The organism is Thermococcus sp. LS2 (assembly GCF_012027375.1).
Classification (GTDB): Archaea; Methanobacteriota_B; Thermococci; order Thermococcales; family Thermococcaceae; genus Thermococcus_B.
The window spans coordinates 340,437-398,107 of record NZ_SNUI01000001.1 but is presented as its reverse complement, the minus strand read 5'-3'; the positions used below and the strand labels follow the sequence as shown (position 1 = coordinate 398,107).

Here is a 57,671-nt window from a genome sequence, read left to right as displayed (position 1 = left end):
ATACCCCAAAAGAGTTGCCCCACAGAAAGGAGCAGATAGAGGCATTGGCACATATTTTAGTTCCTGTTCTAAGAGGGGAAACTCCTTCTAATGTATTTGTTTATGGAAAGACTGGTACTGGTAAAACTGTTACCGTAAAATTCGTTACTGAAGAGCTGAAGAAGATTTCCCGCAAATATAACATTCCAGTGGATGTTATTTATCTCAACTGTGAAATCGTCGATACTCAGTATAGAGTCTTAGCAAACATTGTGAATCACTTCAAGCATGAAAGCGGCTTTGAGGTCCCTTTGGTTGGGTGGCCTACCGATGAGGTTTATGCAAAGCTTAAGGAAGTTATTGATGCAAAGGAAAGGTTCGTTATAATAGTCCTTGATGAGATTGACAAATTAATCAAAAAAAGCGGAGATGACGTACTTTACAGCTTGACCCGTATAAATACCGAGCTGAAAAATGCAAAGGTGAGTATCGTAGGGATTTCAAACGATTTAAAATTCAAAGAATACCTTGATCCAAGGGTTCTTTCGAGCCTCAGCGAGGAGGAAGTTGTATTTCCGCCTTATGATGCAAACCAACTGAGGGACATTCTGATGCAGAGAGCTCAAGAGGCATTTTATCCCGATGTTCTTGATGAAGCTGTTGTTCCACTCTGTGCTGCTTTAGCCGCTAGAGAGCATGGTGATGCTAGGAGAGCCCTAGATTTGCTTAGAGTAAGTGGTGAAATTGCCGAAAGGGAAGGGGCATCAAAAGTTACTGAAAAACATGTGTGGAAGGCTCAGGAAAAGATTGAGCAAGATACAATGGAGGAGGTTATTAAGACTCTCCCTCTGCACTCAAAAATTCTCCTTTATGCTATCGTTCTCCTTGATGAAAATGGTGAATTGCCAGCCAACACTGGTGACGTCTATGCTGTGTATAAAGAGCTCTGTGATTACATGGATATTGAGCCATTAACTCAGAGAAGGGTCAGTGACTTGATAAATGAGCTTGACATGCTGGGCATTATTAATGCCAAGGTTGTTAGCAAGGGGAGGTATGGAAGGACAAAAGAAATAAGGCTGAATGTTACTCCATATAAAATTAAGAATATCTATCGCTTTGACTACTCTCTCCAGCCTCTCCTCACTGTAAACATTGCCAAGCAGAGGAGGTTGTTTTGATGAGCGAGCTGATAAGGGATTTGCTTTCTAATCGCTATCTCATCACTCCGCCCGCTTATTTCATCCTTTCAGAGCATTACAAAAAGAACTTTACCCTAGCGGAGCTTGTAAAATTTGCACGGGCAAAGAATACATTTGTGATTGATGAAAAGCTTGCTAAGGAGTTTCTCGAATTTAAAGGGTTGGTATCTCCACTAGAAAACTTTACGAAATATATTCATCAGAAAGCTCCAGTGGAAACTAAGGTAGAGTCTATAACATCTATGGCTGAGGTTCCAATGGAAATCAGCACCAATGAAAGCTCAGAAGAAATCTCAATCCAAAGGGCTATAAGTAATGAAACAACATTGGAGGTTTCAGAAAATGCTGAGATTAAATCTCAGAATCCTCTTCAGGCTGAAATCATGGATGAAACTCAAAAAATACCTTCTGGAGGAGAAACCTTTATTTCCACTGGAAAACCTATTGAAAATATGGCTTCTGAAACCATTTCTGAAGAAATGGTGGAAGAAGAACCCACAATTGAAGAGGGGGGGAGTTTCATTTCCACTGGAGCTTCTGATGGTGAAGAGTATAATGGTAACGGTGATGAAGAAAACGGGGCTAGAGTGAGGGCAGTTTATGGTGATTATGGAGTCTTAGTTCCACTGGAAGAGGAAGAAATTCTAGTTGAAGAAAAGAGGACATATTCAATTTATGAGGACTTTAGGGTTGAACCAAATGAAAGCTTTGAATTTATTGCGAAGAGGATAAAATCTGAGTATGAAATCAAATTTGATGTGAGGAAAGTCAAGCTAAAGCCTCCAAGAGCTAAAGACGCCAGTGGTAAGGAAGGGGAGATAATAGTCAAAGTTTATGAGAACTACTTTAAGAGCAGATTAAAGAAATTGAGACGAATTTTAAGGGAGAATCCCGAAGTTAGTGGGGTTGTTGATATAGGAAAGCTTAGCTATGTGAATCCAGATGGAGAAGTTACAATTATTGGCCTCGTCAACTCAAAGAGAGAGACTAAAAAGGGCTTTATTTTTGAAGTGGAGGACATGACTGGCATTGTCAAAGTTTTCTTGGGGAAAGATAGTGAAGATTACAAAAAGGCATTTGAAGTTCTCCCGGACAGCGTTGTTGCTTTTAGAGGGTATTACTCAAAGCGCGGGATTTTATTTGCAAACAAGCTTTATTTGCCTGATGTTCCCCTCTACAAGCGAGAAAAACCCCCTCTTGAGGAAAAAGTCTATGCTATTTTGATTAGTGACATCCACGTTGGAAGTACAAAATTCTGTGAAAAGGCATTTATGAAATTCCTTGAATGGCTTAACGGCAATGTTGATAGCAAAGAAGAGGAGGAAATTGTGAGCAGAATAAAATACATGATAATTGCTGGCGATGTTGTTGATGGTATTGGTATATATCCGGGTCAGTACAACGAGCTTTCAATTCCAGATATATTTGACCAATATGAAGCTTTAGCAAACCTCTTGGCAAACGTCCCAGATCATATAACGATGTTCATCGGACCTGGAAATCACGATGCTGCGAGAACTGCTCTGCCTCAGCCAGAGTTTTACAGAGAATACGCAAAACCGCTTTATGATTTAAAGAACGCGGTAATCATAAGCAATCCTGCTGTCATTAACCTCCACGGCAGGGACTTCTTAATTGTTCATGGAAGGGGCATTGAAGATGTTGTAAGCTATATTCCTGGTAAGAGCCATCTCCATCCCGTTGAGCCGATGATTGAACTGCTAAAGCTTAGGCATGTTGCACCTACATTTGGTGGAAAAGTCCCAATTGCACCAGATCCGGAGGATTTGCTTGTTATCGAGGAAGTCCCAGATTTGGTTCAGATGGGTCATGTCCATGTCCTGGATTACCAAATCTACCGCGGTGTATTCTTGGTAAACTCGGCCACTTGGCAAGCCCAGACTGAGTTCCAGAAGATGGTTAATATTGTTCCAACTCCAGCGAAAGTTCCGATAATCGATATCGAAACTGCGAGGTTAAAGACAGTTGTTGATTTCAGCAGGTGGTGTGAATGAGCGAGCTTTACAGCGATGAAATGAAAGCTTATTTTGAATGGCTTCAAAGGGAGATTGATAAGGCTTATGAGATAGCCAAGAAAGCGAGAGCTCAGGGAAAAGATCCTGTCAGAGATGTTGAAATTCCTCAAGCAACAGACATGGCTGGTCGTGTCGAGAGCTTGGTTGGTCCAAAAGGTGTTGCCGAAAGAATTAGGGAGCTTGCGAAAGAGTATGGTAAAGAGCTTGTTGCTCTTAAAATTGTTGATGAAATCATTGAAGGTAAATTTGGGAAGTTTGACAGTAAAGAAAAGCTGGCAGAGCAAGCTGTTAGGACTGCATTAGCTATTCTGACAGAAGGTATAGTTTCTGCCCCGATTGAAGGTATAGCTCAGGTTAAAATCAAGAAGAATCCTGATGGGACTGAGTATTTAGCTCTCTATTACGCTGGCCCAATCAGAAGTTCTGGTGGAACTGCTCAAGCATTGAGCGTTCTCGTTGGTGATTACGTTAGGAAAAAGCTTGGCTTGGACCGCTTTAAGCCCACAGAGAAGCACATAGAGAGAATGGTTGAAGAAGTTGATTTGTATCACAGAGCCGTTACTCGTTTGCAGTATCATCCTTCAGCAGATGAAGTGAGATTGGCTATGCAAAACATTCCTGTTGAAATAACCGGTGAAGCAACTGATGATGTTGAGGTTAGTCACAGAGACGTTCCGGGAGTTGAGACGAATCAGCTAAGAGGTGGAGCAATTCTCGTTTTAGCGGAAGGTGTTCTTCAGAAGGCGAAAAAGCTGGTTAAATACATTGATAAAATGAGCATTGAAGGCTGGGACTGGCTCAAGGAGTTCGTTGAAGCAAAGGAGAAAGGGGAGGAAAAAGATGAGGCAAAAGAGGAATCAGAGAAATCAAAAGCAGAAGAAGCTGAGATAAAGACTTCTGTAAAAATTAAAAAGGGCTTTTATTATGAACTTTATGAAAAATTCAGAGCTAATATTGCCCCAAACAACAAATACACAAAGGAAATCATTGGTGGAAGACCGTTATTTGCAGAGCCCTCTGAAAATGGTGGCTTCCGTTTGAGATACGGCCGCTCAAGGGTGAGCGGATTTGCAACTTGGAGCATAAATCCGGCAGTCATGATTCTCGTTGATGAATTCTTAGCTGTAGGGACACAGATGAAGACTGAGAGACCCGGAAAGGGCTGTATCGTTACCCCCGCTACAACGGCCGAAGGCCCAATTGTCAAGCTCAAAGATGGCTCCGTCATTAGGGTTGACGATTACTATCTTGCTTTACAAATTAGAGACCAAGTTGAAGAAATTCTTTACTTGGGTGATGCAATTATAGCATTTGGAGACTTTGTAGAGAACAATCAAACTTTACTTCCAGCCAATTATGTTGAAGAATGGTGGATTCAAGAGTTTGTGAAAGCCGTTGAAGACATATATGAAGTTTCCCTCAAGCCCTTTGCTGAGAATGATGAAGAAGCAGTTGAAGAAGCGGCGGATTACCTAGATTTGAAACCGGAATTTTTGGCGGAGCTTTTGAGAGATCCGATGAGGGTTAGACCAAAAGTTGAAGAGGCTATTCATCTCTCAAAAGTCCTTGGGATTCCCTTCCATCCCTACTACACTCTCTACTGGAACACCCTTAAGCCTGAAGAGGTTGCTGAACTTCAAAACCTTCTCGTCAATGCTGAGATAGAGTGGGGTAAGTATCTGGGAACAAAATATGCCAAGAAGATTGTAATAAGCCTTGAGACCCTTGGAAGGAGGGGCAAGCGCTACCTTGAACTGCTCGGTCTGCCTCACAAGGTTGAAGATGGAAGCGTAATCATTGAGTATCCTTGGAGTGCTGCTCTGCTTACTCCATTAGCTAATTTGGAGAAGAGATTTGAGCCAAAGGAGTTCTACACCTCTATTGACATAATCAACGAAATCAGCGAAGTAAAGCTCAGGGACAGAGGAATAAGCTGGATTGGTGCAAGAATGGGAAGGCCTGAAAAAGCTAAAGAGAGAAGGATGAAGCCACCAGTTCATGTTCTCTTTCCGATTGGCTTGGCTGGTGGTAATTCGAGAGATATTTACAAAGCTGCACAGGAAGGGAAGCCCGCTGAGGTTGAGATCGCTCAGTTCAAGTGCACCAACTGCGGTCATGTTGATATCTTCCCAACTTGTCCCGTGTGTGGAGCTGAGGCTAAACTATTGTACAGATGTCCAAAGTGTAGCTATCAGTCAACTGAGGAAACAATTTGTCCAAAGTGTGGCATTGAGATGAGGGCTTATGTCAAAAAGACCATAAATCCGTCTCAGCTTGTGAAACAAGCAATGCAGAATGTTAGGGTAAACACTCTAGACAAGCTCAAGGGCGTAATGGGTATGACTTCAGCCCACAAAGTGCCAGAGCCACTAGAGAAGGGAATTTTGAGGGCTAAGAACGATGTTTACGTGTTCAAGGATGGTACAATTCGTTTTGATGCAACAGACGCTCCAATAACTCACTTCAAGCCGAGAGAGATTGGGGTCAGCGTTGAGAAGTTAAGAGAGCTCGGTTATACTCATGACTTTGAAGGAAAGCCTTTGGTGAGTGAAGACCAAATAGTTGAGCTCAAAGTTCAAGATGTTATCCTTTCTAAAGAGGCTGGAAAGTACCTTGTAAGGGTTGCGAAGTTCATAGATGACTTGCTTGAGAGATTTTATGGATTGCCAAGGTTCTACAACGTCGAGAAGATGGAAGATCTGATTGGACATCTTGTCATAGGCTTAGCTCCGCACACATCTGCGGGAATCATTGGAAGGATTATAGGATTTGTTGATGCTCTTGTGGGCTATGCTCATCCGTATTATCATGCTGCAAAGAGGAGGAACTGCTTCCCCGGTGATACCAGAATACTTGTTCAGATCAATGGAATGCCTCAGAGAATAACGCTCAGAGAGCTGTATGAGCTATTTGAAGAAGAAAGCTATGAAAACATGGCATATGTAAGAAAGAAGCCAAAAGTAGATATCAAAGTTTATTCCTTTGATGAAGAGAGCGGAAAAGTAGTTTTAACTGACATTGAAGACGTAATTAAACTGCCTTCGACTGATCACCTCGTAAGATTTGAACTTGAGCTGGGCAGGAGTTTTGAAACGACGGTTGACCATCCAGTGCTCGTCTACGAAAATGGGAGGTTCATTAAGAAGAGAGCTTTTGAAGTAAAGGAAGGTGACTTGATTCTTGTACCTAAGATTGAGTTTCCAGAAGATGATATTGACAGCATAGATTTGCTCGAGGAATTCTCAAAAGACGAGTTTAAGGAGCTTCGTGAGCGGATAATGGTTCGCGGAATAGCTGAATGGCTAATGAAAATCGGTGCTGAAGTTAATCCTGACTACATAAGGAGAAATTCCATACCCTTGGCAGTTCTCCTCGAGGTTTTGAGAGAAAATGGTCTCTCGATTAAAGACGTGCCCAATTGTTACATCGGGTTCAAGCGCGACCGCGTAAGAGTCAAGCGCTTCGTTCCAATAGAGCCTCTCCTTAGGCTTATAGGCTACTATTTAACAGAAGGTTACGCAAGAGAGAGCGACAGTGTCTATCAGATAAGCTTCTCAAACGGGGATGAGGAGGTTAGAGAGGACATCAAACGTGCCCTTAGGGAAGCCTTCGGAGATGGCTTTGGAATCTACGATCGTGGGGAGAAAATAGCGGTTGGCTCGAGAGTTATCTATCTGCTGTTCACCAGAGTTCTAGAGGTCGGAAAGGGTGCAAAGGACAAAAGGATTCCGGCATTTGTCTTCAAGCTTCCAAAGGAGAAGGTTAGGCACTTGCTTCAGGCGTATTTCGAGGGAGATGGAAGTGCCTTAAAAACAGCTGCTCGTGTAGTTGTTTATAGCGTTAACAAGCCTCTCCTTGAGGATATTGAAACTTTGCTTCTGTCCAAGTTTGGTATCAGAGGATATTACACCATGGACAAGAATGCCAACAGAGGCAACGCCCGCGGAAGGCTTTATCATATTGAGCGCGGAAACGAGCCACCGGTGTCTAAGGTATATGCTCTCAACATAGCTGGTGAATACTACGACCGGTTCTTTGAGGAGATTGGCTTCATTAGTGAGCGTAAGAACTCCGTTTACAGCTTACACAAGAACAGAAACTGCATTAAAGATAAGCATTCCACTGAAAACGGGTGGCTCCTTAAGGTCAGGCGTATTGAATATATCAAACCAAAAGAAGAGTTTGTGTTCTCTTTAAACGCTAAAACATATCATAATGTTATAATAAATGAAAATATTGTAACACATCAGTGCGACGGAGATGAAGATGCCGTCATGCTCCTCCTTGATGCATTATTGAACTTCTCCCGTTATTATCTGCCTGAGAAGCGTGGAGGAAAAATGGATGCTCCTCTCGTCGTAACTACAAGGCTTGACCCAAGAGAAGTTGACAGCGAAGTCCACAACATGGACATTGCCCGTTATTATCCGCTCGAATTCTATGAAGCAACGTATGAACTTAAATCTCCGAAGGAGCTTATCGGAGTTGTCGAAAGGGTTGAGGACAGATTAGGGAAGCCGGAGATGTATGAAGGCTTAAAGTTCACCCATGACACCGATGACATTGCTCTTGGACCAAAGCTGAGCAAGTACAAGCAGTTGGGGGACATGGAGGAAAAAGTTAGGCAGCAATTGGCTTTGGCTGAGAAAATTAGGGCTGTTAATGAGCATCACGTTGCTGAGACGATAATTAACTCTCATTTAATTCCAGATCTGAGAGGTAACTTAAGGAGCTTCACGAGGCAGGAGTTTAGATGTGTAAAGTGCAACACCAAGTACAGAAGACCGCCTTTAAGTGGGAAGTGTCCAAAGTGTGGAGGAAAGATAGTCCTAACAGTCAGCAAGGGTGCTATTGAAAAGTATCTTCCGACAGCAAAACTGCTGGTTGCGAACTATGATGTGCTCAATTACACGAGGCAGAGGATATGCTTAACGGAGAAGGACATTAAGAGCTTATTTGAAAATGTCTTCCCTGAAACGCAGAGGACTCTGTTGGCGTTAAACACAAATGACATCTGCGACAGAATGATTGCTGAGAAAACTGGAAAGGCCGTTGCTAAGAACGGCTATCTTGATGGGTTTAATGGAAACGGAAAGAAAGCCCAAAAGAAAGTGGAAACACCGAAAACTATTGAGAAGAAGACAGAATCCACTAAAACACAGACCCATAAATCAGAAAAACTCAAGCCTAAAAAGAAGAAAAAGAAAGTCGTTAGTTTAGATGAGTTTTTTGGAGCTTAGCGAAAGTGCTATAAAGTTTAACACCTTTTTATTTTTGTTATGAAGTTAATCCCGAGCATTGCTTATCTTCGCGTGCAGAGGCAGTATTTTATAGGGTATTCAATGCCTTTAGCTGGCTGGATAGGAGAGCATCTCTTGATTAGAGGTTCTTTTCCAAAGCCCCTCTTCTTGAAAAGGGCTTTGGCTAAACTGGGCTTTTCATGGGCTGGAGAAAGTGTTGACGACGAGACCTATGTCTATTCCTTCACGAAGAAAAACCTCGGCTTAACTGCGTATTTTGAGCCAGAGAATGCTCTATTTATTCAGCTTTATCCTTTGAACAAAAGGCTCTCTTCGGGTATAACAATTCGAGCTCAGCACATTGAATTTTATGATCAAGATGTTGTTTCAATTGAGCCTGCACAAAAACTGCCTCCAAAAATTAGGAGTATTGGAATAAATGCATTGATTTTGGAAGATAAGGTTCCAGTATCAATTCCTTATTGGGGAATGGTTCATGAAGATTGGGAGAATGACCTGAGGATTTTGGTCATGCTCGATGATATCTTTAGAGAGCTAGAGGAGAAAGAGTATAGATGTCCCATTTGCTTTTCTCCTCTTAGAGTTGAAAGTTCAGTTTTGAAGTGTGATACTTGTGGATTTATATTCACAGCGGAGAGTGACTTTGATAAAGTGCTTTCGGAGTTCTCCTTGGGAGTTGGGGAGGAAGAGATTATCTTTTGAGCTTAAGCTAAGTTATTAATGGCTGGGTTTTGAAATATTTTTGGGAGAAAGGTAAAGTTTATAAATTCACTCTCAGTTCAATCTATCGGGCAGCCCCGTGGTGTAGCGGCCAAGCATGCGGGACTTTGGATCCCGCGACCGGGGTTCGAATCCCCGCGGGGCTACCATAGGACCCTGCAATTTCTCTAAACACTGCTCCCATGGCTCTACCAAACAATTCCATGAAGAACTCAAGATTTTCTGGCAAATACTGCTCTTCTGGTGTTTCTTCATAATGGGTCGCGAGACCATTTTTGTGTCCCGTGACCCAGTTGTCTTGTTCGAAATTCAAACCTTTTTGCCGTCTGTACATGGCCGCCACCACGGAAAGTTTTCAACCTGTTAATGTGTTCTTTGATATTAATAAGTCTTTTTCATACCCTAATTAAAAATGATCTAAGAGCTGTGGATGGTTCGATTTTCGAGTGGGTTACATGACCTGTAGTCTCGTATCCACACAGAAAAATCGTTTCTTCCAAGTACAGACGAAATTTTGGTTAAAAATAAAAAGACGGAAAATCAATTTGGAAGATTCTCTGATTCAATTAATTCCAGCAATTCTTTCCTGAGAGATTCTACAAACTCAAAGAACTTATCTTTGTCAAATTCTTCAACAATGAGAACAGCGTCTTTTTCAACTTCTGGCTTAAGTACATTCAAGTAATCCTCTCGCTTGAGTTCTTCAAGGGTCTTCAAGAGGTTCTCACGTGCATTGTTGCTTATGCTGAGGTAATTCTCCACTTTCATTATTATTTGCTTCTCATATTTTTTAATTTTCAGCTCTTTAACCTGATGAAGCTTGTAAAGGTCATACAAATCACGCAGTTTGAATTCCCTCCTTGTTAGAATAGCCCTCACTTTCTCAATCAAAATTTCCTTATCCTGATATGCTGAAACCCTAATGGGATAATAATTCCCGAGGAACTCAATGTATTTCTCATAATTCTCAACTTCCAATTCCACCTTTTTCCATGATAGGAGAGTGTGTGCTTTAGCCGTTTTGGGTTTAAATGCAAACTTTTCAGCATAGTTGAACTCCAGTTTTATCTTCTCTCCTGCGGGAGAATAGGCAATTATTTCTCTAAACCAGCCGGGCCCTATCAAAAAGCTAAAGTAGCGGTGATTGTTAAAGTCGTTATGATCTCTGTAGTGAAATTCCAATCCCAAGTCTCTCGCAATGCAATTCAGTGTTTCAGCAATTCTTCCCGTCTCTTCACTTAGAAATTTCTTGAGTTTACTCCTTGACATCTCTTGGAGTTCTTCACTGTTTCTATAGGCAAAATCTAAATCCCTGCTAAAGCGGTAATAGCCCAAATGACATTTAACCAAGCATGTCCCACCTTTGAAAACATAATTCTCTCTAAAATGAGGGTCTTTTTCAAGCTCTTTGAGGATGGTGTGAATGATGTAGTCCCACTCAACCATGTCTACGTTTTTAATACCAACCTTCTTGGAAACAAAATTGGCAAAGCCCTTCCTCTCGTTCTCCCTAATTTTGAAGAGAAGTTCATTATTCAACATCATCAACCACCTTTGCAATGGACTCTGGATATTTCTCCAAATACTTCTTCAACTTCTTCCAGTCTGCATTGTCTTTGTATTCCCTCCAGATTCTTAAAGCCAGTTCTTTTGAAATTGTCCCATAGTTTCCAAAGTAGAGGAAATCTAAAAGTGTTTTTTCTAAATCAGAAATTTTCATGTCATCTTTTTCGATTATTCCAAAGTCAAATAGCTTTCTTTTGGTTTTGATTATTCTGACCGGAGTTCCATTTATGTGAATGATTTTTGTCCTTGCTATCCTATCATTGATTATGAAGATTGTAGTGTAGTGCTCGTGAGTTAATCCATTTAGAACCAATGCTGTGAATAAGCCAAAGTACCAGTTTTCCGTTATTTTGTTCATCCCCAATGAGAGGAGTTTGTAAATTGTGGGAGAGCTCTTAAAAGAGAACTCAACTGGCGTTTTAACATAATAGAGTCCCCTTAGAATTCTTATGATGTAGCCATACTGAATGAGGTAGTTTACGAGGTAATCCACATCATCTACTTTCAAATAAGTTGATAACTTTTCCAGCTCTTCCTTTGTAATGACTTTGCCCCCAAATTCGGCTAGGAGTATTTGGGTAATTGGTCTCATGATATTCATTTTGAATAACAACCAATAAAAAGTTAGTGGTTGTTATTCAAATTCTGTGGAAGTGAACACCCAATCCCTAGTGATGGGACATCACTTGACAGGGATTTTTACAGATAAATAAATACAAACGCCATGTAAGATTAACGCAAAGAAATTATCTGTTAGCGATGATCTTTTTCTTGATTTTTGTGGCTTTTGGGTTTTCTCTGCCAATTTCCTCTTTGGTCTCTCTCAGGAAGTTTTGAGGAGAATCAGGTGTAATATTGAATAGCTCGGATAAGGGTGGTTTTCTTTTCTTCCGTTTTTTGTCTTTTAGCTTTTGTTTGTTAAGGGTGATTATTTCACTGTCGTTTGTTATGAACCACTCGCATCTATTCTTAATTGCAGTAGTCAGCAAGATGGCATCATGGGGACGCAATCCGTAATCCAAAACCAATTTTGGATAAATTTCGTCGTCCACTTTATCATCAACCACAGCAATGAAAGATTTGAGTTCATTGAGATAGCTTCGAACGGTATCCCAGAATATTGATTTTTCATCTTCCGTAAGGTCATTTTTATTTCTCAGCTTTGACCATAAAGTAAGGGGTATTCCAGAGCGATACATCTTTAGTGAGAGCACTTCGTTGTAAAGAACATGATAAACTTCTCCCAGAGCAAGAGTTGATGTTACAGCTTCATAAGTGTTCTCATCTTTTAAAGCTTCAATGAGCACATAGGAGTAACTAAATGCCCTAAAATTTTATCATTCCTCAGTTCTTCGAGCCGATCAATTGAAGAGCCTATCAGTATCCAATTAGCGATAACATTTGCATCAATGAATACCTTTGGCATCCCTTAACACCTAAAACTAACCAAAGATAATATCCAACAGTGATTTCTTCTTTTTCTTTTTAGGAGGATGCCATAAGCCCTTTATCTGTCCAGCACGTCCACTTTTTGTGGTTCTCTGGCGAAGTTCGTAGTATTTTCCCGTGACGGGATTGTAAATTCTCTTCTTTTTTTTCTTTGAGGATGCCATGTTCTTCCCTCAACTCTTTTATAATTTTTTAAGATTATTTAAGAATTTTCGTGACTTATCTCAATAACTGTGCAAAAAGATGACATTATTTCGTTGTTCTCTTAATGTTTTTGTTTGGTTGGATTAGGTCGTATGTTTAAGTACTCGGCTGACCTCTGTACAATATTTTTAATTTCGTTCGAGTCAAAACCAAGTTCTGCCAACAAACATATCATGACTAACAATCTTAGTTTCTGAGTGAGATAATAAAGTTCTACATCCTTCGCTGCACGTTCTTTAAGTTCCTTATCATAGTGGGTTAGATAGTTTCTAGTAATAACAACGTCTTCGATAAACTTATTTCTGTCTTCTAAATATTCATCTAGAATATCTTTGTATTGATTAATAATTTGTTTTAGTCTTTTCCTTAAAGAAAATTCGTTCCCGTATTTCAAATAGGCTTTTAGTCTCTCTTTTAAGTCGCGTTTGGTATCATCAGGGATAGCGCCTACAAGAACCTTGTACAGTTCCTCGTATTCTTCCTCAGGTAAATACTTCCCATCATAAACTCGCCTATGATACGATTCTACAGCCTGTACCATGCTTAAAAATTGATGTTCCAAGTACGTATGGGGATTATGAAGTGTTCCGAAGTACAAGTTGTAAACTGGCTCTAGCAGCTCTGCCTTTTTGAACCAATTTCTTAGAACAACCTCAAACCTGCTGGAGATGTCCTTAAATGTAAAGGGCATTTTAGGTGGAACCACAGTATCGGCGGTAGTGTTATGAGCTCCTACAATGGGATAGAATACTTCTACTTTTGTGCCCTCTATTGTAATACCTATCGTGGTCAGTGGGTAAACGGATTTACCGACTCCAAGAGAGAGAAAATCTTGGATTAAGGAAACCATTTTTAAGTACTCATTAAAGGACCTCTTATCAGAAGAAGCTATGCCCACGTATGTCATCTGTGAAATACAGGCCTCTTTTTGTACAATGGAATAAGTTGGGTACTTAGTTTGGAACTCTAAAGATATTATCCAATCTTCATCAAGGCGTACATTAATAGGGTCAGGACACTTGTAGCGTATTACAAACTCTGTCTCCCTCAACTCACCATATTGGAACTGAAACCCAGAAATGTTGGCCCATTCATCTAAATATCGATAACGAACAAGTAGTTTCTTGAACTTTAAATCTTCTTCCTCAAAAAAGTGTGCACCAACAAAAATGTTCTCAACATAAAATGAAGAAGTTGAAAACCCCGGAAAGCGTAAAGTTTTGTTAGTTTCGATGCATTTGTGTAGGGTAATGTCTCTGCCATCGGAGGTCTTACCCAGTATGATTTCATGATGTGATAGGTTCATGATGTTTTTGATATCTCTAATATCTTTAAAGTAACCTAACAAGTCTAAAACTGCTCCTCTATTGGGTGTAAGTTTTAGGGTACCCGGAACTTTCACTTCAGGCCTATCTGGAAGCCACCATACCCCTTTGTACTCAAGATCACTCATTACTATCTCCTCGTAGTTTCTGTTCCCAACATACTCTTATTGTAACGTCCATCACTTCTTCCCTTTCTTATTTGAGAACGTCTTTGCCTTTACAAGCCTCGCCTTCACAAGCTCCACGACAGCTTTGTAAACCTCCAGTTGCTCTTCCTCAGTTAAGCCAAGTGCTTCAAAGATGACTTTATCAAGCTCACGGCGATCAGGCATGACCTTGTCCAAGCTAACGTCGTCTGGATTGATGTTGCTCAGGTCTTTGTTTGGCCTTGGAAGACCGAGCTCTTCGAAGATAGATTTGATTTCATAATCTCTTAGTTTTTCAAATATTTGTTGTAGCTGTTCTGTGAATACAACCAAAGCTTTAAACCTGTCCTAGACCCGCGACCTAGGTCGCTTGGTTCGAAGTTTGAAATTAGTCTTTTCTCTATCATGGTCGCCATCTCATGGGGCTATCACCTTTAATCTAAGCTTTTTGATGTTAATTAAGGTTTCTATTAGCTAATTTTGCTAGGCCTGTTGTGGAGTTACAACATTGGTAGAAAGTTTGATTTCCTAAGAGGTCACGAGAGTAGCCCAAACGAAATCTTAAGAACTAACAAAGCGTGTACTAAACGCTAATAATCCCGTCGAGAAGCACCATTTAGAAGTTGAAAGTCAGTTTTGAAAATCATGCTGAAATGTCCCCTCTAAGGGCCACTACAACCTGATCACCTCTTCGGAATATATTTCTCTTAGTGCTGTCTACGACCAAAAGCACTACTGCTTGGGGATCTAAACCATATGGGGGTTCATCTGTTAGGCTTCCACAGAATGGGCTAATTATGAATATGTGTATCTCGTATGAAAGTTCCCCCTCTTTGATCCATTTCTTCACGTAGCTTGGAACCTCCAGCTCTTTAAAACGTATCTGAATTCTCCTAGAGGAAACGTTTTTGAGTTTGTTCAGTTGTATTTGTTTGATGAGGGACTTTGGTGGCTTATGAATGTAAATCCCGTGGGATATCGAACTGACAGCACCGATTTCTACTAGATAATCTATCCACTGGCTGTCTCTTCTGATGTGGTATCCTTTTTGGATGAAGGATGGATTTACTCCTCTAACAAAGAGGCTCCAGAATATCTTTTGTATGGTGGCTATGTTTGCAGTAGTGTAATCCAATGCAAAGGATATTACTGATAATCTTTTCTTATCAACGAGAACTACTGTCGGCACGGCAATTGTAATATCTTGTAGTTGAGTCTTGGGGCATATTATGTAATACTCAATATTTGAGCTTTCTTCGAGACTGATTTGAGTTACAATACGTTTGCTCTCTTTCTCAGATGTGCGTCTTTTTTCTAAGTTGGCAGTTATGGCATCGTCATCAAGGGATATGGACAGTAGGCCTATTTCATACTCTTTGTCGTCTGCTAGTACATATCCACCGTTTAGGGGAATATGTTTTGGAATGTTGCTATTTTTGGCTAGCTTTACAATAATTCCCTCAAGATCATCTTTAGTAGTTAGTTCTGGGTGAGTTATGTTTTCCCCACTAATGAATTCGGACCAATTAACAGCAAAATTCGTACCAAAGAACAGTTTGAAATCATCCTTGCTCTGGACAAGATACCCATAGATAGTAGCAAGAGTAATCCCCTTGTTCACAAAAAACGCAACTAAACTAGTGCTTTGTACATTGGAACTTTTTACAAAGCATGGAATTATTTCATTAATATCAATTTTTTTATCATTTTGGGGAGATAAGAAAGAAGTTAAAGCTTTAGCGAGGTTTTCCATGGTCTTTTTAATTTTTCTAGCTAATTCTTTGTTAAAGGGTATTTCCTCTATACCAAGTACGTTGGAATTTTCATCAAACATAATTCTTTTTGGCATTCTTCCTGTGATTAAATAGTAATAATGAGCAACAAAAATAAGTCCTGGAGTGTAATCTGATGCAAGAAGAAGGGTACTATCTGTTTTAAAGGAACCTTTAACGAGAGTAAGAAACATGTCACGTAGTTCCTTTTCTTCCTTAGAGAGACCATTCATATCAAATAATTCTCCCCTGTAATCTATGTAGACGCGCCCATTTTTATCTTCAATAATTTTTCCGTGATATTCCAGTTGAACAAGAAAAAGTAGAAGCTCATAAGATTCACTGCCAATCTTGTCTACTACTTCAATTATTTTTCCTTGATACTTAACATATTCAGACACAATTTCAAGTTTTTTATGAATTTTATGGACTTCTTTGTCAACGAGAATAAACACCCTCGGGTCAGGAGTTATTACATTCCCTAAGCCCGTCCAGCTGATGCAAGAATTAAACATGTCAAGTCTTATCATGAAGTAGGCCTCCTTGTTAAGAACATTTAACAATCTAAGATTCTTAAACTTTGCTAACGTTAGTATGTTAAATAGTACTAAGTTGAGTCTTAAATAAACCTTTAACCATAACTCTTCGTTGATGCCCGATGCCCAAGTTCTATGTCTTATTCATGGAGAAATTGGTCACCACTGTAGGGAGATGGAAGCAACGTTACCATACACTTCTGGAAGGAATTGGGGTTTTTACGAAAGAAGAATTTCAGAAATGGTGAAGGAGCTTCTCAATAAATTCCTATGAAGGTAATCTGGGAGAATTCAATGTTCCAGCTGTTGACAGTAGCTACCAAATGAAGCGCATAAAAGACGGCGGATTATTCTACGTTATTTAGGCTCTTAGCAAGCACGGCAAAGAGAAATACAGGGATTTAGTGGTAGGTTTTGATCACACTGAAGACTCTGCGCATGATGTTTTCAGTGTAATGCAGAGGAAAATAGAACACTTGGAGATCAAGCTTGCTACAGATGTCATTTCCAACGGTTTTTGATGGAATCATACTAATAGACGGTTCGGTTTATGACAGGATTTCTCATCTGAGAAAATTAAGAATCAAGCCATGAAGAGTCTGTTTAGAATTCCAACTCTTTTTATTCTCATGTTAATATCCCTCAATAAATTTATTAGCTTATGAGTGACGTCTATTGGTCAGTGCTTTTTAAAGTTTTTACTGTTTTACCACAAGGAGTTTCTCTGAAAATTATGACTCAAGTTTAAGATAGTACACATAATAAGAAATTCAAGCAATTAGGACTGGTATTTAAACATACCTCTTTTTGCTTCTTTTTGCTTCCACCATGTTTAAATAATCTATTTTTTAAATTTACTTACGGTGGGAGCCATGAATGGCTAGTGAAACCATATGGCTTCGGTACAAAGATAACAACGTAAAATACAAATTCACTAGTGAAGACATAGAAGAACTGCTGGCAGACCATACAAAAGAACTTTCAGAATCGTCAAGAAAAGAAATTGAACGCTACATTTGGCAGTTTTTGCACTTTACTAAGACAAAGAAACTCGTTAAAGGGAAAAATCCAAAAGCTCCTGAGAAAATTGAAGTGTATGAAGTATCGGAAGACATCTTGCGTGAGTATGTAGATGCACTTTCCCGGGCAGGTTATGGGGAGTCTGCTAAGTTAAAGCGGATGAGATACGTGAAGATGATGCTAAGACTTTTGGGGGCGCCAGCGAAGGTTATTGAAGTGTTAGATGTACCACTTAGAAAAACAAAAGATGCGTGGATAGCAAAATTGGAAGATGATACTCCTGATGTGACGATTGAGGATGCTCGGGAGTTCTTTGCTAGGTTAGAAAAGCTATTTGAAAGTGGAAAGCTCTCGGAAAGTAGATATGTAAAAGCAGTAGTCTTTGCATTGCTGTTATTCTCAACAGGTAGGAGAGTAAGTGAGGTTGCTCAAATAACCGCTGACATGATCAACATCAAGTTACATCAAGTCAAGTTTGAGGCTAGTAAAACAAAGGAAGGAAGACTCAGAAATGCGACAGGTTATTTTAAGATTGCCTTTCTAACAAGAGAGGCTGAGCTTGCATTGAAGTTTTATCTAACAAAGTACAGGGAGGAAATAGAGAAGAGAGGTGGTTATCTCTTCATACATCAAAATAAGAAGTACTTTAAAGACACCTTCCTTCACAAGATTATCAAAGAAAACCGCGAGATCATGAAGTTTGAAGTCTCTGATGGAATTCACGAGTTCGAGCCAAAATTTTTCAGAAAAATCTTTGCGCAGGAATGGAGAAGACAAGCCGAGGCTAAGGGTATTGCAAATGACCGTGTCCTGACGGCTGGAAGAAAGATAATGGGCCATAGTCCTGTCAGAGATGTCCATAACATGCATTACGATGCTTTGAGGATCAGTGAACTGTGGAAGTACTATAAACATCTTTACTATGATCTCAGAGTGTTAACTCCAAAGCAACGAAAACTCTTTGGAATTGATGAAGGTGGGTCCTACAAGGAGGTGGCAACATCCAACAAGAATCATGGCATAGTAGCATCCTATTACCAGATTGTCCCAGGCAGTTTAGTTGCTCCAAGAAAGTCTCAGCTTGCCGTGAATTATTTGATTATTGCTTCATAATTTTTACATTTCTCTTCTTGTTCGTCTTTTTTGAGGATAGGATTGAAAAATGTTTTCTGAATCTCTAAAAATAAAAAAGCATAGGGAGGTCAAATGCTGGGTATGGCAAGGTACCATTCCGTGATTGCTTTAGGAAAGGTGCTGTAGTATGGGCTACTGTCATAAGAATGAATTAGTAACTGCTCCTGAAAAGGGATCATTGAACTTAATGGAGCTAAGTTTTTCTATTGGAATCTTGCTCACGTAAGCCAAACTTCCTTTGGGTTGATGTCAAGTTCCTCCTCGTTCATCATATTTCAAAAGCTCAATTAACTCCAGTTGGACATTAGCAAGCTAACGTTCAGGGACACGAAGTGAGAAAATTTTCTGAAAGTGAACTACACAAAATCATTAACAAAGCTTTATCAAGTAAGAGGGCGCTATGAACTGAATTTCACACTGTTGAAAAACATCCAAAAGAAGGATTAATACTGAAGCACTACATCTTTGCACCGCTAAGTAGAGAGCTGGAGTTTATTTAGCTTAGAATCCAGAGCAAAACTTAAAGAATTTAAAAATCTACAAAGGAGAACTTTCAACGACTTTTGAGACTCCATCAACCTTTTGGACAAGGTACACTGTATCTGCTACGTCCTCAAGCTCTCTATGATGGGTTACAATGATTATCTGGGGTATTGTATTCTCAGCTTTAAAGAACTTTCCAAGAATTTCTACTAAATCTCTCCTTCTTTCTTCATCTAAATGTGTTGTTGGTTCATCCATTATTACCACTGAAAGCCTTCTTGCGAGAACCCTCGCAATCGCTAATCTCAACGAAAGAGCCACAGCAACTTTCTCACCACCACTAAGGAGAGATATTGGAACCTCTACAGAGTTTTTAGTAACTGAAATATCAAAGTCCTCGGAAAGGTAAATGTCTGTTATGTCCATATTGAAACTCTCAATGTAATTTGTGGCTAATTCAGATATCACTGGAGCAATCTTTTTGCGGAGGAGCTTTTGAACCCCATCTTTGTGGTATGCAGCCCTAATACGCTCTAAATCATTTATGAACTTTTTAACCTTATCCAACTCTGCTTCGAGATTATTGAGTTTTCCTTCGAGTTCTTTTATTTTCTCTTCCACTTCGTTTAGTTCTTCCAACTTCTTTTTCAATGAATTATTTTTCTCTTCAAGTTCAGTCTTAATACTTTCAAATTTTCTTAATAACTCTTCGTGCTTCTTTCTAATCTCCTCATGATGTTTTTTGTCGTATCCAAGTTTTTCAATTTCTTCTTGAAGTTTACATTTCTCCATTTCTAATTGTTCTAATTTTTCCTGTTTTTCTTTGAGCTCTTTAAGCAGTTCCCCATATTTGTCTGCAATTGGCTTTAGACGGTCATATTCTTCCTTTTTCTTTCTTAATTCCCTCAGTTCATTTTCTGGATCTTCGGGCTTATGTCCAATCTCCTTAATAAGTTCATTGAGTTTCTCTTCGATCTCTTTTATCTTCGATTCAATATCTGAAATTTTTGACCTAATATCATTTTCAAGGTCATTAAGTCCTGTTATTATTCTTTGCAGTTCTTTGTAATGCTCCGCAAGTTTTTTCTTCTTGCTCTCTATCTCTTTTTGTAATTGCTTAATGCGCTCTACATTTATTTTCGACACACGTTCAATTTCTTCCTTTATTTTCCTCTTTTGGTACTCTGCTTTTTCAATTTCTCTTTCAATTTGTTTTAGTCTTTCTTCCAAAGCTTCTATCTCCCTCTGCATTTCGTATTTTACTTTATCCCTATGCTCTGGGGTTAGTTTTGTTTTACAAACGGGACATGTCTCCGATTCACCAAGCATGTCCAATGCCTGTTTTAAGTCATTTATTCTTCCCACTACCTCACCTATTTTACTCCTTAGGTTAGATATTATGTTTTCTAACATTTTCTCTTCTTTTTTAAGCTCCTGCAGTTTCTTCTCTTTAGCTTCAATTGTTGGCTCAGGTAAGAACTTTAGAGCTTCAGAAATCAAACTTTCAAGCTCTTTTCTGTCCCCCTCTATTTGGGTAACAATGCTTTTTACTAGCGTGGAAGTTCTCGTAGTGAATCTTCCAATCTCTGATAAATCTGTTGGTATCTCTTTGAACTCCTTGCTAACTTCTATGTCTCCAACATAGCTCCTACATGATTCCATCGCCTCATTAGCTTCATTTCTTATGATTGATATTTTGTTCAAATCTCTCTCTAGCTGCTCTTTTTCTGTATTGAACTCTTTGAATTTGCCAAACTGTTTAATGTACTCCTCCAAAAGAGGTATTTTTCTTATTTCTCCCTCTAATTTTTTCAACTTCTCCTTAGCTTCTTCGGATTCCTTTAAGTCTTTTTCGAGTTTCTTAATTTGTTCTTGTACGGATTTTATGTTTTCAGATACTCTGGTTAATTCTAGCATTAGTTCATTGTATCTTTCTTCTTTCTTATTTAGTTCGTCCAATTCTCGCTTAATCTCGCTAAGTTGTTGCTCAAGGATTTCTAATATTTGTTCAAGCTCTTTTATTTTCTCTTTTGACTCCTGTATCTCTTGTTTGAGTTTTTCTCTTTGTTCACTTTTACTCCTTAATTCTCCTCCAATTTCTGCGATCTCTTTTTCCAGGTCATTTTTGACCTGTTCAAAGTGGTCAATTACTTTTCTCATAAACTGCCAAGCTTTTTCTAACTTTTCTAGTCCTAGCAGTTTCCCGATGACCTCTTTCCTTTTTGCTGGTGTTTGGTCTAGTAAAGACGTTATCTCTCCCTGCCTTATGAGTATTGAGTTAACAGCCGAGTCTTTTTCAATACCGATAATATTCTCAACTTCCTTTTCAACTGCTTTTGCTCCATGTGCAATAAGCATGTTCCTATCAAGCCGATAAAGCTCATAAGTTGGAGAACTACCTCCCTTTCTTCTTCTCCAAACAATTTTGTACGGGATTCCGCCTTCTTCAAATTCTAGTTCTATTTTCGCTTCTCTTTCTCCCCTGTAGATAATATCATCAAACTTATCTCCACGTGGCTTTGTGTTGAAGAGTGCTACAAAAATAGCATCGATTATTGATGTTTTTCCAGCACCATTAGGCCCTATGAAGACTGTAACACCAAGAGGGAAATCGATTTTTGTATCCTTATGTGAGAGGAAATTCTTCATAGTAACCCTCTTTAGTATCATTTCCTTCCCTCCAGGTATTTTTTACAGATTTCTATCCCTCCCTCAACGTCTTCATATTGAAGGGATTTGTAAAGTTCGAATGCTAAATGACCCAAGGTTTCATCCCCAAGGTACTCTATGAAAAGTTCCTCTAAATCTGCAATCTTACCAAGCTCTTCGGCAGTAATTGTAGTGGGGGTATCACTTCCAACAAAATGGACATCATACCTTAACACTTTTTCTGGAACCATTTTTCTTAGCAAATGTTGAACCTTTTCAAGGATTTCTGGTTTTCTGATACCCTCTCCACTGATATTTATCCTCAGGATGGGAGATTTATTTGGAGGATTTTTAAGCAAATTGTAGAGAAAAGCCTTTAATTCTTCAATAACATCACTCTTGGAATATGAAAGTTCGAATTGAGGGCGTATTTGCTGGAGGGAAATTTTATGTACCTCTGGGAGATCCCCTTCGAGATCAACAATGTAGATGCCCTTTCCATCTCTCTTCCAATCATTTATTTCACTGCGACTCAGTATTTCAATTGAGCCCGAATATGCTAAATATCCCCTGCCAAACTTTTCGAAGGTTCTCCTGTGAATGTGTCCAAACGCATAGTAGTCTATTTCCTTTGGTAAATCCCCAAGCTCAAGCTCATACGCACCTTCAAAGGGTAAGTATTTCTTTATGCCCTGATGAGCAATTAAGACAGCCTTTGAATATCTGTTTGCTAAAGCATCAACTTTTGAAAGCTCCTGTTTTAGTAAATCGACTCTCTTCCCTTTCATGTTTGATATTCCAAAAAATCCAACTCCATCGATTTCCACAACACTTAATTCTCCAATTCCTAAGATAGGAATGTCCAAAAGCCTATGTGGTGGCATTGCTCTTCTCTTTGGAGTATCATGTTCCCCAAGTACTGTCAAAATCTTAATCCCATTTTCATGCAATCGCTTGATTGCTTCCTTTGCTACATAGAGTGCTTTGATTGGAGGTCTTGGAGTGTCAAAGAAATCCCCAGCATGGATAACTACATCAACCCTTTCCTCAATCATGAGATCAACTGCTTCATTGAAAGCATCATAAATGTCATTTTCTCTTTCATCTAAGTTGTACTGTCGATATCCCAAATGAGTGTCAGAAATATGGGCAATTCTCATCGTTTATCCCTCCACTATGAATATTGTTTTTGTTCCCATTTCCTTAACTTCAAATTTCGCCCCTCTTTCACTCAAGATTTCCATAATGCATTCTTTAAGTTCTGACCGTGCAACCACTATTCCCGAAAAATACTCTTCTAGAAATTCTAGGATTTCTTCTTTACAGTGATTTTCAGAATAATCGGATACATCGAGGATTCTAAATTCTTTTTTTGGTAGCCCTCTCTTTGCTATTTTTCCAATGGAGTCCTTGATCTTTCCTTTTACAATACTAATAGGTATCCCCATCTGTGGAGGTTCGATGAATTTTCTTAGTTTTCTTAATGCAGCATGATTTTCCCTCTCAAGCTCGATGAGCAGTTCTCTAACTCTTAAAACATACCTCTCTAACTCATCTGCAACCTTGTCTAACTCCTTAAGTAGTTGTAATGCCTCTTTTCTAGAGATCTCCCCTCTATTGTACCTTTCTTTTATTAGTTCCATATCTTGTTCAAACATTTCTAATATGCCATTTTCTGTGACAAGAGAAGGAACAATTTTCTCTAATTCTGCAAAGGATTCTTTAAAGACATACCTAATTCTGTCGATCTCATCCAGTTTTCTAGAGATAGTAAATTGCCGCATTCCTTTCACCCCCTCCTGAATTCCCTAATAAACAAACTACACTTCTACAATACTCTTTATTTTTTCCAATTCTTCCCTTATTACATTGTCTAGGTTTTTCTCGTATTCCTCAGCAACTTTCACTGCTTCTCTAAGCTTTGCAACGATGTCAATATCTGCCCCACCTTCTTTAGTCATGCGTTTTCTAATCTTGACCATGACTGGCATCTTAGTGACTTCCCCAACAATAATAGCTTCCCCAACATTCAATCCAGGTAAGTCTCTAAGAAGATCCTCGCTGACCTGCTCAGCACTCATTCTGACGGCTTTTTGATCTTCAGGATTCGTCATTCTCATGATTATTTGACTGTTGCATTGACTTAGAACATCGCTATCAATTTTTTGGGGTCTCTGGGTTACTAAAATCAAGAAGACTCCAAATTTTCTACCCTCTGCTGCGATTTTCTTAACGATTCTCTTGGATAGAGTACTCTGATTCTTAGGAATAAATCTGTGTGCCTCTTCAATCAAAATAAAGATTGGATACTCATATTTGCCACTTTCTCTTTGATTGTATGCCTCTGAGAGTATCTTGTAAGCTATGTAATCCGCAACATTATCGTTTAATCCAGAAAGGTCCATAACTGCAATGCTCTGAGGCTGCAGAAACTTTCCTATTGGAGTGGTCGAGTCTCCAAATACTCTGAGTTTTTTGAGTCTTTTTATGTATATAAGAGCGCGGAGGGAGTTATTATCTCCTACATTTTCTAATTCTGTAATCAAATCATCTAACGTGTAATTTTTATTGCCACCACTTTTTAATCTCTCCAAAGCATCTTCGATAGCTTTCATAATGTTAGTCCACTTTTCATTAATTCCAGCTATTGTAAAGATTTCTTCAAGAGACAAGTCTGCAAATTTGATTTCAAAAGTTTCCACGTGTCCAATTTCTTCTTTTGTGTACCTTCCAGTACTTTCTGAGGTTCTGAATACCTTAACCCTCTTTAGCACTTTTTTCTTTCCTTCTGGATCCTTTGAGATAAACACATAATCTGCATGGGGATCTAACACAATGACAGTAGCTCCTTTTTTGTAAAGTTCTTCAAGCAATACGCCGGCAGTGTAACTTTTTCCCGCACCTGTTTGTGCCAAGATAGCCAAATGTCGTCTAAATCCCCTAATTGTGAGATTAACTTTAACGCTTGGTCTTGTTATTAAGTTGCCTATGTAAAGACCCTCTTCCTCTGGATATGAATAAACTTCAGTTAAAATCTCATCAGGAGCCAAATACACGTAGGTTCCTGGATAAATAGTTCGTCGAGGCATTAAAACAGTTCCATTATGGAGAAATCCAAGAATTTTAACTTTGGCAAGGTTTCTAGGCTCTATTATCTCAGCCTCTCTAAGCTTTTCAGCCACAGAATATGGCACATATTCTGTCAATCCTGGAGAATATGCTACTATTGAAGTTATCTGCCCCAATACCAAGACTCTTTTTTCTTCTCCATCAATCAATTCATTTGATGGAACAACCACATAGTCCCACACTTGTGGCATTTTCCCATCCTCAACTGCAAAATAAAACTCGACATGGGTGCTTTCCCCAGTAACAACTCCAATCTTTTCAAAGGAACCTAACTCTTCTGTAATCTCGGGCATTTATTTCCACCCCAATAGCTTCTTTAAACTTAGAGAAATACAGCTCATCAAACTCATGTCTATGAAACTTAACCTCCCTATCCACTTTCCAAAGCCAGATATTGTAGAATTCCAGCCCTCCATATCCAGTAGCTATGATTTCAAAAATTGGGTCAAGAATTCCAGTAAAGGGTTCTGGCCATCCAATTTCTTTTAACTTGACATCATCTCCCAAACAGAAAGCCGGAACATCTATTCTGAGAGGAGAGTCATTGACATCTGGTAGTACATGCATTGAGATTATGGAAGGAAGATCGGGGATATTTTTTAGAATGACCTTTGCATAACTGACAAAATTGGGATCTGAAAACAGAGTTGGAAAATGACTTTCAATGTATCCTTCTGGATCCTTTTCTATTTGTTCAATACCACGGAGCCATCTCGCAGAAGGCCCCAGTAACAGTGGAATCGTGTAACCTGGCTGTTGAGCAAATTTATCAATTAGCTGGTAATCTGGTCTGGGAATTAGCAGCTCCCTCACAACGTCACCCAATAATCCAGTATTCTCGTACTGCCTCTTTAGAGAGTCCAACATTTTAATTGCTTTTTTCTTCTGGTCTAATGCCAGAGATAGCAAACGAAAAACCTCGTTAAGTGAAACATCGCCTCTAATTTCCTCTAAAAAAACTAAGTTTTTAACAAGAAAATCTCTGAAAAAGCGGCTTCTGCTTTCTTTACTGATTCCAACAAGTAGTACTTCGTTTTTCTTGGCAAGCTTAAAGAGTCTCATGACTTCTTTGTAATACTCGATGAAAAAGCTTCTATCGTTGCTCATAGGGCCTTCTTCAATTAGGTGGGATATTCTTCCATAGAGGGAACCATCAATTAAAATAGTCCCATTGAAGCCGTCAGAAATTGCATCTGCAGCAACTTTAAGCTCCAAATATTCCATTTTTCTCTGAAGAAAATGAGTTACATTGTGAACTGGACCATCTGCATAGTCGAAATCAACTGTTAAATCCCGATATTCCCTGTCTTTGGATATCCCAAGAGCTCTAACTGCATAGAATATCCCACCATTTTTGAGGGACTCAGCTTGATAACTGCTATCAACAGCAAGAATATTAAACTCTTTGGGATTTCTTTCATAATCTCTTAGATTAACAGGTTTCCAGAATTTATTGAATTCTTCTCTTAGGAATTTTTCGAGTGTATTTGGAAGCGAATAATATCTCTCCTTCCATTTATCTCTCTTTGACTTTAACTCTTTGGCAAAGAGGTCATAGAACTTAGACATAGTGCATCACTAAAATTAATACCTATTAGATAAATAAATCTTCCGCTTTTGCGACTAACAATAAAGTTACCATCTTAATGGTAATTGGAGAATTGAAATGTAAAGGAAGGAATCAAATTAAGCATTAAAGCAAGCTTTCGATCAGCTTGTAGTCTTCTTCTGGAATTTCACGCATTGCTTTACCCATCAAGTGACCATTCCACTTCCTCTTGTTTGTAATGAATTGCAGCTTTGGAATTAATGGTTTGAAGTCAACTTCTCCAAGCTTTATTGGTTTAACTTTCACTCTTAAGGGATAAGTTTCATTTAAGTGTGGTGGAGACTTGAAGATTTTAGTTGAGTCCTGATAGGGCTCGTTAACAACTTCAAAAATGCCGACGATCTTTGGCTCCAGAATTTGTTTGTCCTTCCTCTCCTGCTTCACGTAAATGACAAGTTTATCGCCGGGTTTGACTTTTGCAATAGTGTTCTTGTGCCTCTTTGACACACCCCAAACGTTCTTCTTTTTAATAACTTCCCAATTATCACGATTCGTAATGCAAAGCCAATACGCCATCGTTTAATCACCAATTTAGAGATTCGTTTTTAATCTTCATAATAATTTCCTTAGTATTTTCCCCACAATAATTAAAAGCTATCATTCATTTAGTATCGGTTGATAGCAATGGAGTACAAAATAGTCAACATAGTAGTTTCAGGACACTTGGGAAGTCAAATAAATCTCGAGAAACTGTTAGAATTAGATAATTTCTCCTATGATCCAGAATATTATCATGGAGGTTATTTAAGACTAAGTAACGGCTTGAGTGTAACAATTTACAGAACTGGAAAATACATAATTCCCGGTGTTAAAAGGCTGGAAGACATTGAGCCATCTTTTGATGAGATGATACGATACCTGTCAAAGCTCATTGATGTGTCAAACGCTGAAAAACCAAAGATTCGAAATCTTGTGATCAGTGGCAAACTCGAAGAAAAGTTTAGTTTAGAGGAACTTGCCATTAAGCTGCCAAACGTTGAATATGACCCCGAACAGTTTCCTGGTTTAATTCTCAAGTTTAATAGGAGCTTGACTGTTCTACTTTTCAACAGTGGGCGTTTTGTAGTTGTTGGTGCAAAAAGTTTTGAAGAAGCTGAGAATGCAATTAAAAAATTAAAAGAGATCCTCAAAAGCTAAATTCAAATCCATCGAGGAGCCCAGCTTTTGCCAAGAAGCTGAAGATTATGATAAGCGGTGCAAGAACTTCTGAGAGCTGTATCCCAAAGCCGAGTAAGTTCCAGCTTAACTTGACTAACTCCATAGAGCTCTCAAGTTGGGGATCGCTAATTTGGCTTTGGGCTTGCTCATAAATCTCGTTTATTGCTGGAGTAAGTGCATCATAAGCCACTTTTTCTTGGCTCGGAATAGTTACTGCAACAATTAACGCTATCATGGTAGAAACAAAAAGAGCAAAAAACTTCGCAGGGTCCATTCCTGTGGACACCTCCTTCATTATTATCTCTGCATTTCTCCAAATAAGCTTTTCCCTTCGTCAATTGTAAATTTTAGGTTATTCTTTTGCCGATTTTTATCCACAACTATCAAAGAAGTTAAAAACTCTTCTAACAATAAGTTATTTCTGGTGGTGAAAACATGAAAAGAACTTTTCTTGAAAGTCCAAACTTTCCCATAAGGGAAATTAATGAAAAAAGTGCTAAAGAAAAGGGACCGGCGAGACCACCTTATTGGGAGATGGTCTTCTGGTGGACAAGGAAGCCGTTAATTGGAGCAAGAGCTGTAATTGCTGGAGCATTGCTTCCAGAAGACTTCGATGTTGATGAGTTTAAGAAAATAGTAAGGCTTAATGAAAACACTCCCCATCGTTTTAATCCTCAAATTCCAGATAAATACAAGCAATATTTTGAAGGGAAAAGACTTTTAGACCCTTTTGCTGGCTTTGGAAGCATTCCGCTTGAAGGGCTTCGCTTGGGTTTGGATGTTACTGCTGTTGAGTTATTACCAACCGCTTACATCTTCCTCAAGGCTGTTCTTGAATATCCAAAGAAGTTTGGAAAGCTGAAAGTGAAAGTTCCAGTTAAGGAGCTTGAAGCTTTAGGTTTAGACAGCTACGCACGAGAGGCAAAGAAGAAGATAGTAACAAGTGTTGAAGTTCCCGCTTTAGTTTATGATGTTGCAAAGTGGGGTAACTGGATTACTGAGCAACTCAAGAACGACCCAGAGATTAGAGGACTTTACGACGAAGATGTGGCTGTCTACATTGGCACTTGGGAAGTCAAATGTCCGCACTGTGGAAGGTGGACACCAATAGTGGGCAACTGGTGGCTTGCGAGGGTTAAAGACAGCAAAGGCAAGTATCAACGCTTAGCTTACATGAAGCCCAGGAGAACCGAGAATGGCATTGAAATTGAAGTCGTTGATTTAAACCAAATAGTGGGCGATGTTTCAAATGCCAAAGCTGACACAAGGAAAGGAGAGATAGTCTTTGAAGATGAAAAGATAGTCAAGGAACTCAAGCCCAAGATTGAAAAAGGAGAGGTTGATGGAAAAGTTAGAAAAATTGATGGGAAAGAGGTTGTTGTCTTTGAAGTTCCAAAGAGCAATATGGAGTCAAGGAGACAGCAGGCTTTCTGCTTAAACTGTGGAAACGTCATGAGGTTCGTTGATGAAAGTGGCAATCATTACACTGGGAAGAAGGGAGAAGGAGAATTTTACGTCAAGTTTGCCCTCAAAAAGTATCACCAAGGTGACGAGAGCTATGCAAGGCAGAGATTGCTTGTTAAAGTTAAGATTGAAGATAAAGATTTAGTCTTTGAACCAGCAACCAAAGAAGACAGCGCAAAATTGGAAAAAGCTAAAGAGAAAGTCAAGGAGCTGCTGGAGAAAGGAGACCCAGATATTCCGAGGGAACCCATTCCACCCTATGGTAGCTTACTCTTCGGTGCATTGCAGATAATTGGTTGGGGTTTTGACCAGTGGTACAAGCTTTTCAACCCCCGCCAGCTCCTCACGCTGATTAAAATCATTCGCTTCATCAGGGAGGTCGGTAAGAGAGTCGAAGAGGAGAAGCTCAGCGAGGGCTGGGATGAAGAGAGGGCCTTCGAGTACGCTGAAGCGGTGACGACGTACTTGAGCATGGCGATGATAAAGTTTGCAGATTACAACGGAGTTACAACCGCAGCCCATGTTTCAAATCCTCGTGGGGTTGATTTAGCGCATACTCTTACAAGCAGAGGAATTGCAATGAATTGGAACTTCGTGGAGGAAAATCCTCTCCAGCCAAACGCAACCAAATCCGGCATCTTTGTTAACTCAGGAGCATTTTCGAAGATGTTTCGTGGTATTTTGAGAGGCCTTAATTACCTCACCACCGCCCTCGCCCCATCTTCCCAGAAGACCTCCACCGAAATTACACAAACTAACACTGTGAAAGTCCTCCAAGGCGATGCAACCTCCTTGAGCTTTGATGAACCTTTTGATGTGATTGTTACCGATCCACCTTACTCAATTGACGTCCCCTATGCAGAGCTTAGTGACTTCTATTACGTGTGGCTCAAGAGAGCCTTGAGTGACGTTGAAGGAAACAAACTCGCCCCCAGATTTCACAGCGAGGCTTTCTTCAAGAAGGTTGGCAAAAAGTACAAGGAAAGAGAAGTCCAGTGGAAGGAGTTTGCGAGTAAAGAAGTATCAGAGTTCTCTGCGAGGTTCTACACTGAAAAAGAGAAAGAACAGCTTGCCAAAGAGCATTTCAAAAACCTCTTCACTCAGGCGTTCATAGCAATGAAGAACAATCTTAAAGACGATGGAATCTTGGCAACTTATTATGCTCACACTTCTCTTGAAGCATGGGCTACTCTCATTGAGGCGGGCTGGCAAGGTGCAAAATTACAAATCACAACTGCAATTCCATTGAGCACAGAATCAGCAACAAGCATAATGTCAAGAGGTAAACTTTCCCTCGATACCTCTATCATAGCAGTCTGGCGTAAGGTCAAGAGAGATGGCAAGAAAGTTGTTGATGTTAGAGACTTTGTTGAATACAAAGATCCATACACGGGCGAAGTCAAAAAAGTCCGCTTCACGGAAAAGATACAGCTCGTTGCCGAGGAGAAAGCCAGACAGCTTTTAGCCCACGGCTACACTGGCTTGGACCTGCTCTATGGAGTAATAGCCTCGGCTTTGAGCGTAATCACTGAATATGAGGGAGTCCAGAGATACGGAACCAAACTCCCCGTGCTTGAAATTCTTGAAAAATATGTTTATCCAGCATCAGCCCAAGCCATTGCAAAAGCCTTAGCTCAGGAAGTCCACGGAAGGGTATCATCAAAGGAAGCTCTCTTCTACCTCTTAGCCAAGCTACTCTTTGGAAAGGCAAAGGTTTCATCAAATGACGTTGTCTTGCTCTCAATAGCAACAGAGACAAACTCAAGGGAGCTAATCAGTAGCAAGATACTCTTGGAGAAAAAGGAACAGAGTTCAAAGTACTATCAGCTCAACTCACCTCAAAGCGACAACCTCACCAAGCTTGAGGCTTTCTTAAAGAGCAGAGGCATTGATATTGCAAATCCAAAACCAAAGAACGCTATTGATGCCTTGCATCTCCTTGAATATTACGCAAGGAGATATCCAAAAAGTGAATTCAGGAAAAGATATGATGAATTAAAGCAGAAGTACCAGAGCTTTGTTGAAGAAGCTACAAACTTGGCTTTAATATTCACAAGCATGGCAAAGAACCTAAGATGGGACGATGTGGAGTTCAATCTTGCTGAGGACATTGCAGAGAAGCTTGAACTCATAAAGAAGCCCCAGAAGACTTTGATGGAGATTATTGGGAGCTAATTCTTTCGTTTTATTTGAATTTTTCATTATCTTAAAATTTATCTGAGGGATCAAAATGGGACGAAAAAATGATCCAATTAAACGCAGATTAGAAATTTTAAAATTTTTTATTGAGTATCCAAAGAAGATATCTGATTTTCATAAAAGGTTTAGATCTGAGCTTGATGTCCAATTATTAGAAGAGATGCTCAATAATGAACTACTTGCAACTGACTACCCACTTATTGTTGGAACAGGACGAACTTCCAGAGACGAGCTAAAGAATCCCAGCATAGATTATGAGATCAGGATCACAGAAAAGGGACTAAACTTTTATTACCAGGATTCCATTAATAAGAAAGCCCTGAGATATTCGAAGATTGCAGTAGGAATTTCGCTTGGCAGTCTTCTTATTCAGATCCTTATTCAAGTCTTACCAAAACTACTGCATTAGTAATATTAGCAAATGTTTAAAAAGGATTTACTAATATTACTAATGTGATGCACCATGAAACCACCGGTATCAAGGGAGAAAATTTACAGTGTGGTATTTGACTACACAGGAATTCGGATTCCAGAAGTTGCGAGATTAGCTGAGCTGAACTACATTTACACTTACCAAACAATAAGAGCTCTAAAAAGGGAAGGCTACCTCACAACAGCATCAGATAGAAGGATCATACTTTTGGACAGAAAAGGGCTGATATTCAAGTGGGCAAAGGATAAGGAGGTAATACTGAATTCTCTAAGTCCAATAACTATCAAGCTCGTTCCAGATTATGACATGAGGAATTTGGTTCTGTTTTCTGGGAATTCCGCCCTCTGGCTGCTCGGCAAGATAATCAGCCCAGCAGGCGGAATCCTCTATGTGAGTGAGAAAACCTTCAAAGAGCTCATGAAGTTTAAAGATCCCGAAGGCTATCCCTTCAAGGTTTACATTTATGATGACTTCTACTTCAAGATTAGGAAGGAACTTAACGGTTATTACATTCCAAGCTGGGGAATGATTTTAGCAGACATGCTTGTCCAAGGAACGTACACGAGGCTCTTTGACGATGTTTTTGAAACGATCATTTCCATAATTGAAGGTGAGAAGAATGAAGAGGCTTGAACTTTCTGAGGACATACTCCTTGAGGTTTATGATTCGAGGAGCTACAACAATGAGGTTATTAGAGAATCAATAAATGCAATGTTCAAAATTGCCGAGGAGTTGAGGGGAAAGGTTGTCCTTGTTGGCGGCTGGAGTGTGTATTACTGGGTGGATAACGTTTTGGGTTACAACGGCGTCCCCTCAATTGATATTGACTTCCTCGCAAAGGCTGAAAGCTTTGAGGAGATAAGAGAGGTTATGAAGAACCTCGGCTTTCAAAGTGCAGGCTTCAGATTTGCAAAGCCCATCAAAAGCTTAATCGTAAGGGAGGAGGTGAAGGTTGACTTCCTCTTTGACGAAAAGTCCTCACAATTGAGCTTTGACACTCCATTCGCTTCATCAATTTTCAGAAATCGGTATTATTCGAGGGTTCACTTTGAAGTTCGCGACTTTAACAAAAATTTAATTGCTGGAGGAGAAGTTAATGTGGCTTTTCCTGAGGCAGTCTTGGCTTTAAAGTTTGACATTTACACTAACCTTGGAGATTATCCAGATGACAAGAGGGACAAGCACTGGAAGGACATAATTGACGTTTACTCTCTCGTAATGGGCTTTTACAAGAAAAGAGATACGTGGCGTGAAAAGGACTTTTATCTCAGGAAGGACATTCTAAGAGAGCTCTACAAGGCTAAGAGCTACAAGCCAATTTCAATTTATGAAGTTTTAAAGGGAAGTCAGTACAAGGAGGACATTAGAGTAATGCTGACAGACTATGTTGGCTTCAAAGTCTTTGAGGAGAAGCTCTTTGAGAGAAGGCTAAGAGAGCTTGAAACAATAATCAAGTCTTAATAATGGTGGTTGCATGGCAGGTGGAATAAAACATGGCTTTAGGAGAGCCACAGCAGTGACAGGTACAGGAATAGTTGGATATTACTTAATTACAAGAGTTATCCCACCATTGCTTGGAATAACCTCACAAATGGGGTACATAGTGGCCTATCTTGTTGCAATTGTTTCTCTTTACTCCCTTTTTCTAAAGATGAACTACTGGTCAACTGGATATCTAATGGGATGGATAATTGGAATCTATTTCCTTAGAGGGCTCTTTGAACCTTGGGAATGGAGCATACACATGTTAATTAGCATATTGTACTTAGCTAAAAAGCTCAAAAGGAAAATATTTGGATAATCCATCCGAAGAACATAAAAAGATTGGAAACAAAGTTACTCTGGTGAGTGAAATGCTAAGGGAAAAGATATGGAATGATGTTATGGATGAAACACTTGATGAATTTTCTGCTCCAGAGCTTAACGATGTGGTAAGTGGAAGAGCACATAAGATTTATTCTGATGCAAAGGAGTTCTTTAGAAGAACATATTTCAGCGATTCAATGCTAGACCTGATTGAGAAAGTCCTATCAACACTTGAGGGAAAAGGAACTAACGTATTCACGGTTTACTCGCTCTTTGGTGGAGGTAAGACACACACATTGGTAACTCTGTATCACATTCTAAATCATCCTGATGCCCTTCTTGATGAGGAAGTCTTGAGAGATTACGACATTATGAAGAGAAAGAGACTAGAGCATATTGCACAGAGAATAAAATCATTGGGCAAAGTCAATATTGCTGTTATTTATGGTATGGGAGACATAGGAAATCCAATTAAACCACTTGACTTTGGAGTTTACAAAGTCCACACTATCTGGGGCTATTTGGCTCATCTCCTCGGTAGATACGCTGACATAAGGGCATATGATGAGAGTTTAACAGTCCCAGACATAAACAGCTTGAGAGAACTTCTCAAAGAAGGCAAAACGCTGATAATGATTGATGAGGTTGCAGACTATGGAAATAACTTGAGGAGAAGCAACAGAGAGGATGCCAAGAACTATGCCAATAACATTCCAATATTTTTAGAGCGACTTTCAAAGGCAATAATCGGAACCGATAATGTTCTAATAGTCACTTTGCCGATTGAAGTAGAAAGAGGGGTTTTAAGAGAAACCGAGAAAGCCTATGATAAGGATTATCTTGAGGCTCTGTGGAAGGCCGTTGCAAAACTTAGTGGAGAACTCGTTGCTCCTTTAAGAACCGAGAGAGGAAGCAATGATTTAATTGAAGTTCTCAAAAGAAGGATTTTTGAAAAAATTAATCCAAGTAACAAAATCAAAATTATTGAGAGATACATGGTTGATATGGCAAATGAAGAAATTTTTGGTGATACAAGAGACTTCCTGAGAGAGCTTGAGGTTACATACCCATTCCATCCGGATTACTTCACCATAATGAGAACAATTCTTGAAAGAGTGCCTGGACTACAAAAGACAAGAGATCTGATAAAGCTCACAAGAAAAGTTGTTAGAAAAATACACAGAGAGGAAAAAGAATATTCCTTAGTAATGCCCCACCACATTGATGTCTTTGATAATGACCTGAGAGGCCTTCTTTTCCAAGAGAATTATGCTAATTATGCTGGAGTTGTTGATGTTGACCTTAATCCAAAAGTCATAAAGAAATACTCACAACCAGAGCTCGTGAAGATTATTTATGAATACATATTCCTTTCAACGTATCCCTACGATTCTCCAACACCTCTAACAGGATTTCCAGACAAATTTAGGATATCAAGAGGAATTTACGAGGTAGAGATTTTTGAAGCAATGGGATGGGACTCAACAAAGATTCATGATGCCATTGAAGAAATAATATCAAGGAACTACTTTATCCACTTGAACTATGATGATAGGTACAATGTTTTCTGGGTTTGGAGAATAGCAAATGTGAATCAAATGGTTCTCGCCAAGAAAGATGAGCTTCTCAGAAATAAAAAAGGCGAACTTATCGAAAAAGTCACTGCAGAAATTAAGAAGGCTATTGAAGGTAAACCAGGAAAAGGGAAGAAGTCTAAAGGAGAGCAAATCAAGATAACTCTATTTGAACGGAAAGACGTTATCTTTGATCCTCAAATGGGAGACATTGTTGATGACGACAGCTACAAGCTTCTGGCACTCTATTATGAGTATGTCGATGAAGAACTGCTTGAGGATTTGATTCTTAAACATAAGGGAGGAACAAGGAAATTCAGGAATACAATAGTCGTCACGTATCCAACGTCACAAGGATTTAATTCAATTCTAGAAGCTTTCGCGAAAGTTGAAGCCTGTAAAGAGGTTAAAAAAGAAGTTGACAAAATCTACTCCGACTATGGGAAGAACGTTGTAAAGATACAGCAATCAATGATTGAGCACATAGAAAATGCTGCTAAAGATGATTTGTTCACCACAATAGTACAATCCTTCAGAAAAGTTGCATTTCCGGTAAATGAAGGATACCGAGACAGTGTAAAAGCAACTGAAGCTTCAACAACTTCAACATCAATACTTGAAACTGTTTATTCAGTCCTAATTTCACCGGAAGTTGAAAAAGTTGCAGAATATCTTTCGTTTGATGAGTTAAAGGCAATGCTAAACATTGTAGGAATTGACCTAAGCTCAAGACCTTACACTTTTGGAGAGATACGAAACTACTTCCGCATGAATCCAGCGTTACCAATGGTTGAGGATGAGCGAATAAAAGAAGCCCTCAAAGAGGGTCTTTCAAGACTTGAAATAGGAATCTTAACAAAAAGTGGCAAGTTAGTATTCAAAGATGTCAAGGAAATAGTAATAGTAAATGGTGAAATCAAAAAAGAGAGTACGGAGCAAGCCACAATTCATCAAATAACTCTTGATGACAAGATTTTGCCAAAGAGAATTGCGCTTGAGGCCCAAGTGAGTTCTCTACTGCAAAGGGAGGAAACAAAGACAATCGAGAGAGGAAAGAAGAAAATCAGAAGAAAAGTTGAAGTATTTCTTGAGATAGACGGACAGAGAATAAGACTCAAAGACATAGTCGGAGATAAGGAAAATATTTCAATCAAAAATGAAGACATTAACATGCTTGTTGAAGGAAATTTTGTCGTTGTCATTACTGAAGAAGAACTCTCAGATGATTTCAGCGACTTCGAAATTGAAATTTCTCCAGCTTATGTTTCAGCACATCCTGAAGAGCTCATTGAAGTGAAAGTTGTAATAGCTCCAAAGGATCCAAATAAATCATTTGAAGTCAAGCTGAAAGTTGATTATGGAAAACTTAAAGAAACAAATGGAATCGTGCCTTTCGAGACTGTCTGGCATCTAAAGGCTCCAAGAGAAAGCGACGAATTCAGGCTTTATGCTGAAAGTAAAGATGTGGAGCATGTAGCTACCCTAAGAGTAGAAGTAATCAGCCCCACCATACGAACTAGAAAACTCACAGAAGAGCATATTGGAGGGGCATTAATAAAAATTGAAGACATCAGGAGACTTGAACATCTCAAAATATTGCAGGATGCTATTGGTAGTGAGCACATATTGTCAGGAACTGCCATAATAAAGGCCAATGGTTCGAGAGTTTCTATGGACTTGGACAGAATTCCACTCGATGTAGCTACTCAAGTAATTGAAGATTCAAAGGAATATTTAGATGGAAGCGACGAACTCAATGTGGATGTCACGATCCAAGGGGAAGTTACAATTACAGAACTACTACTCAAAAAGTTGTCTGTGTTAAATGACAAAGTGACGTTTGTAGTTGAACTCAGGAGGTAGGATAAATGACGAAATATCTGATAAAATTAAAGTACATCAAACCTATGAAACTGCTATTTGAAAAGGAGCAGAAATTGGCTGAGTTTATTCCTTTTTTACCTATTGAAGGGGAGAACAAATATGTCAAAGGAAAGATTGAAGGAAAAGCAAGAGTATTTCTTCCAGAATTTCTTGATTTTGCAAGAAAGCTTGGCTTTAATATCAAAGGAAAAGTCCTAGAGGGAGAAAATGACGAGAACTACTTAAGACTTTTTGTCTATGCCATGGTTTCACAATTTGTGAAGTCTGAAACTGAGCGTAGGGAAATTGAAAGAACAGTTATGGAGTTGCCGATTTTGGCTCTTAGATATTGGGCTTCAACTTTTAGGAATGCCTATTGGGCGGGAGGAAGAAAACGAGTTAGGAGAATATCAAAGTGTTTTAGGGTGATTTACTGTGATTAGAGGTTTTGAAAGTGAATTTAAAGTTTATTTAGCAAACAGAATCATTAGGAGTAATCCTATTGCATTCTTTTTTGCAATTACAAATCCTATCTCAAAACAAAAGATAATCCCATTCTTACATCAAGCTGATTTGCTTCTGCATCTAATGACTGTTAGACCAATTAGAGTACTGATAGCTGATGAAATTGGATTGGGGAAAACCATAGAAGCCCTTGCAATAGCAAAGTATCTCGAACTTCAAGATGGTATTAGAAAGGTCCTAATATTAACCCCAAAAATCCTTATCGAACAATGGGTCTCTGAAGTTAAAAGAGTTGGAGGCATGCCTTGGATTGTCTCAAGTGGCTCTCAGTTAAAGAACACATTTTTCAAAAGTGGAGTAGACAAGGCATATTACTACATAATGTCAATTGATTTAGCTAAGAGATATCCAGATATTATTGATTCTGTTGGCTGGGATTTAATAATAGTGGACGAAGCCCACAATGCAACGCTTGGCACACAAAGAGACTATTTATTGAGAAGATTAACCAGCAATAAACATAGAAACATAATTCTGCTTTCTGCGACTCCTCATAGAGGAGACTACAAAGACTATCTAAACAGACTTAGATACTTAGACCCAACACTTACCGAGAATTACGATGCATTGGATGCTCCAAAGTTTTACAGGGTAACACATGAAACACTTGTATTCAGAAGAACCAAGGGGATAGTAAACCAAGCTGAAGGGGAGGAAATATTCAAGAAGTGTCATGTTCATTCCTTCATAGTTGATATTAGCGATGTTGAAAAAGAGTACTTCTCAGAACTTCAAAAGATTCTAACAGAGATGATTGCCTCTGATAATATTCCACTATCTTTGCTTGCTGTTATCCTAAGAAAGAGAGCAAGTTCAAGTTATTATGCCTCAATTCAGACACTCAACAGGATGATATCAAAAAGCAAAGGAAAAGAACATCCAAAAAAAGTAGAAGACATCTTACAGAAAATATTTGCTCTTGGTTATGACGAATTAGAAATTGAAGCAGATGAAATTGATGAGGAGCTGAACAAAATAGTTGAAGCTTACGCCGATATTTTGACATCGAGACAAATAGAGAGATTGAGAGGAATCTTGGAGTTAGCAAGAAAAGCTCAGGAAAAAGACAGCAAAATAAAAAACGTAGCAAAACTTGTCAAGTATCATCTTGACAGAGGAGAGAAAATTGTAATTTTCACAGAATACCTGGACACTTTAGAATATCTCAAAAACAATCTCCCCAAATATCTGGGGATCAATGAAACGGATATTGTAACAATTTCTGGCAAAAATAAAGGGGATGTTCATAATATCAAAGAGAGATTCGAACAAGAGAATGGTGCAAAGATATTGATAGCGACAGATGTTGCTGGAGAAGGTCTGAATCTCCAAGTTGCAAATGTCTTGATAAATTATGAAGCTCCATGGAGCCCAATCAAGCTCGAACAGAGAATGGGAAGAATATGGCGTTTAGGTCAGAAAAAAGAATCTTATGTGTACACCGTATTTCTATCAAATAAAATGGATAGAGATGTATTAGAGAACCTTTATCATAAGTTAATGAACATTGACAAAGCCATGACTAATCCCCCCCAACTCATAGGCAGTAAGGTCTACATTGCAAGTGCAGAAAACTTATGGAGAGCCGATTTAGGGTTGCTAAATCTCGATCCAAAGAAAAGGAAGAAAATTAACGAATACACGCTTGTTTTGGAATCAATAAAGGGCAATCTTGGTATTTATGTTAGGGAGTTATTAGCAATGATAAACCAACTCTCTGCAAGATTAAGAGCCAAAAGTGTGTTTCCAGTTATTAAGGGGGAGAAAATCAGAAGTGAACTTTCAAAATATCTTGGCTCAGATTATCTTTCTAGAAAACAAGTTGAGAAAGAGCTTCAAGAATGGCTTTCGTTATTCATCTATGGGGGCAATAAAAAAGCAATAAATCTATGGAAGGAGCTTAATGCCCTACTATTAAAAGGCAATACGGACATTGGAAGCAAAATGATTCTTTTTGTAACGGGGGAAGAAACACTTAGGAGAATCTACTTAGTAAAACTAAAGAATTCCTCCCAAACACTGATTGAAATTCCTGTAGCTATTGACAAGAAGGGAGACATTCTCTATGGGCTCAAACTCCTCGAAGCTCTTAAAGAGATGAGTACACAAATACTAACAGCTGTCCCATATGAGAGTGTTGAAGAAACTAACCAAACAAGCATTGAAAAATTTAGAGATATTGGTAAAATAAAAAGCACCACAAGGAAATTACTTCAAGAAATCTCCTTTAAATGGGAAAAATATGAAGAGCGATTCCGTAAACCCTTAAAGGCTGGACAAGTGTTCTTTCCATTAGACTTTGATAAGACAACAGTTGAAGAGATAGCCATGTTTAAATACATTAGAGAAGTGGAAAGTGAAGAGGAAAAATGGGAAAGAAATTCTCCAACAGAAGAGATACTTAAGATAGAAAAAGAAGCAATGAGAATAGCTATCGAGTATGAAAAACAGAGATACATTAGGAAATATGGAAATGACCCAAGCAAATGGCTTGTGAAAAATGTGTCTTTAGAAGAACACTATGACATTTTAAGTAAAGATTTAGTCACTGGTGAAGTCAGATACATTGAAGTCAAGGGGCATAAGGGGTTTTCTTTATGGGCCGAACTTACAGAAGCCGAGCATAAATTCGCCGAAGACCATGCTCCTAACTATTGGCTTTATTTGGTTGTAAATATTGGAAAGGAACCCATGCTCTTTAGATTCAGAAATCCATTGGAAACTTTAGACATTAAAACGAAAAAACGATATGTACTTTATGTTGGTTAGTTGTTAAGTTAATCCATGATGAATTTTTCTTTTCTTTAACATCTAGGTTTGAATACAATACAGACGTATTTTAGAAGATTTTAAAAAGGAGCTTTCTGAGAGCTCAATTTGAGGCAATTTGTAACATCAAGCTTTAAAGACAATGCACGTATCTTGACCACAATAGTTTTCCTTAAAAGTTTGAAAATAATTTCATATGTAAAAAGGGGGCATGAGAGTGCTGTTTTTGGGTTGGGCTTAGAAATAAAAACAGCATGAAAATGCGAAAATTGATTAATTAAGGCTGTGTTACTCTTGGCTAAATCAATCCTCGGAGTAAAAAGGAGTATTTTTGGAATAATGGTGGGAAATGGTGTGTTGGTTATGTGTTGATATTTAGTGTGGCACTAAAAACTTTGTATGTGGTGGTTTAAAAATAAAAATCAGAGGCATAGAGCATCACGTTATTTCAATGATTGTCACATCATCTAGCAGATTAAGAGCTTTGAAAAGCTCAAGCTTGAATTCTTCCACTCCTTCTTCAAATGATCCCAAGTCACCTTTAAGTGCCGGGTTCTTTGAAATTTTCCTGAGCATTTCGAGTTTCTTTTTAATAATTACTTCATCTGCAATTTTATCGATGAGTCTTCTCAGTTCATCTTTTGCAGTTTTGTCCTGATTTATTATCTTACTAATTTCGGCATAAGCCAAGAGTTTTCCACAATGATAAGCCATCTCGACCTCATACCTTCTCTTTTCCTCATTTTTTGTGGAAGTAATTTTTTTCATGAATTCTAATGCTTTCTCTTTCTCTTCTTTGCTCTTCAATTCAATGTATGTTAGAAGTTCTTTCATATGAATCCCTCCAAGAAAAAATGAAGGCACAAATAGGCACTGTTTGAAAGTTTAGTGTGGTGTGTATTAAATATTGTTTAATGGGGTTTAGCTAAATTTATTCTCTTTTGTTGAGATTCTGAAGATGGGGGGAGAAACAACGTCGTTCGAGTACTTCATCGTCTTTGAATTTGATGTAACTTTGGAGCGGCTTAGGGTCAAAGGTTGCACACGAGAGGAGCTGAGGGACATTGTGAAGAGGAGAAAGCTAAAAAGAGTTAACGATGAATTCGCTGAAGTAATTATCCAGTTCTTTGAGATGCTACTGATTGAGAGAAAATTTAGTGATGAAGCCCGTTTACTATTCTTGATGGATGAAAATAGGAAGGATTGGATTGAAGTTTATTCTAGTGACGTTAGACAGCTTGTTGCTGTTAAACTCTTTTCAAGTGCTGACCTTCTCTGATTTTCTTTAATTTTTTCATTGAATTGTTGCATTTAATATTTGCTTTTTCTATTTCAGCATTGGAAGTGAGTGTCTATTTGTGAATGTGTTTGTCATTTGTGAATTAAATTGCACGTGGGAGCTGTTCTCGATGTAGCTACGTCTTAATGATAAATTCTCCCTACCAAACTTTTATTTTAAAATTTCAAGGAAAGTTAAACCAGTAAAACTTAGAATAACCATTAAACTGTCTGTTTTTTGAAAAAGATTATTGACAGAGTTTTGCTTAAATTAGGATAGTTTAAATGCCATTTCTGGATGTATGGGGAGAATTATCGTCTGGTACGGGTTTGGTATCAAGAATTTCGGGAATTTAGAAATCAGAGCGCTTGGTGTCTTTGGTCTGCATAATAAAAAAATACATGTTTTAAATAAAACCTAAGCTCAAATACATAAAAAGTTCTTAAAATTCTAAATTCAGTTTTTAGATAGATTAAAATTTTCCTTTCCTTTTTGTATTTAGTTTTAATAATAGATTGGGGGAGAAAAAGGTGCCAAGGCTTTCTAAAGCATACCAAACTGTGCCAAAGCCTTTTCTTGCCAAAAACACCAATGATAATGGAGTGCGGGAATAATAAAAGAGTTAGTGTCGTTGGTTTCAAGCAGTATGCAAAAAGCTAGATTTAATTTCTCAACTTATTTTTGGTTACAGTGGTGGTGTGAGATGTGGCGTCAGCTGAACTTAAGTTCAAAATTTTAGAGTATCTTGCCCAAGTAGACGTTGCCACTAGGAATGAAATTATGAAGGCTGTCAATAAGAGTGGCAGGACGTTAACAATGGCGCTTGAAGAATTGGTTAAAACGGGAGCTGTAGAGTTAGTTTCGGAAAATCCTTTGACATACAAGATAGTGCGTGCTAATGTTGTTACAGTTGATTTGAGTGATGTTAAAAGTTATTATGATTTGAAGTTTGAAGTCTTCAAGAAGTTGAGAAGTTTTGGTTGGCGGCTCTCAACTCATGAAATTGTGGCAATTGCACTAATGTATGCAAGATTTACACGGTTTAGACTGCTGGTTTTTGGTAGTCAGGGAGTTGGAAAAACGTCTTTGATTCAGGCAGTCTTTGGCAGGATTGGAGAGCCTGTTGTAGTTCAAGATTTGCATCTAAAAAATCTCTATGAGGTCGTGAGGAGTGTTAAGGAGAGGACTAAGGTTATTGAGCAGCAATATCGGCATGCGTGGGGGAAGGAAACGTTGGAGCGGTTTGATAATTACAAAGTCGTCCCGATCTCGCGAATTGCTCCTTCGGATTTACTGTTCAGGTTTGTTCCAGTTAGAATAACACAGCCTCAGAGACCGGGGGTAGGCTTGTTCAAACCTGTGAAGTTTGAGTTTATAAATGTACCCGGGATAAGAGATATTCCGGATGAATTGTTTTTGAGGCTTGAGGGAGCGTTAAAACATGTTAGGTATTTTACGATTGACCCTACTTGGGTTAGAGAGCGGGTTATGAAGCTAAAAATGGATGAGGTGGTGAATTACACTGATAATGTGAGTGCCGAATTTTATCGCATTAACGCCAGGTATGATGCTAAAATGGAGAATGACTTTGAACTTGTTAACTGGAAGATTCTACATGAATACGATTCACTGTACTTGGACATGGCATCAAATCTTCAACTCCTACTCAATGCAGTGGAAGTGTTAAAATTTAATTACAGCTGGCTTAGGGATGAAGAAAGGGCAGTACAACAAACAGTTGACTTCATGCGAGATGTGTTCGAAACATTCACAATCGTAAAAGAAGAGTAAGTTAGCTTTCTTATCTCTTTTTTGTTGAGAATTCTTCTTGCTAGGTTTTCTAGGAATATTCCAAACTCACCAGAAAGTTCTGGAACCGATACCTAAACAACAAAAACAAAAAGAAAGGAAAAGTTTATCCTAGGAATCGTAGATTACCAAAGACCTTATCATAGATTTCTTGTATTTCTTCAATTGTGTGATGCGAGTAATGCAGTGCATTGATATCGTATCTTATTGAATGACCCATCAGCATCTTTTTGATAGTCGCATTTCCGTTCCGTCGATCCCATTCCTGAGCGAAGAATTTCCGCATGTGTTTTGGCCGGAGTTTCTGGTTTCTAAGTGGACTTTTTTTGCGGAAGGGGCGTTGCAGTTGAGGAACTGTTGCTATTGGATCAGCAAGTGGTGGATTGTAGGTGTCTATGTAATGTTGCAGAAGCTCTTGCACTTCCTTCGTGAAAAACGTGACTCTTGCTTGTTTAGTTTTTGTCATGCTTGTGTTGAGATAAATTCGTCTATTTTCTATGTCCATGTCTTTTAAAGGCACTCTAGCGAGTTCACTAACTCTCATTCCACTAGTTGCCATTAACAACATTGCTACAAGCATTTGGTCGTACTTCTGTTCCTCGAAGCGGTTGCTTAGATAGAGTCCCTCCAATAGCTGAATAAAGTGCCTAATATCATCCACAGTTACTATTGTCATGTCGATGTTAACCTCTTGTGGTGTCTTTATTACATTGACAAGATCAATTCCAGCTACTCTGAGTAGCTTTTTAATGTAAGTGACGTGTCGGCGATATGCAGAAGGGGAATATCTTTGCCGTAATGTATGTAGGTATTTCTTGAGGTCATTTAGTGTAAAGATGTAGTAGCCATTATGTTTTTTCGTTGCATTTTTGATAAAGTTGGTTATGATGTATTCAACGCTCTTTTTGTGATTATGGGAAACGCCTTTAGTCTCAAACTCTAAGAAGAGCATTTCGATGTGTTCTGGAGATATTGCGTAGTATTGGTTCGGATTTGAAACTTGAAGGTAGTTACGGTAGTAGGCTTGCTTGTTACGTTCATGAAATAAGTGTCCTAAGGCTGGGAATTGGCGAGTGGGGCTTTCTTGTAGCTCTTCTGAAATAAGCTCTTTTGTGTCTTTATTCGCTAAAAGAAGCGATTTCGGGAGGGCTTTGGATCCCGCGACCGGGGTTCGAATCCCCGCGGGGCTACCATTAACCCGGGCTCCAGACTTTAATCTTTCTTCTAACACTTCCTCAAACAGTTTTGTCATATTAACGCCATTTTGCTTCGCTAATTCCACTAAATCGGCACGAACAGACAGTGTTACCTTCTTTGCTGTACACTTCTGTACAGAATACGTATTGCCATTACGTATATGCAACACACAGAACCACCTCACATAAAATTTGACAATGGCTTAATTATCGTCAGTACCAAGGTTGCATCATCGGAATTTTCCGTGGCGTTTATTATGTTAAAACACTTGAAGAATTTCTCTCAGATTCCCAGCCGAGTGTCTACGAGTTAATTGCGATGGCTATGGACAAGAAGACTTCACAGTGGTATTTTGGTTTGTTCACTGCTCTCCGACTAAATGGCGTTACTCACGTTACTCTAACTACGTGGGCAAAACGCCCACGATACTTTTTCATAGCGTTCCTTAGACTCCCATTAAAACCCCATCTCACAGAGAAGCACATTAAGAACTACAAGAGGGTAACAACTATCCTAACGGGTGATGAAAAGATATGCCTCTCTTTAGCATCTTAAAACTCTCAGTTTAGGAGCCTTAGAATTAGCTGATTTCCTGCTGTAGTTCTTAATTTGCTTGAGGCTAAAAACTGTAACTACCCTAGTTACACAAATTTTATATCTCGAACTTCTTTCACGTTCTCGTTGGGGGTTGCTGTATGAACAAGCGTTATGTCCTGAATCTACAAGAGATTAGCAGAAAAGATATCACTCTCGTCGGCGGCAAGGCCGCTACCCTTGGCGAGCTGTTGGCTTCAGGTTTTCCAGTTCCGCCGGGTTTCGTTGTGACGACTCTTGCCTATGATCTTTTTGTATCAAAGAACCATCTGGACGAGGTCATTGAGCGCGCCCTGAAAGAGAGACCCGTTGATGGTGAGGCCATTAGAAAAGCATTCCTAAGCGCCCCAATACCTGAAGAGGTGGCACAAGCTATTCGTGTTGCCTATCAAACTATGGGGTCTGGTCCTGTTGCCGTGCGTTCGAGTGCGACGGCTGAAGACATGCCTCATGCTGCATTTGCGGGACAGCATGAGACTTTTCTTAACGTAGTCGGTGCCGATGCTGTTATAGAGGCCGTACGCCGTTGCTGGGTTTCTCTATGGGACGATCGTGCAATAACATACCGTGAGAAGATGGGAATAGACCACAGAATGGCAAAAATGGCCGTTGTAGTTCAACGCATGGTACCAGCTGAGGCCTCGGGTGTTATGTTCACAGCTAACCCTATCACGGGGGCACGAGATGAAGTAGTCATAAATGTGAACGTTGGGCTTGGTGAAGCCGTTGTATCTGGTTTGGTAACACCCGATCACTACGTCCTCCGCAAAACCCGTTTTGGCTGGCGCATTGTGGAGAGACGTCTTGGTCGGAGAGAAGTTGTTGTCAAGCCCAAGGCTGAGGGGGGAGTTGAAGAGATCAAAACATCGAATGTCACTCAACCGGTTGTGTCGGACGATATTTTAAAAAAGCTCGCAGACCTCGGCGTTAAAATCCAGAGCTATTTTGGCAGGCCGCAGGACATTGAGTGGGCATTGGCCAACGGGAAAATATTCATCCTCCAAGCACGTCCCATCACTACACTCCCCGAACCTCTGCCGAAAGTGGGTAAACTCAACAGGATGCTCATAAGGACGCTGGCAGAGATAATCCCGGAGAGGCCCTATCCGCTGGACTTGGCATGGATTGAGACCATTTTCTCCAATGCAGTAGGCAAGATTGCACGTTATTTCGGCATCAAAGTGCCCGCTTTGGAACAGATCTTCGTGGAGGAAGACGGTATACCTGTGAAAGTTCGTCCTGACTTCTCCATACGTCCCTCATTGGGGGTGTTGCTGGCACCCTTCCGGCTGATATGGTTAGCTTTACGGTACGACTCAGCAAAATGGGAATCCGACCCGCTCCTCTCCGAGATTCAAGCCCATGTTGATTCACTGAAAAAGCGCGATCTGGAAGGAAGCACGTGGGAGGAGCTTCTTGATACGGTGCACGAGGCACTCTCAATACCGTCTCTGGCGGGTGAAATACGTAAACGGTATCTCCCCAGAGCATTGATATCTGCTGGGATAATAGCTCTCTCACTGAGGATGCTTAGGCGCAGGCAACTGCTCTCAACCCTCCTCTTCACGTGCATTAACACAAAAGTTACCGAGGCAAATGCTGAACTGGAGAAGCTCGCAGAGATAGTAAGGAAAAATCCTGAACTCATAGAGCTCTTCCGTACATATGAGCCGAAACAGCTGATTTCTGTTCTTGAAAAAACACCAGCAGGTCAAAAATTCCTATCCGAATTCGAGGCATTCCTCGAAAAATACGGACATCGTGAAGCCAGGGGCTCGGCGTTGATTTCCCATGGGACGTGGAAGGAGGAGCCGGAGGTTGTTCTTGGAATAGTCAAAAGTCTCGCCATCTCGAAGTTGGAACATGGAAACTCTTGCGCGAGATTTAGAGAGGCCCTCGATCAAGTACTAGCTCATCCACTGTTGCGTTTACGGCTTTTCCGCTCCATGTTTCTGAGCGTTCTTGAAGAAGCGCGTCAGCTCCACAGACTCCGTGAGGACGGGCGCTTTTACGCTATGATGCCAATACCGATACTAAGACGCGCTCTATTGACAATGGGCAAACGCCTAGTAGATGCCGGAGTACTGGAGGTTCCTCAGGACATCTTCTACCTAAAGCTAAGTGAAATAGAGCAGATAAAGAAGTGGCCACTCTCAGAAGATACTGCAGAGAAACTCCGTGCTCTCGTGTCTCGGAGGAAGGAAAAATGGGCGAGCCTAAAGGACAAGCCCTTCATAGACCCGCGGTTGTTGTACGTCCAAGATAACTCTGAGGATGCACAGAGGGCCCTGCTGGTTGGCATACCTGGCAGTCCAGGAGTGGCAGAAGGTTATGCCCGTATAATCAGAGACAGCTCGGAGTTCCACAAGCTCCGGCCTGGAGATGTGCTAGTTGCACCTTACACAACTCCAGCCTGGACACCCCTCTTCCGGCTGGCAGTGGCGGTGGTGGTTGATACCGGTGGGCCATTGTCCCACGCCGCAATTGTCGCACGCGAGTACGGCATTCCTGCAGTTATGGGGACGGGAATAGCTACAAAAGTGCTCAAGGACGGGCAGTACATCCGGGTTGACGGCAACAGGGGGTTGGTTTTCTCCGTTGAGACCGAGCGAGAGGAGGTGAGCAAATGACGGACTACGATGTCAAATACGCCTGGAGAGTCACCCCTCTCCTCAGTCTTGCATCCCTCCTTGTTCTTTATACTGAGGCAATGTTAATACCGAGCTTACCTTATATCCAGCGGGAATTTAACATAACGCAGGCCGATGTGTCGTGGATCCTCACGGCCTATTTAATCACAGGGACAATTTGTGCGCTGATCTTTGGTACCTTGGGTGATATGTACGGGAAAAAGAAGCTCCTCTTAACGGCCCTTTCTCTTTACACACTCGCCCTGATACTTAATGGGTACGCTCCCACCTTTAGAGCGTTGCTTCTCTCAAGGGCCGTACAAGGCGTGGGCATGGCCATGTTGCCCCTCGCTTACTCTTTAGTCCGAGAGCAGTTCCCCCGGCGGCTTGCACCTATGGCTCAAGGGCTCATCTCCGCCATGAATGGGGTCGGAATCATAATTGCGTTTCCGGTAGGGGCATGGATTGCACAAAACTACGGGTGGAGGACCACTTTCCACACGGTTGCTCCTTTTGCTATCCTACTGGTTGTATTAATCGCTCTATACGTACGGGAAAGCAAGTTCATCCAGCATGATAAGAGGATAGACTTGGCAGGAATAGCTCTTTTCGCAATCTTTCTGGTGTCCTTCTTGATAGCCTTATCAAAAGGTCCTCAGTGGGGATGGACATCTGAAAAGGTTATCTTTCTGATAATGTTCTCCGTCATTTCCCTTTTTGCATTCCTTTTCCATGAGGCCAAAACTGAGCATCCTTTTATTCCTCGAGAGATCTTTAACAGGAATGTTAAGGCCGCTGTCTTTGCGACTTTTGTCGTGGCATTTGCATTTCAGATAAACTCGCTGACTCTGACGTATTTGCTACAGATGCCCAAACCCCATGGATACGGGCTTCCCGTGTTCAAGGCTGGCCTTTATATGACACCTCTTGTTTTAACATATCTGGTAACCGCTCCTATAGCAGGTCGCGTTATACTCCGGGTGGGGGCAAAAACCCTCTCCGTTTTTGGAATCTTAACGGCAGTGTTGGGATACTCGCTGGCCGTTCTCCACCTCTATGATGGAGTTATGTATGTGCTAGGATTTATGAGTGTGGGTTCTATGGGAATGGCTCTCCTGAACGTGTCTCTAATTAACCTGTTAACGTTCTCCGCTCCCCGGGAGAGGCTGGGATTAACAACGGCCCTTTTTACCACTTTTAGAAACATTGGCTCTTCCATAGCTCCTCCTGTGGGCGGAGTGATTCTCACGATATACCGTGCTGATACTGTTCCCTCCCCAACAGCATACTATGTTAACTTCTCAATAGTGATTGCGATGTTTCTGATAGTGCTGATCCCGATATTTTTTGCAGAAGAAGTTCTAAAGGATTAAAAGAACTCTCTGCGTTTATTTTTTGCTTATGCAAACGCCAGCGGCTCAAGCAAAGATATATATTTAGCTGGGGAGCTATAGGAATTGGAGGGGTGTGATTACGGTGATTGAACAGGAGATTATTGAGAAACTTAAGCTTCTTGGTCTCAAGGAGTACGAGGCAAGGGTCTATGCCGCTTTAGTAATCCTTGGGCCTTCGAAAGCGAGTGAGATAGCTAAGGAAAGTGAAGTTCCGAGGCCAAAGGTTTACGATGTCTTAAAAGAGCTTCATAAGAAGGGTTTTGTGGATATAAGCGAGGGAAGTCCTACATACTTTAAGGCTACTGATCCTGAAAAAGTGGTTGCCTCCCTTAGGGATATGTACATTAAATCGGCAGAGGATGTCATAATCAAGCTGAAGAGTTATCAAAAGGAACAGAGACAAGAATGGTTTCCAATCTGGTATTTACAGGGCGAGTGGAACATAAAACGTAACGTTGAGGATTTAGCAGAGAGAGCTGAGGAGGAGTTCATCTCAGCACTTGTTGACTGGAAACTAGGGTTTAAGTTCAAGAAAGCGTTCGAAATTGCAAAGCGTAAAGGACTGGATACAAAAATAGTCCTCCCCAAACCCAAGGGAAATAAACGCTATATCGATACTTTAAGTCAGCTTGGAGAAGTGTTTCTGATATCCATAGAAAAGGCTCTAGACGAGGAACAGGGGAATTTTGAATTACTCACGAAGGCACTATTCACAAGCGAGATGTCTTACAGCGTGGAGGGGATCTTTATTAGAGATGGACGGGAGTCTATTATGGTCTACCGGGAGGGAGAAATACTAAAAGGTCTGATCGTAAGGCTTCCGTTCATACCGATGTTCCAGAGGATGATTGTTCTCTACTTAATCGAAAAATCAACACAATAAGGAATCCGAATTTTTGTGGATCTAGCTGGCGAAGGGTATCATCGAGGGTCTAGATTTTATCCTCTAGTTGGGTCAGTTTATTTTCTGCACGATCGGAGTTGAAAATGATGCAGAAACTTCTTTTGAAACCTTTAAGAATAGGAAAGGAACAAAAGCTCACCACTTCTCAAGCAGATATTCTTTTTCCTTCAAGAAAATCTTTGCTCTCTCTTGGATGATTGTCTCTGCTTCCGCCGTTGTTAACTCTTTCGTCTTTTCAACGAAATCAGCAGTCTTTGCAAAGTAGAGCGGAATTAGTGGTTCAGCGTTCTTGAGGATTCCGTTCTTGTATGCAACTGCTCCATCAAAGAGAACGTGGCTCCATAGAGTATCATCAAACTCAAATGTTTCAAGGGCTTTGGTAACTTGAGCAAATGTCTCCTCACTTAGGGCTTTCTTTAAAATTGCTTCATTTTCCTTGAAAAGCTCCCTAGATTTTTGTTTTAAAAGCTCGATGGTAACTTTAACTTCTTCTGGCTCTTGCCATTTAATGCTCCCAAAAGTTTTAACTTTTTTAATTTCCTTAACTGGTCTCCACTTCTCCTCGTATTTTCTCATTAACATAAACAGAGTCCCAACAACTTGGTTGAACATCGGGCCGAGAGAAGCAGCTGGATCCTTTGGATTGTGAATCTTTAAACCTAGAGCTGTTTGGATTACTCTGAATCCCTCAGCTAGGGCTGTTGTGGTTAAAAAGATATCAACACCGAATCTTGCAACATCTGTCTTCCAAATTTCTTCATCCGCTAAATAAACATCAATCAGCTTCGCACTAATCCCAAAGTCTCCCCCAATTGGCTGTCTAACATTGTAGCCATAGAGAGATGCTGTCATTGGATAGGCGATGTTGTTCGTTATCGTTCCATCATATTTGTGCCTTATATAGAGCGGAGCGACGAAATCGTAGCCATCTTCAATAGGCTTAGCAAATTTGTAAATCCACTCTGGGGTTATGCTCCTCAAATCGCTGTCAACAAAAACAAGAACATCAACACCTTTTTCCTTTGCAAGCTCCATAAGCTCTTTCATTGCACTGCCTTTGCCGGGAATTGGCCACTTATAAACGAAGCTCATCACTTCCACTCCTTCTGGGACTTTGGTCTTCATAACGACTTCTCTCGTTCCATCACTACTTCCACCATCTGCGTTTGCTATAATGCCTCCTCCGAAGTATTTTTTCAATCCTTCAGCAGCTTGCTTAACTACAAAGCCTATGGTGTCAGCGTTGTTGTAGCTGGGTATCCCCACCATAACTTTCATTTTTATCACCTGAAAAATACAACCATCTAAAGTGGTTTATAATGAAAAATGTTATATACTTTTTGTTTGCTTCCCAATATTAGTGATGTCCTATGCCAGAGCGTAAATTGAGAGTAGGCGTTGTAGGCTGTGGAAATATCTTCAATTTAGCCCACAAAAATGCTCTTAAGAACATCGAAACAATAAAAGTTGTATCCGTTATGGACATTAAGGGAAAGAAAGCAAAAGAAGCTGCAAAAGAGTTTAATGCTAAGTATTTTACAAATTTGGACGAATTTCTTGACTTAGATTTGGATGTTGTTGAAATTCTAACCCCAACTTATACTCATGCTGAGATTGCAATTAAAGCACTGAAAGCTGGCAAGCATGTTATTGTTGAAAAGCCAATCGCCTTAAGAAGTGAAGAAGCTGAAAAGATGATTAAAGTTGCAGAAAAAGAAGGATTGTGGCTTTTGGTTGGACACACGAGGAGATTTGATAAGAGATGGATGCAGATAAAGGAAATTATCAAAAAGAGGAACATCTTGCCAATGCAAATTAGAAAAGCAGAGGTTCAAAGACTTCCTTTCCCGGAAACTGCATGGTACTGGAAGCCTCACAAAGGTGGTGGGGTTGCAATTGATTTAGGAGTTCATGTCACTGATTTCTTGAGGTGGTTCTTTGAGAGCGAACCTATTAGGGTTCTTGGAATTGGAAAAGCAATAAGGAAGGAAGCGAGGGTTAACAACACATACGATCACTTTGTCATGATGATACAGTTTGAGGGAGGAAAGACTGGAATAGCCGAGGTGAGCTGGGCATATTCATATCCAGCCCGTTATGGTGTGTTTTATCATCATCTCGACATTCTTGGCAAAAATGGAAGAATAAGATACACTCCAATGGACACCCCAGTTGTCGGTGTCGTTAAGAGCCACTTTGAAATGCCTCGCTTTTCACCGATGCTCTCGACATTTCCAGATGCCTTTGAGAGAGAACTGAGGCATTTCTTCAATGTGATCCTTGGAAAGGAAGAGCCAGTGATTACAGCAAGAGATGCACTAATAGCACTTCAAATTGCTGAAAAAGCCATTGAATCTGCTCACAAAGGGGAACCTATTGACCTCAAGGGGGTGATAGCATGAAAATTAACATTGGGATTATAAGCTATGCTCATCCTCATGCCATCAGATACGGCTCAACTTTTGCTTCCAACCCAAAAGCTAAGCTTTATGCAATTTCCGGGGATGGTTCTAATTCTGATGTTGCTAAAAGGGAAGCTCAGAGACTTAAAGCTAAATTCTACAAAAACTATGAAGAGTTGCTGAAGGATGAGAAAGTTGATGCTGTTTATGTCGCAATCGAGACCTACCGCCATAAGGAAGTTGCTCTTAGAGTTATTGAAGAGGGGAAACATCTTCTCCTAGAAAAGCCAATTGCTTTGACTCTTGAAGATGCTGACGAAATTATCAAAGCGGCTAGGAAAGCTGGAGTTAAACTGATGGTGCCTTTCAATCCGAGATTCACAATTCCCCTTAGAAAAGCAAAGAGCATGATTGAAAACGGAGAAATAGGGAAGTTGGAATACATTTATGCAATTTCGGAGTATGTTAAGCCGCCAATATTCTTGGAAGGCTTGGACATGACTTGGTTCCTCGATGTTAGAAAGTCTGGTGGCGGGGGTTTTATGGACACTGCACCACATGGAATTGATTCTCTCCTCTGGTTGACAGAGAGCGATGTTAAGAGGGTTTACGCTGATATTGGCTCAAAGATTTATGGATTCCCAGTTGATGACGTTGGAACTGCGGTTTTAGAGTTCAAGAACGGAGTTACTGCCGTCTTAAATGCTGGCTGGGGCAATCCAAGAGGGTATCTCTATGGACTCGAAATAAAGTACTACATTCTTGGAAAAGACGGCTTTTTGGACATAAGGACAGCGTATCCCGATTTCACAGTATATCAAGATAGGGCTGAAAAGATATATTGGGAGAGAGCGGATGTTGAAAATATCGTTAGATGCTTTATAGAGTCCATACTTGAGGATAAAGAACCTCCAATAACTGGAGAGGACGCAAAGAGGAACTTGGAGATAGTGTTGGCAGCTTATGAATCCTCAAGGACGGGAAAGGTTGTGAAGCTTTAGCTTGACCTCTAAATTTCTTTTTGTTTTCCTTGACAAAATACAACAACTAAAAGTGGTTTTATCATAATCCTTATATAGTTGAGTCGTGTAACTTTTAGTGATTTACTGTACTGAGGTGAGGGTTAATGAACCGAAAAGCAAAAATTGTAGGGCTTTTGGTTTTTGTCATTTTAGGAGCGATAGTAAGTGGTTGCATAGGTGGTGAAAAGACAACAACGCCGACTACTTCTGAAGCGGTAAAGCTTATTTGGCTTTCGACACAGCTGAATCCACCTGAGGAGAGAGTTTTTGTTCAAGAGCAACTCCTTAGCGAATTTAAGAAAGAGACAGGAATTGACGTTGATTTCATACCCATAAGTTATTCTGATATGGCTACAAGGCTTGAGGCTGAGGAAAAAGCTGGAAAGGTCACTATTGATGTCATCGGCGACTTGCACGGTGGTCTTGATTACTTTAACTCAAAAGGCTGGCTTATGGACTTAAGCGGAATGCCGAAGCTTGAGGGAAGGACTTTCATAACAACCTTTGAGAAGTATGCGACAATTGGAGGAAAGAAGGTTTACGTCCCATGGATGAGTGCTACATACGTCATGGTGATCAACAAGAAGGCATTTGATTACTTACCAGATGGACTCACAAAGGAGGATGTTATGAAGGGAACTGACAAGTGGACTTACGATGCATTCTTAGCTTGGGCTAAGAAGCTTAAAGAGGCAACAGGAAAGCCGCAAGTTGGATTCCCAGCCGGACCAAAAGGATTGTTCGTTAGATTCCTCCACGGATACATCTACCCAGCTTACACAGGCTACCAAGCAAAGGCATTTGACAGCCCAGAGGCAATTACAATGTGGAACTATCTCAAAGAGCTCTGGCCGTATGTAAATCCAGCAAGCACAACTTGGGATGCAATGGCTGAGCCACTCTTAAGAGGAGAAGTCCTTATAGCATGGGATCACACTGCAAGAATCAAAAACGCAATTGAGACAAGCCCAGATCAATTCGTAGTTGTTCCAGTGCCGAGAGGACCAAAGGGAAGAGGATTTATCTTAGTAGTTGCGGGATTGGCAATTCCAAAGGGTGCTCCACATCCAGAAGAAGCATGGAAGTTAATTGATTACCTCACAAGACCAGAGACACAAGTTAAAGTCCTTGAGAAGGTTGGATTCTTCCCAACAGTCAAAGAAGCAAGTGGGGTATTACCAGAAGGACCGCTTAAGATTCTGGCTGAGGGTGTTGCTGCACAGTCCGCAACACCAGATGCAGTTGTTGCAATGATCCCAAACCTTGGAGCAAAAGGTGGTGAATTCAAGGACATCTACAGAACAGCATTTGAGAGAATTGTCCTCAAGGGTGAAGACCCAGCTGCGGTTACAAAGGAGCTCAAGCCAAAGCTTATTGCACTCTTTGAGGAACAAGGCGTAGAAGTTCCATGAGGGGGGAATATGAAGGTTAAGGCCTCCCATCTTCCCTATCTTTTAATTTTGCCGGCTTTTGCATATCTGATGTTCTTTGTTGGTTATCCTCTTATTCAAGCTCTGTATTTGGCTTTCACTGAGAATGGTGCCTTCTCTCTTGCAACTGTTAGCAGAACGATTGGCGACCCTCGCTTTTGGGATGCCCTTAAATATACTATTGGTTTGGCTGCTGTGATTGTGCCTACCCAAGTTGTTTTAGCGCTGATTTTGGCTCTCGTAATGAACAGGGCTTTTAGAGGTAAAGATTTAGCCCTTTATGCTTTAATAATTCCTCTTACGATTAGTGATGTTGCTGCAGGTTTGATTTGGTATGCAATGCTATCTCCAAGCGGATTCTTGAATAAGCTCTTTCTAAATATTGGATTAATCGACAATCCGGTTTATTTCTTCGGCTATCAATTTAGGCACATGGAATTTTTGGCAATAGTTCTAGCAGAGCTTTGGAGGGCGACTGCAATTGTATTCGTTATTATCCTTGCTGGTTTGCAGATGATAAGTCCAGAGTACCTTGAGGTAGCGGAAGTGTTTGGAGCAAATTATTGGACAAAGTTAAGGAAAATAGTGATTCCACTATTAAAACCAAGCATTCAAAGTGCCTTAATCATAAGGACGCTCTTTGCAATGCAGGTCTTCGGTATCGTCTGGATATTAGCAGGAAGGGATATCCCAATTTTGGCTGGAGAAGGTTTCTATCAGCTTACCGAGATTAAGGATTACGGCGTCGCTTCAATTTATGCATTAACAATAGCCGCGCTTTCAATTGTTCTTGGAGCCATGTACATCAAGTTCATGAGAGCTGAGTATTTGGAGGTGAAAGAATGAATGAGAAGACAAAGTTTATGCTTAAGCAAATAGCCTTTTACACGTTCGTTTTTACGGTCGTTGCTTGGATAGTTGTGCCATTGATAGTGGCAACCCTTTATGCATTTTCTTCAAAGCTTGATTACTATGACCCTAGCAAGATAATCCCCTTCCACTATACAAAACAGTGGGTCAATACTTTGCTATTTGTACTCGGGGCTCTTGATGCTATTAAAAACAGCATCATCGTGGCAGTTTTGACAATAATTATAAGCTTTGCTCTTGGAATTCCCGCAGGTTATGCAATAGCAAAGTTCATATTCCCAGCAAAGGATACTATAAAGCTCTCAATAATTGCATTAAGAATGTTTCCAATCCCTGTTATGGCGATACCTTTGGTTGTGCTTTACATTAGGCTGAATCTCATAGATACTTTACTTGGTGTTGCATTAGCTCACACTGCAATGGCTCTTCCCTTTGTTGTTCTCATAACCTCGAGCATTTTTGCTGGAGTTTCCAATGAGCTTGAAGAGGCTGCAATGGTCTTTGGGCTAACAAGGCTCGGAGCATTCCTTAAGATAACCCTTCCATTAGCCCTTCCTGGATTGGCAGCAGCTGCAATGTTTACCTTTGTCATGTCGTGGAACGAGGTCTTTGTTGCATCAGTTTTAACTCTTCAACGCAGAACTCTGCCTGCTCAAATATTATCAATAATGGCAGGAGCTACCGGTGGGGCTGCACCTGATTATTACAAATTTGCTGCTGCATTTATAATGATGCTTCCAGCTATGTTGTTCATCTTCTTCGCAAGGAAGTATTTAATCACAATGTGGGGTATAACGCTCAAGTGAGGTGTTAAAATGGTTGAGGTTAGACTTGAAAACCTCAAGAAGTATTTTGATAAGGGACGGGTAAAAGCAGTTGATGGAATAAACTTAACGATAAAGGATGGAGAATTTTTGGTCCTTTTAGGACCGAGTGGCTGTGGGAAAACAACAACGCTTAGAATGATCTCTGGACTAGAGGTGCCAACGGCAGGAAAGATATGGTTTGGAGACAGGGATGTAACGTATCTGCCTCCAAAAGACAGAAACATTTCGATGGTCTTCCAGAGCTATGCAGTATGGCCGCATATGAAGGTCTACGACAACATAGCGTTTCCATTGAGGATAAAGAAATATTCAGAAGATGAAATTAGAAAGAAAGTTAAATGGGTTGCCGAGCTTTTGCAGATAGGGGAGCTTTTAGATAGATACCCTGCACAGCTGAGTGGTGGTCAGAGGCAGAGAGTGGCGGTTGCTAGGGCTATTGTTGTTGAGCCTGACGTTCTCTTAATGGACGAACCTCTCTCAAACTTAGATGCAAAGCTCAGAGTCATGATGCGTGCTGAAATTAAAAAGCTCCAAGCTCAGCTTAAGGTTACGACAATTTATGTTACCCACGACCAAGTTGAGGCAATGACAATGGGTGATAGAATTGCTGTGATGAAGCAAGGAAAAGTTCTACAAGTAGGACCTCCAGTTGAAGTTTACTCCAAGCCAAATTCAATCTTCGTTGCAACTTTCATAGGAGCTCCAGAGATGAACATTGTTGATGTTACTGTTAAAGAAACCGATAGGGGCGTTGTTTTAGAGGGGGAGGGATTTGAAGTACCTCTTCCTGAAGATTTGGGAGAATTACTTAGAGATTACATTAATAAAACTGTTGTGTTCGGAATAAGACCAGAGCACATGACTGTTGAAGGCATCTCCGAATTTCTGCACGTCAAAAGAAAAGCCAAGATTAAGGGTGTGGTTGATTTCGTAGAAGCGTTAGGAACTGATACAATAATCCATGCAAGGGTTGGAGGTAAAATCATAAAAGTTAAAATACCTGGTCATGTACCAGTGGAGTTAAAGAGGGAAATTAGCATAATCATAGACCTCGACAACATTCATGTCTTTGATAAGAGCACTGAAAAAGCGATAATCTGAGGGATAGTATGAGCGAAAAAGAACTTAAAGAACTCCTCAAGGAGCTGGGATTCAATGAGTATGAGGTTAGTGCATACCTTACTCTAATCAAGGAAGGGCCTTTAACAGCCGGTGAATTGGCAACTCTATCAAAAGTCCCCCAGCCGAGGATATACGACGTAATTAGAACTCTCATGGGCAAAGGACTTGTGATTACGATG

46 protein-coding genes and 1 tRNA gene (2 of these 47 cut by a window edge) are annotated in these 57,671 nt (G+C 40.0%); 30 read left to right on the top strand and 17 right to left on the bottom strand.

Annotated elements, in window-relative coordinates; genetic code table 11:
• The 5 genes from E3E24_RS02015 to E3E24_RS01995 all read left to right on the top strand — a co-directional run.
• Nucleotides 1-1,160, top strand: partial view of an ORC1-type DNA replication protein gene (locus E3E24_RS02015; protein ID WP_167886408.1) — the 3' portion only. Its footprint begins 103 nt before the window's first position; only the last 1,160 of its 1,263 coding nucleotides appear in the window; its start codon lies beyond the left edge, outside the window; its stop codon occupies nt 1,158-1,160.
• A complete protein-coding gene (locus E3E24_RS02010; RefSeq protein WP_167886407.1) occupies nt 1,160-3,196 on the top strand; it encodes a DNA-directed DNA polymerase II small subunit in 2,037 nt (678 codons plus the stop codon). Before E3E24_RS02015 ends, E3E24_RS02010 begins: the two co-directional genes overlap by 1 nt.
• A complete protein-coding gene (locus E3E24_RS02005) occupies nt 3,193-8,457 on the top strand; it encodes a DNA-directed DNA polymerase II large subunit (protein WP_167886406.1) in 5,265 nt (1,754 codons plus the stop codon). Before E3E24_RS02010 ends, E3E24_RS02005 begins: the two co-directional genes overlap by 4 nt.
• 39 nt (nt 8,458-8,496) lie before the next feature.
• Entirely contained in the window at nt 8,497-9,180 is a 684-nt protein-coding gene (locus tag E3E24_RS02000; RefSeq protein WP_167886405.1) for a hypothetical protein, read from the top strand.
• A gap of 91 nt (nt 9,181-9,271) precedes the next feature.
• Nucleotides 9,272-9,347, top strand: a tRNA-Gln gene (locus E3E24_RS01995).
• 391 nt (nt 9,348-9,738) lie between these two features.
• Here E3E24_RS01995 and E3E24_RS01990 read toward each other — a convergent pair.
• From E3E24_RS01990 to E3E24_RS01960, 7 genes are all read right to left on the bottom strand, one after another.
• Nucleotides 9,739-10,740, bottom strand: coding sequence for a nucleotidyl transferase AbiEii/AbiGii toxin family protein (locus E3E24_RS01990; RefSeq protein ID WP_167915576.1), 1,002 nt, complete (start codon nt 10,738-10,740; stop codon nt 9,739-9,741).
• On the bottom strand, nt 10,730-11,356 hold the full coding sequence (locus E3E24_RS01985) for a hypothetical protein (protein WP_167915575.1): 627 nt from the start codon (nt 11,354-11,356) through the stop codon (nt 10,730-10,732). The genes E3E24_RS01990 and E3E24_RS01985 overlap by 11 nt, the downstream gene beginning before the upstream one ends.
• 154 nt (nt 11,357-11,510) lie before the next feature.
• Nucleotides 11,511-12,071, bottom strand: coding sequence for a PIN domain-containing protein (locus E3E24_RS01980; RefSeq protein ID WP_167915574.1), 561 nt, complete (start codon nt 12,069-12,071; stop codon nt 11,511-11,513).
• A gap of 135 nt (nt 12,072-12,206) precedes the next feature.
• The gene (locus tag E3E24_RS01975; RefSeq protein WP_167915573.1) at nt 12,207-12,377 is read right to left on the bottom strand and encodes a hypothetical protein; all 171 of its coding nucleotides are present in this window, start codon (nt 12,375-12,377) and stop codon (nt 12,207-12,209) included.
• A gap of 101 nt (nt 12,378-12,478) precedes the next feature.
• Nucleotides 12,479-13,870: a HEPN domain-containing protein gene (locus tag E3E24_RS01970; RefSeq protein ID WP_167915572.1), complete on the bottom strand. Its 1,392-nt coding sequence runs from the start codon at nt 13,868-13,870 to the stop codon at nt 12,479-12,481.
• 51 nt (nt 13,871-13,921) lie between these two features.
• Entirely contained in the window at nt 13,922-14,221 is a 300-nt protein-coding gene (locus tag E3E24_RS01965; RefSeq protein ID WP_240912512.1) for a hypothetical protein, read from the bottom strand.
• Nucleotides 14,222-14,531: 310 nt separating this feature from the next.
• Nucleotides 14,532-16,190, bottom strand: a complete 1,659-nt coding sequence (locus tag E3E24_RS01960) for a hypothetical protein (RefSeq protein ID WP_167915571.1) — start codon at nt 16,188-16,190, stop codon at nt 14,532-14,534.
• Nucleotides 16,191-16,311: 121 nt separating this feature from the next.
• On the opposite strand from E3E24_RS01960, the gene E3E24_RS01955 reads away from it, so the two are divergent.
• Together E3E24_RS01955 and E3E24_RS01950 are read left to right on the top strand one after the other, a co-directional pair.
• Nucleotides 16,312-16,470, top strand: coding sequence for a hypothetical protein (locus E3E24_RS01955; protein ID WP_167915570.1), 159 nt, complete (start codon nt 16,312-16,314; stop codon nt 16,468-16,470).
• Between the two features lie 602 nt (nt 16,471-17,072).
• On the top strand, nt 17,073-18,329 hold the full coding sequence (locus E3E24_RS01950; RefSeq protein ID WP_167915569.1) for a site-specific integrase: 1,257 nt from the start codon (nt 17,073-17,075) through the stop codon (nt 18,327-18,329).
• A 558-nt stretch (nt 18,330-18,887) separates the two neighbouring features.
• Here the strand turns inward: E3E24_RS01950 and E3E24_RS01945 are convergent.
• The 6 genes from E3E24_RS01945 to E3E24_RS01920 all read right to left on the bottom strand — a co-directional run bounded on the left by E3E24_RS01945 (nt 18,888) and on the right by E3E24_RS01920 (nt 26,736).
• A complete protein-coding gene (locus tag E3E24_RS01945) occupies nt 18,888-21,503 on the bottom strand; it encodes an AAA family ATPase (RefSeq protein ID WP_167915568.1) in 2,616 nt (871 codons plus the stop codon).
• On the bottom strand, nt 21,500-22,642 hold the full coding sequence (locus E3E24_RS01940; RefSeq protein ID WP_167915567.1) for an exonuclease SbcCD subunit D: 1,143 nt from the start codon (nt 22,640-22,642) through the stop codon (nt 21,500-21,502). The genes E3E24_RS01945 and E3E24_RS01940 overlap by 4 nt, the downstream gene beginning before the upstream one ends.
• Nucleotides 22,643-22,645: 3 nt before the next feature.
• Nucleotides 22,646-23,275, bottom strand: coding sequence for a hypothetical protein (locus tag E3E24_RS01935; protein WP_206205297.1), 630 nt, complete (start codon nt 23,273-23,275; stop codon nt 22,646-22,648).
• Between the two features lie 27 nt (nt 23,276-23,302).
• The gene (locus tag E3E24_RS01930) at nt 23,303-24,904 is read right to left on the bottom strand and encodes an ATP-binding protein (RefSeq protein WP_167915565.1); all 1,602 of its coding nucleotides are present in this window, start codon (nt 24,902-24,904) and stop codon (nt 23,303-23,305) included.
• Entirely contained in the window at nt 24,870-26,180 is a 1,311-nt protein-coding gene (locus E3E24_RS01925; protein ID WP_167915564.1) for a DNA double-strand break repair nuclease NurA, read from the bottom strand. The genes E3E24_RS01930 and E3E24_RS01925 overlap by 35 nt, the downstream gene beginning before the upstream one ends.
• Before the next feature lie 124 nt (nt 26,181-26,304).
• Nucleotides 26,305-26,736 carry an EVE domain-containing protein gene (locus tag E3E24_RS01920; RefSeq protein WP_167915563.1) on the bottom strand — a complete coding sequence of 144 codons (432 nt, stop codon included), beginning with the start codon at nt 26,734-26,736 and terminating at the stop codon, nt 26,305-26,307.
• 108 nt (nt 26,737-26,844) lie between these two features.
• Between E3E24_RS01920 and E3E24_RS01915 the strand changes: the two genes are divergently transcribed.
• Nucleotides 26,845-27,357, top strand: coding sequence for a hypothetical protein (locus E3E24_RS01915; RefSeq protein WP_167915562.1), 513 nt, complete (start codon nt 26,845-26,847; stop codon nt 27,355-27,357).
• On the opposite strand, the gene E3E24_RS01910 is transcribed toward E3E24_RS01915, so the two are convergent.
• Nucleotides 27,347-27,673, bottom strand: a complete 327-nt coding sequence (locus E3E24_RS01910; protein ID WP_167915561.1) for a hypothetical protein — start codon at nt 27,671-27,673, stop codon at nt 27,347-27,349. The two genes, E3E24_RS01915 and E3E24_RS01910, sit on opposite strands and share 11 nt — an antisense overlap.
• Before the next feature lie 140 nt (nt 27,674-27,813).
• On the opposite strand from E3E24_RS01910, the gene E3E24_RS01905 reads away from it, so the two are divergent.
• The 9 genes from E3E24_RS01905 (at nt 27,814) to E3E24_RS01865 (ending at nt 40,270) form a co-directional block, all read left to right on the top strand.
• Nucleotides 27,814-31,017, top strand: a complete 3,204-nt coding sequence (locus tag E3E24_RS01905) for a DUF1156 domain-containing protein (RefSeq protein WP_167915560.1) — start codon at nt 27,814-27,816, stop codon at nt 31,015-31,017.
• Between the two features lie 55 nt (nt 31,018-31,072).
• On the top strand, nt 31,073-31,450 hold the full coding sequence (locus tag E3E24_RS01900) for a hypothetical protein (protein WP_167915559.1): 378 nt from the start codon (nt 31,073-31,075) through the stop codon (nt 31,448-31,450).
• Between the two features lie 54 nt (nt 31,451-31,504).
• Nucleotides 31,505-32,107: a hypothetical protein gene (locus tag E3E24_RS01895; protein ID WP_167915558.1), complete on the top strand. Its 603-nt coding sequence runs from the start codon at nt 31,505-31,507 to the stop codon at nt 32,105-32,107.
• Complete coding sequence (locus E3E24_RS01890; RefSeq protein WP_167915557.1) at nt 32,094-32,936, top strand: hypothetical protein; 843 nt, start codon at nt 32,094-32,096, stop codon at nt 32,934-32,936. The genes E3E24_RS01895 and E3E24_RS01890 overlap by 14 nt, the downstream gene beginning before the upstream one ends.
• Before the next feature lie 13 nt (nt 32,937-32,949).
• Nucleotides 32,950-33,276: a hypothetical protein gene (locus E3E24_RS01885; RefSeq protein WP_167915556.1), complete on the top strand. Its 327-nt coding sequence runs from the start codon at nt 32,950-32,952 to the stop codon at nt 33,274-33,276.
• A gap of 52 nt (nt 33,277-33,328) precedes the next feature.
• Complete coding sequence (locus E3E24_RS01880) at nt 33,329-36,718, top strand: DUF499 domain-containing protein (protein WP_167915555.1); 3,390 nt, start codon at nt 33,329-33,331, stop codon at nt 36,716-36,718.
• Nucleotides 36,719-36,723: 5 nt separating this feature from the next.
• Nucleotides 36,724-37,161, top strand: a complete 438-nt coding sequence (locus tag E3E24_RS01875; RefSeq protein WP_167915554.1) for a hypothetical protein — start codon at nt 36,724-36,726, stop codon at nt 37,159-37,161.
• Complete coding sequence (locus E3E24_RS01870; protein ID WP_167915553.1) at nt 37,154-40,012, top strand: helicase-related protein; 2,859 nt, start codon at nt 37,154-37,156, stop codon at nt 40,010-40,012. The genes E3E24_RS01875 and E3E24_RS01870 overlap by 8 nt, the downstream gene beginning before the upstream one ends.
• Nucleotides 40,013-40,120: 108 nt before the next feature.
• Entirely contained in the window at nt 40,121-40,270 is a 150-nt protein-coding gene (locus E3E24_RS01865; RefSeq protein ID WP_167915552.1) for a hypothetical protein, read from the top strand.
• Between the two features lie 180 nt (nt 40,271-40,450).
• Here E3E24_RS01865 and E3E24_RS01860 read toward each other — a convergent pair whose 3' ends face one another.
• Nucleotides 40,451-40,846, bottom strand: coding sequence for a hypothetical protein (locus E3E24_RS01860; RefSeq protein WP_167915551.1), 396 nt, complete (start codon nt 40,844-40,846; stop codon nt 40,451-40,453).
• Between the two features lie 124 nt (nt 40,847-40,970).
• Here E3E24_RS01860 and E3E24_RS01855 point away from each other — a divergent pair, with 124 nt between their 5' ends.
• Together E3E24_RS01855 and E3E24_RS01850 are read left to right on the top strand one after the other, a co-directional pair.
• Nucleotides 40,971-41,291, top strand: a complete 321-nt coding sequence (locus E3E24_RS01855; protein ID WP_167915550.1) for a hypothetical protein — start codon at nt 40,971-40,973, stop codon at nt 41,289-41,291.
• Nucleotides 41,292-41,996: 705 nt separating this feature from the next.
• Nucleotides 41,997-43,082, top strand: coding sequence for a hypothetical protein (locus E3E24_RS01850; RefSeq protein ID WP_167915549.1), 1,086 nt, complete (start codon nt 41,997-41,999; stop codon nt 43,080-43,082).
• Between the two features lie 124 nt (nt 43,083-43,206).
• On the opposite strand, the gene E3E24_RS01845 is transcribed toward E3E24_RS01850, so the two are convergent.
• A complete protein-coding gene (locus E3E24_RS01845; RefSeq protein WP_167915548.1) occupies nt 43,207-44,466 on the bottom strand; it encodes a tyrosine-type recombinase/integrase in 1,260 nt (419 codons plus the stop codon).
• A gap of 149 nt (nt 44,467-44,615) precedes the next feature.
• On the opposite strand from E3E24_RS01845, the gene E3E24_RS01840 reads away from it, so the two are divergent.
• The 4 genes from E3E24_RS01840 (at nt 44,616) to E3E24_RS01825 (ending at nt 49,798) form a co-directional block, all read left to right on the top strand.
• A complete protein-coding gene (locus E3E24_RS01840) occupies nt 44,616-44,852 on the top strand; it encodes a hypothetical protein (protein WP_167886389.1) in 237 nt (78 codons plus the stop codon).
• A 140-nt stretch (nt 44,853-44,992) separates the two neighbouring features.
• A complete protein-coding gene (locus E3E24_RS01835) occupies nt 44,993-47,521 on the top strand; it encodes a PEP/pyruvate-binding domain-containing protein (protein ID WP_167886388.1) in 2,529 nt (842 codons plus the stop codon).
• The gene (locus E3E24_RS01830) at nt 47,518-48,894 is read left to right on the top strand and encodes an MFS transporter (protein WP_167886387.1); all 1,377 of its coding nucleotides are present in this window, start codon (nt 47,518-47,520) and stop codon (nt 48,892-48,894) included. The genes E3E24_RS01835 and E3E24_RS01830 overlap by 4 nt, the downstream gene beginning before the upstream one ends.
• 103 nt (nt 48,895-48,997) lie before the next feature.
• Entirely contained in the window at nt 48,998-49,798 is an 801-nt protein-coding gene (locus tag E3E24_RS01825; protein ID WP_167886386.1) for a TrmB family transcriptional regulator, read from the top strand.
• Nucleotides 49,799-49,954: 156 nt separating this feature from the next.
• On the opposite strand, the gene E3E24_RS01820 is transcribed toward E3E24_RS01825, so the two are convergent.
• On the bottom strand, nt 49,955-51,097 hold the full coding sequence (locus E3E24_RS01820) for a glycosyltransferase (RefSeq protein WP_167886385.1): 1,143 nt from the start codon (nt 51,095-51,097) through the stop codon (nt 49,955-49,957).
• 92 nt (nt 51,098-51,189) lie between these two features.
• Between E3E24_RS01820 and E3E24_RS01815 the strand changes: the two genes are divergently transcribed.
• The 7 genes from E3E24_RS01815 to E3E24_RS01785 form a co-directional block, all read left to right on the top strand.
• Nucleotides 51,190-52,221: a Gfo/Idh/MocA family protein gene (locus E3E24_RS01815; RefSeq protein WP_167915547.1), complete on the top strand. Its 1,032-nt coding sequence runs from the start codon at nt 51,190-51,192 to the stop codon at nt 52,219-52,221.
• Complete coding sequence (locus E3E24_RS01810) at nt 52,218-53,222, top strand: Gfo/Idh/MocA family protein (protein WP_167886383.1); 1,005 nt, start codon at nt 52,218-52,220, stop codon at nt 53,220-53,222. Before E3E24_RS01815 ends, E3E24_RS01810 begins: the two co-directional genes overlap by 4 nt.
• 125 nt (nt 53,223-53,347) lie before the next feature.
• Nucleotides 53,348-54,655: an ABC transporter substrate-binding protein gene (locus E3E24_RS01805; protein WP_167915546.1), complete on the top strand. Its 1,308-nt coding sequence runs from the start codon at nt 53,348-53,350 to the stop codon at nt 54,653-54,655.
• Between the two features lie 9 nt (nt 54,656-54,664).
• Nucleotides 54,665-55,519 carry a carbohydrate ABC transporter permease gene (locus E3E24_RS01800; RefSeq protein WP_167915545.1) on the top strand — a complete coding sequence of 285 codons (855 nt, stop codon included), beginning with the start codon at nt 54,665-54,667 and terminating at the stop codon, nt 55,517-55,519.
• Nucleotides 55,516-56,349: a carbohydrate ABC transporter permease gene (locus E3E24_RS01795; RefSeq protein ID WP_167915544.1), complete on the top strand. Its 834-nt coding sequence runs from the start codon at nt 55,516-55,518 to the stop codon at nt 56,347-56,349. The genes E3E24_RS01800 and E3E24_RS01795 overlap by 4 nt, the downstream gene beginning before the upstream one ends.
• 9 nt (nt 56,350-56,358) lie before the next feature.
• On the top strand, nt 56,359-57,471 hold the full coding sequence (locus E3E24_RS01790) for an ABC transporter ATP-binding protein (RefSeq protein WP_167915543.1): 1,113 nt from the start codon (nt 56,359-56,361) through the stop codon (nt 57,469-57,471).
• Between the two features lie 8 nt (nt 57,472-57,479).
• Nucleotides 57,480-57,671, top strand: the start of a protein-coding gene (locus tag E3E24_RS01785; protein ID WP_167915542.1) for a TrmB family transcriptional regulator. The gene runs 840 nt beyond the window's last position; the window shows 192 of its 1,032 coding nt (coding positions 1-192); its start codon is at nt 57,480-57,482; its stop codon lies off the right edge, out of view.

Bases quoted from the DNA above. Each gene is read 5' to 3' on its own strand.
- E3E24_RS01885 (WP_167915556.1), top strand. From the start codon at position 32,950: ATGGCAGGTGGAATAAAACATGGCTTTAGGAGAGCCACAGCAGTGACA.
- E3E24_RS02010 (WP_167886407.1), top strand. From the start codon at position 1,160: ATGAGCGAGCTGATAAGGGATTTGCTTTCTAATCGCTATCTCATCACT.
- E3E24_RS01800 (WP_167915545.1), top strand. From the start codon at position 54,665: ATGAAGGTTAAGGCCTCCCATCTTCCCTATCTTTTAATTTTGCCGGCT.
- E3E24_RS01820 (WP_167886385.1), bottom strand. From the start codon at position 51,097: ATGAAAGTTATGGTGGGGATACCCAGCTACAACAACGCTGACACCATA.
- E3E24_RS01920 (WP_167915563.1), bottom strand. From the start codon at position 26,736: ATGGCGTATTGGCTTTGCATTACGAATCGTGATAATTGGGAAGTTATT.
- E3E24_RS01840 (WP_167886389.1), top strand. From the start codon at position 44,616: ATGGCTATGGACAAGAAGACTTCACAGTGGTATTTTGGTTTGTTCACT.
- E3E24_RS01815 (WP_167915547.1), top strand. From the start codon at position 51,190: ATGCCAGAGCGTAAATTGAGAGTAGGCGTTGTAGGCTGTGGAAATATC.
- E3E24_RS01940 (WP_167915567.1), bottom strand. From the start codon at position 22,642: ATGAGAATTGCCCATATTTCTGACACTCATTTGGGATATCGACAGTAC.
- E3E24_RS01790 (WP_167915543.1), top strand. From the start codon at position 56,359: ATGGTTGAGGTTAGACTTGAAAACCTCAAGAAGTATTTTGATAAGGGA.
- E3E24_RS01805 (WP_167915546.1), top strand. From the start codon at position 53,348: ATGAACCGAAAAGCAAAAATTGTAGGGCTTTTGGTTTTTGTCATTTTA.
- E3E24_RS01795 (WP_167915544.1), top strand. From the start codon at position 55,516: ATGAATGAGAAGACAAAGTTTATGCTTAAGCAAATAGCCTTTTACACG.
- E3E24_RS01945 (WP_167915568.1), bottom strand. From the start codon at position 21,503: ATGATACTAAAGAGGGTTACTATGAAGAATTTCCTCTCACATAAGGAT.
- E3E24_RS01955 (WP_167915570.1), top strand. From the start codon at position 16,312: ATGCCCGATGCCCAAGTTCTATGTCTTATTCATGGAGAAATTGGTCAC.
- E3E24_RS01895 (WP_167915558.1), top strand. From the start codon at position 31,505: ATGAAACCACCGGTATCAAGGGAGAAAATTTACAGTGTGGTATTTGAC.
- E3E24_RS01910 (WP_167915561.1), bottom strand. From the start codon at position 27,673: ATGAAGGAGGTGTCCACAGGAATGGACCCTGCGAAGTTTTTTGCTCTT.
- E3E24_RS01860 (WP_167915551.1), bottom strand. From the start codon at position 40,846: ATGAAAGAACTTCTAACATACATTGAATTGAAGAGCAAAGAAGAGAAA.
- E3E24_RS01975 (WP_167915573.1), bottom strand. From the start codon at position 12,377: ATGGCATCCTCAAAGAAAAAAAAGAAGAGAATTTACAATCCCGTCACG.
- E3E24_RS01905 (WP_167915560.1), top strand. From the start codon at position 27,814: ATGAAAAGAACTTTTCTTGAAAGTCCAAACTTTCCCATAAGGGAAATT.
- E3E24_RS01880 (WP_167915555.1), top strand. From the start codon at position 33,329: ATGCTAAGGGAAAAGATATGGAATGATGTTATGGATGAAACACTTGAT.
- E3E24_RS01990 (WP_167915576.1), bottom strand. From the start codon at position 10,740: ATGTTGAATAATGAACTTCTCTTCAAAATTAGGGAGAACGAGAGGAAG.
- E3E24_RS01830 (WP_167886387.1), top strand. From the start codon at position 47,518: ATGACGGACTACGATGTCAAATACGCCTGGAGAGTCACCCCTCTCCTC.
- E3E24_RS01950 (WP_167915569.1), top strand. From the start codon at position 17,073: ATGGCTAGTGAAACCATATGGCTTCGGTACAAAGATAACAACGTAAAA.
- E3E24_RS01915 (WP_167915562.1), top strand. From the start codon at position 26,845: ATGGAGTACAAAATAGTCAACATAGTAGTTTCAGGACACTTGGGAAGT.
- E3E24_RS01855 (WP_167915550.1), top strand. From the start codon at position 40,971: ATGGGGGGAGAAACAACGTCGTTCGAGTACTTCATCGTCTTTGAATTT.
- E3E24_RS01900 (WP_167915559.1), top strand. From the start codon at position 31,073: ATGGGACGAAAAAATGATCCAATTAAACGCAGATTAGAAATTTTAAAA.
- E3E24_RS01925 (WP_167915564.1), bottom strand. From the start codon at position 26,180: ATGTCTAAGTTCTATGACCTCTTTGCCAAAGAGTTAAAGTCAAAGAGA.
- E3E24_RS01970 (WP_167915572.1), bottom strand. From the start codon at position 13,870: ATGAGTGATCTTGAGTACAAAGGGGTATGGTGGCTTCCAGATAGGCCT.
- E3E24_RS02005 (WP_167886406.1), top strand. From the start codon at position 3,193: ATGAGCGAGCTTTACAGCGATGAAATGAAAGCTTATTTTGAATGGCTT.
- E3E24_RS01960 (WP_167915571.1), bottom strand. From the start codon at position 16,190: ATGATAAGACTTGACATGTTTAATTCTTGCATCAGCTGGACGGGCTTA.
- E3E24_RS01810 (WP_167886383.1), top strand. From the start codon at position 52,218: ATGAAAATTAACATTGGGATTATAAGCTATGCTCATCCTCATGCCATC.
- E3E24_RS01930 (WP_167915565.1), bottom strand. From the start codon at position 24,904: ATGCCCGAGATTACAGAAGAGTTAGGTTCCTTTGAAAAGATTGGAGTT.
- E3E24_RS01890 (WP_167915557.1), top strand. From the start codon at position 32,094: ATGAAGAGGCTTGAACTTTCTGAGGACATACTCCTTGAGGTTTATGAT.
- E3E24_RS01985 (WP_167915575.1), bottom strand. From the start codon at position 11,356: ATGAGACCAATTACCCAAATACTCCTAGCCGAATTTGGGGGCAAAGTC.
- E3E24_RS01875 (WP_167915554.1), top strand. From the start codon at position 36,724: ATGACGAAATATCTGATAAAATTAAAGTACATCAAACCTATGAAACTG.
- E3E24_RS02000 (WP_167886405.1), top strand. From the start codon at position 8,497: ATGAAGTTAATCCCGAGCATTGCTTATCTTCGCGTGCAGAGGCAGTAT.
- E3E24_RS01835 (WP_167886388.1), top strand. From the start codon at position 44,993: ATGAACAAGCGTTATGTCCTGAATCTACAAGAGATTAGCAGAAAAGAT.